At 54.1% G+C, this 55,843-nt stretch carries 57 protein-coding genes, 2 tRNA genes and 1 rRNA gene; 14 read left to right on the top strand and 46 right to left on the bottom strand.

The features are described 5' to 3' along the window. Positions 1-215: 215 nt before the first annotated feature. Positions 216-2,684, top strand: a complete 2,469-nt coding sequence (gene fadE / locus GW591_RS00300) for an acyl-CoA dehydrogenase FadE (protein WP_166859929.1) — start codon at positions 216-218, stop codon at positions 2,682-2,684. 168 nt (positions 2,685-2,852) lie between these two features. Here the strand turns inward: fadE and GW591_RS00295 are convergent, their stop codons facing one another. From GW591_RS00295 to mtnK, 3 genes are all read right to left on the bottom strand, one after another. Continuing rightward, the gene (locus GW591_RS00295) at positions 2,853-4,250 is read right to left on the bottom strand and encodes a carbohydrate porin (RefSeq protein ID WP_166859928.1); all 1,398 of its coding nucleotides are present in this window, start codon (positions 4,248-4,250) and stop codon (positions 2,853-2,855) included. A gap of 292 nt (positions 4,251-4,542) precedes the next feature. After that, positions 4,543-5,013, bottom strand: coding sequence for a YehS family protein (locus GW591_RS00290; RefSeq protein ID WP_013574280.1), 471 nt, complete (start codon positions 5,011-5,013; stop codon positions 4,543-4,545). 95 nt (positions 5,014-5,108) lie between these two features. Beyond that, entirely contained in the window at positions 5,109-6,308 is a 1,200-nt protein-coding gene (mtnK, locus tag GW591_RS00285) for an S-methyl-5-thioribose kinase (RefSeq protein ID WP_013574279.1), read from the bottom strand. Positions 6,309-6,425: 117 nt separating this feature from the next. Here mtnK and mtnA point away from each other — a divergent pair, with 117 nt between their 5' ends. Beyond that, on the top strand, positions 6,426-7,454 hold the full coding sequence (gene mtnA, locus GW591_RS00280) for an S-methyl-5-thioribose-1-phosphate isomerase (RefSeq protein ID WP_153374800.1): 1,029 nt from the start codon (positions 6,426-6,428) through the stop codon (positions 7,452-7,454). A 178-nt stretch (positions 7,455-7,632) separates the two neighbouring features. On the opposite strand, the gene GW591_RS00275 is transcribed toward mtnA, so the two are convergent. Genes GW591_RS00275 through GW591_RS00265 form a run of 3 tightly spaced genes read right to left on the bottom strand, consistent with a single transcriptional unit; the run spans position 7,633 to position 9,487 of the window. After that, complete coding sequence (locus tag GW591_RS00275) at positions 7,633-8,178, bottom strand: 1,2-dihydroxy-3-keto-5-methylthiopentene dioxygenase (protein WP_166859927.1); 546 nt, start codon at positions 8,176-8,178, stop codon at positions 7,633-7,635. 11 nt (positions 8,179-8,189) lie between these two features. Beyond that, the gene (gene mtnC, locus GW591_RS00270) at positions 8,190-8,876 is read right to left on the bottom strand and encodes an acireductone synthase (RefSeq protein ID WP_013574276.1); all 687 of its coding nucleotides are present in this window, start codon (positions 8,874-8,876) and stop codon (positions 8,190-8,192) included. Further along, entirely contained in the window at positions 8,873-9,487 is a 615-nt protein-coding gene (locus GW591_RS00265; protein ID WP_013574275.1) for a methylthioribulose 1-phosphate dehydratase, read from the bottom strand. Before GW591_RS00265 ends, mtnC begins: the two co-directional genes overlap by 4 nt. Positions 9,488-9,706: 219 nt before the next feature. Between GW591_RS00265 and GW591_RS00260 the strand changes: the two genes are divergently transcribed. Both GW591_RS00260 and GW591_RS00255 read left to right on the top strand, forming a co-directional pair. After that, the gene (locus GW591_RS00260; RefSeq protein WP_166859926.1) at positions 9,707-10,867 is read left to right on the top strand and encodes a pyridoxal phosphate-dependent aminotransferase; all 1,161 of its coding nucleotides are present in this window, start codon (positions 9,707-9,709) and stop codon (positions 10,865-10,867) included. Continuing rightward, on the top strand, positions 10,855-11,628 hold the full coding sequence (locus GW591_RS00255) for an amidohydrolase (protein WP_112151324.1): 774 nt from the start codon (positions 10,855-10,857) through the stop codon (positions 11,626-11,628). Before GW591_RS00260 ends, GW591_RS00255 begins: the two co-directional genes overlap by 13 nt. 52 nt (positions 11,629-11,680) lie before the next feature. Here the strand turns inward: GW591_RS00255 and GW591_RS00250 are convergent, their stop codons facing one another. Beyond that, entirely contained in the window at positions 11,681-12,187 is a 507-nt protein-coding gene (locus GW591_RS00250) for a DUF1993 domain-containing protein (protein ID WP_015689449.1), read from the bottom strand. A 213-nt stretch (positions 12,188-12,400) separates the two neighbouring features. On the opposite strand from GW591_RS00250, the gene GW591_RS00245 reads away from it, so the two are divergent. After that, positions 12,401-13,669 (top strand): glutamine amidotransferase-related protein, encoded by a 1,269-nt coding sequence (locus GW591_RS00245; protein WP_166859924.1) that lies wholly within the window; start codon positions 12,401-12,403, stop codon positions 13,667-13,669. A gap of 13 nt (positions 13,670-13,682) precedes the next feature. Here the strand turns inward: GW591_RS00245 and uraH are convergent, their stop codons facing one another. The 9 genes from uraH to GW591_RS00200 all read right to left on the bottom strand — a co-directional run bounded on the left by uraH (position 13,683) and on the right by GW591_RS00200 (position 21,024). Beyond that, positions 13,683-14,018, bottom strand: a complete 336-nt coding sequence (gene uraH, locus GW591_RS00240) for a hydroxyisourate hydrolase (RefSeq protein ID WP_112197222.1) — start codon at positions 14,016-14,018, stop codon at positions 13,683-13,685. Then, complete coding sequence (gene uraD, locus GW591_RS00235) at positions 14,018-14,512, bottom strand: 2-oxo-4-hydroxy-4-carboxy-5-ureidoimidazoline decarboxylase (protein ID WP_166859922.1); 495 nt, start codon at positions 14,510-14,512, stop codon at positions 14,018-14,020. The genes uraH and uraD overlap by 1 nt, the downstream gene beginning before the upstream one ends. Then, complete coding sequence (gene hpxK / locus GW591_RS00230) at positions 14,509-15,783, bottom strand: allantoate amidohydrolase (protein WP_112197224.1); 1,275 nt, start codon at positions 15,781-15,783, stop codon at positions 14,509-14,511. The genes uraD and hpxK overlap by 4 nt, the downstream gene beginning before the upstream one ends. Continuing rightward, a complete protein-coding gene (locus GW591_RS00225) occupies positions 15,783-17,021 on the bottom strand; it encodes a pyridoxal-phosphate-dependent aminotransferase family protein (RefSeq protein WP_126124646.1) in 1,239 nt (412 codons plus the stop codon). Before GW591_RS00225 ends, hpxK begins: the two co-directional genes overlap by 1 nt. Before the next feature lie 18 nt (positions 17,022-17,039). Then, positions 17,040-17,792: an amino acid ABC transporter ATP-binding protein gene (locus tag GW591_RS00220; protein WP_037036540.1), complete on the bottom strand. Its 753-nt coding sequence runs from the start codon at positions 17,790-17,792 to the stop codon at positions 17,040-17,042. Next, positions 17,792-18,442, bottom strand: coding sequence for an amino acid ABC transporter permease (locus tag GW591_RS00215; RefSeq protein ID WP_191996181.1), 651 nt, complete (start codon positions 18,440-18,442; stop codon positions 17,792-17,794). The genes GW591_RS00220 and GW591_RS00215 overlap by 1 nt, the downstream gene beginning before the upstream one ends. Before the next feature lie 2 nt (positions 18,443-18,444). Continuing rightward, the gene (locus GW591_RS00210) at positions 18,445-19,110 is read right to left on the bottom strand and encodes an amino acid ABC transporter permease (protein ID WP_013574264.1); all 666 of its coding nucleotides are present in this window, start codon (positions 19,108-19,110) and stop codon (positions 18,445-18,447) included. A gap of 24 nt (positions 19,111-19,134) precedes the next feature. Then, complete coding sequence (locus GW591_RS00205) at positions 19,135-19,926, bottom strand: transporter substrate-binding domain-containing protein (RefSeq protein ID WP_166859921.1); 792 nt, start codon at positions 19,924-19,926, stop codon at positions 19,135-19,137. A gap of 258 nt (positions 19,927-20,184) precedes the next feature. Further along, positions 20,185-21,024: a MurR/RpiR family transcriptional regulator gene (locus GW591_RS00200; protein ID WP_037036543.1), complete on the bottom strand. Its 840-nt coding sequence runs from the start codon at positions 21,022-21,024 to the stop codon at positions 20,185-20,187. Between the two features lie 198 nt (positions 21,025-21,222). Between GW591_RS00200 and GW591_RS00195 the strand changes: the two genes are divergently transcribed. From GW591_RS00195 to hpxZ, 4 genes are read left to right on the top strand one after another with little or no spacing between them, the layout of a single operon-like run. Beyond that, positions 21,223-22,809 carry a gamma-glutamyltransferase family protein gene (locus GW591_RS00195; RefSeq protein ID WP_112151327.1) on the top strand — a complete coding sequence of 529 codons (1,587 nt, stop codon included), beginning with the start codon at positions 21,223-21,225 and terminating at the stop codon, positions 22,807-22,809. Positions 22,810-22,845: 36 nt separating this feature from the next. After that, positions 22,846-23,040, top strand: a complete 195-nt coding sequence (gene hpxX, locus GW591_RS00190; protein WP_013574260.1) for an oxalurate catabolism protein HpxX — start codon at positions 22,846-22,848, stop codon at positions 23,038-23,040. After that, positions 23,037-24,440, top strand: coding sequence for an AtzE family amidohydrolase (locus tag GW591_RS00185; RefSeq protein ID WP_126124645.1), 1,404 nt, complete (start codon positions 23,037-23,039; stop codon positions 24,438-24,440). The genes hpxX and GW591_RS00185 overlap by 4 nt, the downstream gene beginning before the upstream one ends. Before the next feature lie 54 nt (positions 24,441-24,494). Beyond that, positions 24,495-24,878: an oxalurate catabolism protein HpxZ gene (hpxZ, locus tag GW591_RS00180; protein ID WP_013574258.1), complete on the top strand. Its 384-nt coding sequence runs from the start codon at positions 24,495-24,497 to the stop codon at positions 24,876-24,878. A 644-nt stretch (positions 24,879-25,522) separates the two neighbouring features. Here hpxZ and puuE read toward each other — a convergent pair. Genes puuE through GW591_RS00165 form a run of 3 tightly spaced genes read right to left on the bottom strand, consistent with a single transcriptional unit; the run spans position 25,523 to position 27,946 of the window. Then, entirely contained in the window at positions 25,523-26,461 is a 939-nt protein-coding gene (gene puuE / locus GW591_RS00175; protein WP_013574257.1) for an allantoinase PuuE, read from the bottom strand. Beyond that, positions 26,454-27,212, bottom strand: coding sequence for an aspartate/glutamate racemase family protein (locus GW591_RS00170; protein WP_112197226.1), 759 nt, complete (start codon positions 27,210-27,212; stop codon positions 26,454-26,456). Before GW591_RS00170 ends, puuE begins: the two co-directional genes overlap by 8 nt. Then, complete coding sequence (locus tag GW591_RS00165; RefSeq protein ID WP_013574255.1) at positions 27,212-27,946, bottom strand: GntR family transcriptional regulator; 735 nt, start codon at positions 27,944-27,946, stop codon at positions 27,212-27,214. Before GW591_RS00165 ends, GW591_RS00170 begins: the two co-directional genes overlap by 1 nt. A gap of 177 nt (positions 27,947-28,123) precedes the next feature. Between GW591_RS00165 and GW591_RS00160 the strand changes: the two genes are divergently transcribed. Next, on the top strand, positions 28,124-29,626 hold the full coding sequence (locus GW591_RS00160) for an NCS1 family nucleobase:cation symporter-1 (protein WP_121019611.1): 1,503 nt from the start codon (positions 28,124-28,126) through the stop codon (positions 29,624-29,626). 72 nt (positions 29,627-29,698) lie between these two features. Here the strand turns inward: GW591_RS00160 and GW591_RS00155 are convergent. From GW591_RS00155 to aguB, 4 genes are all read right to left on the bottom strand, one after another. Further along, positions 29,699-29,775 (bottom strand) — tRNA-Asp (locus GW591_RS00155). A gap of 138 nt (positions 29,776-29,913) precedes the next feature. Beyond that, positions 29,914-30,651 (bottom strand): DNA polymerase III subunit epsilon, encoded by a 738-nt coding sequence (dnaQ, locus tag GW591_RS00150; RefSeq protein ID WP_013574253.1) that lies wholly within the window; start codon positions 30,649-30,651, stop codon positions 29,914-29,916. An 81-nt stretch (positions 30,652-30,732) separates the two neighbouring features. Next, positions 30,733-31,818, bottom strand: coding sequence for an agmatine deiminase (gene aguA, locus GW591_RS00145; protein ID WP_013574252.1), 1,086 nt, complete (start codon positions 31,816-31,818; stop codon positions 30,733-30,735). Positions 31,819-31,821: 3 nt separating this feature from the next. Then, a complete protein-coding gene (gene aguB / locus GW591_RS00140; protein WP_013574251.1) occupies positions 31,822-32,706 on the bottom strand; it encodes an N-carbamoylputrescine amidase in 885 nt (294 codons plus the stop codon). A 260-nt stretch (positions 32,707-32,966) separates the two neighbouring features. Here aguB and rnhA point away from each other — a divergent pair, with 260 nt between their 5' ends. Continuing rightward, positions 32,967-33,434: a ribonuclease HI gene (gene rnhA / locus GW591_RS00135; protein WP_013574250.1), complete on the top strand. Its 468-nt coding sequence runs from the start codon at positions 32,967-32,969 to the stop codon at positions 33,432-33,434. A gap of 60 nt (positions 33,435-33,494) precedes the next feature. Here the strand turns inward: rnhA and GW591_RS00130 are convergent, their stop codons facing one another. Next, on the bottom strand, positions 33,495-34,220 hold the full coding sequence (locus GW591_RS00130) for a class I SAM-dependent methyltransferase (protein ID WP_013574249.1): 726 nt from the start codon (positions 34,218-34,220) through the stop codon (positions 33,495-33,497). A 43-nt stretch (positions 34,221-34,263) separates the two neighbouring features. Between GW591_RS00130 and gloB the strand changes: the two genes are divergently transcribed. Beyond that, a complete protein-coding gene (gene gloB, locus GW591_RS00125) occupies positions 34,264-35,019 on the top strand; it encodes a hydroxyacylglutathione hydrolase (protein WP_013574248.1) in 756 nt (251 codons plus the stop codon). A gap of 69 nt (positions 35,020-35,088) precedes the next feature. After that, entirely contained in the window at positions 35,089-36,477 is a 1,389-nt protein-coding gene (mltD, locus tag GW591_RS00120; RefSeq protein ID WP_037036550.1) for a murein transglycosylase D, read from the top strand. 86 nt (positions 36,478-36,563) lie between these two features. On the opposite strand, the gene GW591_RS00115 is transcribed toward mltD, so the two are convergent. Continuing rightward, entirely contained in the window at positions 36,564-37,364 is an 801-nt protein-coding gene (locus GW591_RS00115) for an endonuclease/exonuclease/phosphatase family protein (protein WP_013574246.1), read from the bottom strand. A 194-nt stretch (positions 37,365-37,558) separates the two neighbouring features. Further along, a complete protein-coding gene (locus GW591_RS00110; protein ID WP_037036552.1) occupies positions 37,559-38,734 on the bottom strand; it encodes an MFS transporter in 1,176 nt (391 codons plus the stop codon). Between the two features lie 106 nt (positions 38,735-38,840). Here GW591_RS00110 and yafC point away from each other — a divergent pair, with 106 nt between their 5' ends. Then, complete coding sequence (yafC, locus tag GW591_RS00105; protein ID WP_013574244.1) at positions 38,841-39,737, top strand: DNA-binding transcriptional regulator YafC; 897 nt, start codon at positions 38,841-38,843, stop codon at positions 39,735-39,737. 40 nt (positions 39,738-39,777) lie between these two features. On the opposite strand, the gene dkgB is transcribed toward yafC, so the two are convergent. The 20 genes from dkgB to rrf all read right to left on the bottom strand — a co-directional run bounded on the left by dkgB (position 39,778) and on the right by rrf (position 55,702). After that, complete coding sequence (gene dkgB, locus GW591_RS00100; RefSeq protein ID WP_166859919.1) at positions 39,778-40,581, bottom strand: 2,5-didehydrogluconate reductase DkgB; 804 nt, start codon at positions 40,579-40,581, stop codon at positions 39,778-39,780. A 113-nt stretch (positions 40,582-40,694) separates the two neighbouring features. Then, on the bottom strand, positions 40,695-41,381 hold the full coding sequence (locus GW591_RS00095) for a 4'-phosphopantetheinyl transferase superfamily protein (RefSeq protein ID WP_153374779.1): 687 nt from the start codon (positions 41,379-41,381) through the stop codon (positions 40,695-40,697). A 2-nt stretch (positions 41,382-41,383) separates the two neighbouring features. Further along, entirely contained in the window at positions 41,384-42,613 is a 1,230-nt protein-coding gene (locus GW591_RS00090) for a beta-ketoacyl-ACP synthase (RefSeq protein ID WP_112197228.1), read from the bottom strand. Beyond that, a complete protein-coding gene (locus GW591_RS00085; protein WP_013574240.1) occupies positions 42,610-43,341 on the bottom strand; it encodes a 3-ketoacyl-ACP reductase FabG2 in 732 nt (243 codons plus the stop codon). Before GW591_RS00085 ends, GW591_RS00090 begins: the two co-directional genes overlap by 4 nt. After that, complete coding sequence (locus GW591_RS00080) at positions 43,338-43,817, bottom strand: ApeP family dehydratase (protein ID WP_013574239.1); 480 nt, start codon at positions 43,815-43,817, stop codon at positions 43,338-43,340. The genes GW591_RS00085 and GW591_RS00080 overlap by 4 nt, the downstream gene beginning before the upstream one ends. Beyond that, positions 43,814-44,986: a beta-ketoacyl-[acyl-carrier-protein] synthase family protein gene (locus tag GW591_RS00075; protein ID WP_112151337.1), complete on the bottom strand. Its 1,173-nt coding sequence runs from the start codon at positions 44,984-44,986 to the stop codon at positions 43,814-43,816. The genes GW591_RS00080 and GW591_RS00075 overlap by 4 nt, the downstream gene beginning before the upstream one ends. 1 nt (position 44,987) lies before the next feature. Next, positions 44,988-45,563, bottom strand: coding sequence for a DUF3261 domain-containing protein (locus GW591_RS00070; RefSeq protein ID WP_119261303.1), 576 nt, complete (start codon positions 45,561-45,563; stop codon positions 44,988-44,990). Further along, positions 45,560-47,866, bottom strand: a complete 2,307-nt coding sequence (locus GW591_RS00065) for an MMPL family transporter (protein WP_166859917.1) — start codon at positions 47,864-47,866, stop codon at positions 45,560-45,562. The genes GW591_RS00070 and GW591_RS00065 overlap by 4 nt, the downstream gene beginning before the upstream one ends. After that, positions 47,856-48,461, bottom strand: coding sequence for a LolA family protein (locus GW591_RS00060; protein ID WP_013574235.1), 606 nt, complete (start codon positions 48,459-48,461; stop codon positions 47,856-47,858). Before GW591_RS00060 ends, GW591_RS00065 begins: the two co-directional genes overlap by 11 nt. Next, on the bottom strand, positions 48,458-48,901 hold the full coding sequence (locus tag GW591_RS00055; protein ID WP_013574234.1) for an acyl-CoA thioesterase: 444 nt from the start codon (positions 48,899-48,901) through the stop codon (positions 48,458-48,460). Before GW591_RS00055 ends, GW591_RS00060 begins: the two co-directional genes overlap by 4 nt. Position 48,902: 1 nt before the next feature. Then, positions 48,903-50,615: a glycosyltransferase family 2 protein gene (locus GW591_RS00050; RefSeq protein ID WP_373689699.1), complete on the bottom strand. Its 1,713-nt coding sequence runs from the start codon at positions 50,613-50,615 to the stop codon at positions 48,903-48,905. Beyond that, the gene (locus GW591_RS00045; protein ID WP_013574232.1) at positions 50,615-50,959 is read right to left on the bottom strand and encodes a 3-hydroxyacyl-ACP dehydratase FabZ family protein; all 345 of its coding nucleotides are present in this window, start codon (positions 50,957-50,959) and stop codon (positions 50,615-50,617) included. The genes GW591_RS00050 and GW591_RS00045 overlap by 1 nt, the downstream gene beginning before the upstream one ends. Beyond that, the gene (locus GW591_RS00040) at positions 50,956-52,335 is read right to left on the bottom strand and encodes an AMP-binding protein (protein ID WP_225444878.1); all 1,380 of its coding nucleotides are present in this window, start codon (positions 52,333-52,335) and stop codon (positions 50,956-50,958) included. The genes GW591_RS00045 and GW591_RS00040 overlap by 4 nt, the downstream gene beginning before the upstream one ends. After that, positions 52,302-52,835 carry a COG4648 family protein gene (locus GW591_RS00035; protein ID WP_191996164.1) on the bottom strand — a complete coding sequence of 178 codons (534 nt, stop codon included), beginning with the start codon at positions 52,833-52,835 and terminating at the stop codon, positions 52,302-52,304. Before GW591_RS00035 ends, GW591_RS00040 begins: the two co-directional genes overlap by 34 nt. Before the next feature lie 77 nt (positions 52,836-52,912). After that, positions 52,913-53,167, bottom strand: coding sequence for an acyl carrier protein (locus GW591_RS00030; protein WP_037036563.1), 255 nt, complete (start codon positions 53,165-53,167; stop codon positions 52,913-52,915). Positions 53,168-53,177: 10 nt separating this feature from the next. Further along, positions 53,178-53,435, bottom strand: coding sequence for a phosphopantetheine-binding protein (locus GW591_RS00025; RefSeq protein ID WP_013574228.1), 258 nt, complete (start codon positions 53,433-53,435; stop codon positions 53,178-53,180). 3 nt (positions 53,436-53,438) lie between these two features. Further along, on the bottom strand, positions 53,439-54,251 hold the full coding sequence (locus GW591_RS00020; RefSeq protein ID WP_119261300.1) for a lysophospholipid acyltransferase family protein: 813 nt from the start codon (positions 54,249-54,251) through the stop codon (positions 53,439-53,441). Beyond that, the gene (locus GW591_RS00015) at positions 54,251-54,976 is read right to left on the bottom strand and encodes a beta-ketoacyl synthase chain length factor (RefSeq protein WP_166859915.1); all 726 of its coding nucleotides are present in this window, start codon (positions 54,974-54,976) and stop codon (positions 54,251-54,253) included. Before GW591_RS00015 ends, GW591_RS00020 begins: the two co-directional genes overlap by 1 nt. Positions 54,977-55,406: 430 nt before the next feature. Next, positions 55,407-55,483: transfer RNA gene (locus GW591_RS00010), tRNA-Asp, on the bottom strand. A 103-nt stretch (positions 55,484-55,586) separates the two neighbouring features. Beyond that, positions 55,587-55,702 (bottom strand): 5S ribosomal RNA (gene rrf, locus GW591_RS00005). Positions 55,703-55,843 lie beyond the last annotated feature (141 nt).

Here is a 55,843-nt window from a genome sequence, read left to right as displayed (position 1 = left end):
AAACGTTCCGCTGTGCAGTTTAACGGAAAGCCGAAACAGCGAGAAGCCATGAAGCGGTAATGATTCCGATAGTTTCTGTTTTTGACGCTTCGTGCGACCGGTTTGTGAGCTGTGTTGTAATTAGTATGTAAACGTATTGATAAAGAAATGAGCATGAACTAAAACCATTATATCCCTACAACAGGTCAGACCTCCTACTACTCAGGAGCTTTACTATGATGGTTCTTAGCATTGTTGCATTTATCGTGATCCTTGGTGCGTTGTTCTATCACAAGGTCAATCTCGCCCTGAGCAGCCTGATTTTACTGGCGTTTACGGCGGTTATGGGTGCCATTAATCTGTGGACACTTTGGCTGTTATTGCCGCTGGCGATCATTCTCCTGCCCTTCAATATCCCTGTCATGCGCCGTTCATTGTTCTCCGGCCCGGCGCTTCGCACCTTCCGTAAAGTGATGCCCGCAATGTCGCGCACGGAAAAAGAAGCGATTGAAGCAGGCACCACCTGGTGGGAGGGTGACCTGTTTGGTGGCAAGCCAGACTGGAAGAAATTGCAGGATTATCCTGAGCAGCAACTGACAGAGGAAGAGCAGCGCTTTATTGACGGGCCGGTTGAAGAAGCCTGCCGTATGGCGAATGACTTCCAGATCACCCATGAACTGGCTGATTTGCCGCCGGAACTGTGGGCGTATCTGAAAGAACACCGCTTCTTCGCGATGATCATTAAGAAAGAGTACGGCGGTCTGGAATTCTCGGCTTATGCGCAGGCGCGTGTGCTGCAAAAACTGGCCGGTGTGTCAGGCATTCTGGCGATCACCGTCGGTGTGCCGAACTCCCTCGGGCCAGGCGAATTACTGCAACATTACGGCACCACGGAGCAGAAAGATCACTATCTGCCGCGTCTGGCCGAAGGTCTGGAAATTCCCTGTTTCGCCCTGACCAGCCCGGAAGCGGGTTCTGATGCCGGTGCCATCCCGGACTTTGGTATCGTGTGTAAAGGCCAGTGGCAGGGTAAGGAAGTGCTTGGCATGCGCCTGACCTGGAACAAGCGTTACATCACGCTGGCACCTATCGCCACCGTGCTGGGCCTGGCGTTTAAACTGAAAGATCCCGATCACCTGCTCGGCAACGAAACGGATCTGGGCATTACCTGTGCGCTGATCCCAACCGACACCGCCGGTGTTGAAATTGGTCACCGCCACTTCCCGCTGAACGTGCCATTCCAGAACGGCCCGACGCGCGGCAGCGATATTTTTGTACCGATCAATTACATCATTGGCGGCCCGAAAATGGCCGGTCAGGGCTGGCGTATGCTGGTGGAATGTCTGTCTGTCGGCCGTGGCATCACGCTGCCGTCTAACTCTACCGGCAGCCTGAAATCTCTGGCGCTGGCGACCGGGGCTTATGCCTATATCCGCCGTCAGTTCAAACTGCCTATCGGTAAAATGGAAGGTATCGAAGAACCGCTGGCGCGCATTGCCGGTAACGCTTACGTGATGGATGCCGCCGCAACGCTTATCACGAACGGCATTATGCTGGGTGAAAAACCAGCGGTGCTGTCCGCTATCGTCAAATACCACTGTACTCACCGCGGCCAGCGCGCCGTGATGGATGCGATGGATATCACCGGTGGTAAAGGCATTATGCTCGGCAGCAGCAACTTCGTGGCCCGCGCTTATCAGGGTGCGCCGATTGCGATTACCGTGGAAGGTGCCAACATTCTCACCCGCAGCATGATCATCTTTGGTCAGGGTGCGATCCGCTGTCATCCTTATGTTCTTCGTGAAATGGCGGCGGCGGAGAAAAACGATCTGGTTGATTTTGACCGTGCGCTGTTCGGGCATATCGGCCACGTCGGCAGTAACAAAATGCGCAGCTTCTGGCTCGGCCTGACTAACGGCCGCACCAGTGATACGCCGGTCAATGATAAAACCGCCCGTTATTACCAGCACATCAACCGTCTGAGCGCTAATCTGGCATTGCTGGCTGATGTGTCGATGGGCGTGCTCGGCGGCAGCCTGAAACGTCGCGAACGCATTTCCGCCCGCCTCGGTGATATCCTCAGCCAGATGTATCTGGCGACGGCGACGCTGAAACGTTATGACGAAGAAGGCTGTCACGAAGCGGATTTACCGCTGGTGCACTGGGGCGTGCAGGATTGTCTGCATCAGGCCGAAGTCGCTATCGACGATTTGCTGCGTAACTTCCCGAACCGTTTTGTGGCTGGCGTGATGCGCCTGGTGATTTTCCCGTTGGGCCGTTCGCACTCCGCACCGTCTGATCGTCTGGATCACCAACTGGCGCGTATTCTGCAGGTGCCTTCAGCGACACGCAGCCGCATCGGTCGTGGTCAGTATCTGACACCCGGCGAGCACAATCCGGTTGGTCTGCTGGAAGAAGCCTTGCAGGATATTCTGGCCGCTGAGCCGGTTCACAAACGTCTGTGCGAAGCGATGGGCAAAAAACTGCCGTTCACCCGTCTGGATATTCTGGCGCAAAAAGGTCTGGATGCCGGTCATCTGAGCGCCGACGATGCGCGTATCCTGAGCCGTGCGGAAGAAAGCCGTCTGCGTTCAATCAACGTCGATGAGTTTGAACCTGACGCACTGGCCGCACAAAAACCAGAAGCGGAGAAAGACAGCATAAAAAAGGCTGAGGCGAAACCCCGCCACACCGAAGCTGCCTGATTTAACTGTTAATCCATAAAAAAACCTGAGTGTTTACGCACTCAGGCTTTTATTATTTATGAAGATACATACATATTACCCTAAATAGTTCGTGTTGCAGAAAGGCGGTAAGCTCACTCACCCTGGGAGTGCAACCAACGCATCTGTGACGCGAAATATGACGGGTAATCAGAAGTAGTATTTAAAGCGTACCCGCGCCCCATACCGCTCATCGCTGTCATCATCGCCGCTGTAGGTTTTATCTGCTTCCAGCATGGAGACATAAGCGCCCAGATACACGTTGAAGTTTTCCATATCCATCACGTTCGGGATCAGGTAACTGGCGTGAACGGTATGAATGTCGTAGCTGCCCGGTTCATCAAACCAGTCATCGTCGTAATCGGATGCGCGGACGCCATTGATGCTGAAGTCTTCGATTTTGTTGTGCGCATAGATGTAGCCCAGCTCGAAGCGTTTCCATAAGGCATTGGCACCGACGGTAAAGTCTTTTTCATCCGATGCATCCATATAGGCCGTGCTCAGGTTTGCCACCACGCCGTTCTCAGGGTCAGCTTTCTGCCCGTCCCAGGTCATGGTCATGCCATAACCATTACGTTTGGACTGATCAACGAATTCGCCATTTTCACCGGTGTAGCCGTACGCATTGTTCACCACGTTGGTTTCCATTGCGGCGGCCACCGAGAACGCATCCCCTTTCCAGGCAATGACCGGACGCAGGTACGCGACGTTTTTATCATTCTCAAGTTGGTTGCCGTGGTAGTTTTGCTCAGCAAACAGTGAGGTGCCGTTTTCCAGCAGGGTGTTCAGCTCGAAATACCAGTTGCCGATATTCTTATTCAGCATGATGTTGCCGCCGCTGTCACTGCGACCGCGCCCTTCTTTCATCATGTAGACATAACCGTAGCCGTCGGCGTACAGATCATTGGCGGTATTCCCGGAGTATTCAACGAAGGTGTCCTGATTAAGCGGGAACATATCGTAAGCTTCGAAGCGGCCGATTTTTGCCATCCAGTTTTTTTCTTCACCGAAGAAGAAAGCGGCATCATCAAGATTCATTGAACCGTTCAGGTCAGCCGTTGGCTGCACAGAGAAACCGGAGAACTGACCATTATCATTTCGACGATAACCATCAAGACCGATTAATAACCGTCCGTTAACATCCCAACGCTCATTATTCCCCGGTTTCCAGTTTTTATTGTCACTGGTTCTGACGGAGGTTAATTGCCCGCTGCGGCTGGCACCGTCAACGTTAAATTCCACATCACCGTACAGTTTTAAATTATCGAATCCATTAAGTGTTAATAATTTGTCTTCCGATATGCCATCATTTTTAACTTCTACCGGACTGGCTTCTTTCACGCGGGCAATTTCCTGCTCGCGCTTAATATCCTGATGCTTCAACTGCTGGATTTGTTTTTCGGCAGTTTCAGCCCGTGTTTCCGCCTGCTGAAGACGCTGCTCAAGCTGTGCCATACGGGCTTCAAGGCTGCTTCCAGACGTGGCGGCAACCGCAGAACCCGAAATGGCGAATCCTACGAATAAGGCCAATAGTTTAATTTTTGTCATAATAAGATATCCTTTTCACTATAAAAATTACCCGCTGCCAGTCAATTAACAGCGGTGTTTTATTTTTTGAAATAGTGCCCTGAGGTATTACGGCGAAGGATGAAGATAGTTTCCGAATTAATATGCTGTCAAAAATAAACTAGAGAAACGTGATGTGGGAAGTAAAATAAATAAATTTCGTCATTACAAAGTAAATAAACGTAAAGCGGGAGCCTTTTAAAAAAGGCTCCCGCTTATTGTTCACTATTAAAGTATTCAGTATATAAATATTTATTTCATGAATACTTTATATTCAGCTTTTTTTAGGACGCACTTTCGCCGTCAGCCCTTTCAGGAAATAACGCATCACCTGATCGCCGCACGGACGATAATTTTTGTGGCCTTCTTTGCGGAAGAATGCGCTCAGTTCACCTTCAGACACTTTGAAATCAGCCGCAGTCAGTACAGAAATCATGTCTTCGGTTTTCAGCTCAAACGCCACACGCAGTTTTTTCAGCATGATGTTATTGGTCAGGCGTTTTTCCACTTCCGGTGCCGGGAAGCGATCGTCTTTACCGCGTTTGAAGGTAATCAGGCCATTGAGGAAGTTCGCCATCACTTCGTCAGGCACTTCCATGTAACCTTCTTCGTCTTCTTTTTTCAGATAACGCGACATCACGTCAGGGCTGACGGGCGTACCGGTGGTTTTAAGGATCTCGATCAGCTGGCCTTCGCTTAAATCCAACATGTAGCGCACGCTGCGTAAGACATGGTTATGCATCATAATTCTGTATTCCTGTTAAAAGTAAACCGAGGAAATGCCACCGGGTTTACCCCTACGCACCTCGAAGGCGGGCATTATACAAGAAACTTACAGGATTAGCTGAACTGACGTATCCGCGCAATAAGTGACTCCACATCGCCGATTTGTTGTGCAGTGAGGATCAGTTTTTGCCCAAGGCTCAGCGCATGGCGCTGGCAGTCGGCGCGCATCGCATCATCTTTAATGGTATCAAGATCAGCAACATGTGCCAGGCCGATGGTGCGACGGATTAACTCCGCGCCGCAGTAACCGACGGCATCGTGCCAGACTTCCTGCAAAAAGAGTCCGGCATAGCCGGTTTCCGCCAGCGTCGGATCCTGAGATTTATCCCGCGCCAGTTGCAGGAAACGCTCTGAGAAACTCATCCACAGTTCACGCACATCTTTCAGGCGCTGCTCGCGGCCGTCCGCCGCCTCGCGCACACCCACCAGCCCCGGCAGACCACAATAGTTCAGCAACAGGTTGCCGATAGCAGAACCGGGATCAAAGCCCATCGGGCCGTAATAACCGAACTCCGCGTCAATGGCTTTCAGTTTGCCTTCAGCAACAAAAATCGATCCGCTGTGAATATCACCGTGCAACAGCGCTTCGGCCTTGCTCAGGAAACGATGCTTGAGCGCGGCCACAGCCAGACGCAGCGGTTTGTCCTGACGCAGTGCATCCACCGCCGGCTGCAATACCGGCTCAAAATTATTGCGCTCATGGTCAACATACGGATCGGTGAAGAACAGATCTTCGGTGATCTGACACAATTCAGGGTTGGTAAAACGCGAGACTTCGGCTTTTTTGGCCTGCGCATTCTGGTAGAAATCGGAAGTATGAAACAGTGTTTGTGCCAGATACTCACCCAGTTGGGCTGCCGCCTGCGGGTAATGTTTCCCCAGTACCAGTTCACTGCGCCAGATCTGATGATCCGATAAATCTTCCTGCACCATCACCGCCAGTTCAGCGTCGTGATGCAACACATTAACCGTGTGCTGCGGACAATACTGGCCGTGGATAATCAGGGTTTCAGCTTCAATGCGCGCACGATCTAACGTCAGCGGCCAGGATTCCCCCACACACCGCACGTACGGCAGCGCCTGTTTGACAATCACCCGGCTTTTCCCCGCAGTATCGCGGATCTTAAACACCAGGTTCAGGTTTCCGTCACCGATTTCATCGGCCGTGACAAGAGATTGCGGATCCGCCACGCCACCAAACTGACGGGCATATTCAACGGCATCGTTGGCGGTAAATGTGTAGTAGCGTGACATCCTGACCTCTCGAATTCTTTTTTTAGCCTTTAAAGCGTTTAGACGTCTATACATCCGTGAAGCATGTTGGCAGAATAAGTGAACAGATGCAACCGGGCAACAAGGATTTAACTAACAATGCAAAGCCTCACAACCACCAGTTTACGTATTCGTGAAAACCAGCTGTGGATCCTCGACCAGCAAGCTCTGCCGCAACGTTCAGACTGGCGCGAATGCCGTGATGTCAGCGAACTGGTGGATCACATCCGCACCCTGCGCGTACGCGGTGCGCCGCTGATTGGTTTGTCCGCCAGTCTGTTGCTGGCGCTGCTGGCCGAGCAGGGAATGGCGCAGGATGAATTGCATCAGGCTCTGGAGACATTGCGTGCCTCGCGCCCGACCGCAGTGAATCTGATGAACAATCTCGACCGTATGAAGGCCGCGTTGCAACAAGCTGATTACGTGAAAGCGCTGGTGGAAGAAGCATTGCGGCTGGTGGATGAAGATCAGACATTGTGCGACAGCATTGCCACTCACGGCGCAAAACTGGTCACGCCCGGCAGCCGTCTGCTCACCCACTGCAACACCGGCGGCCTGGCAACAGCGGGCGTCGGCACGGCCATCGGCGTGATCCGCCGAGCCCATGAACAGGGCAATATAGAACAGGTTTGGGTGGATGAAACCCGTCCGTTGTTGCAAGGGGGGCGCCTGACCGCGTGGGAACTTGGCGAGCTGGGCATTCCTTATCAGCTGATTTGTGATTCGATGGCCGCCAGCCTGATGGCGCAAAAACGCGTTGATGCCATCTGGGTCGGCGCTGACCGCATTGCTGCGAATGGCGATGTCGCCAACAAAATCGGCACTTACAGCCTGGCGGTGCTGGCGAAATATCACGGTATTCCGTTCTATGTTGCCGCGCCGCATACCACCCATGACCCGCACTGCCCGAACGGTGCCGCCATCCCTATCGAACAGCGCGCGGCAAATGAAGTGACCGGCGTTTCCGGCAGCTTTGGTTCCGTACAATGGGCGCCGCTCGGTGCGCAGGTTTATAACCCGGCGTTTGATGTCACACCGGCGGAGTTGATCAGCGGATGGGTGCTGGATGTGGGGGTGGTGACGCCGGAGCAGGTACGGGATGGTGTGTTTGCGAAGGCGTTGAAGTAATCTTTTCTCCTCCCGGCAAACTGTGGCGAACAACTCGGTTTTACTCCTCCCCCTGCGAAGGGGGAGGCTGGGAGGGGGTTTTAAGGGCTAACACCTCAGTTAAAGCACACTTCAACATCTTGATTTTGCTTTAAAACCCCACCCCAACCCTCCCCTTCGCAGGGGAGGGAGTCAAAGCTTACTCCCCCATCCGCGGATACGCATCGGCAATCGTGTCGCCGGTGAAATGCGCCACCCAGCCTTCCGGATTATCGAATACACGGATCGCGGTAAACGACGGGGATCCGCCCATGTCAAACCAGTGGCGGGTATTAGCCGGTACGGAAATCAGATCGTTTTTCTCGCACAGGATCTGAAAAATCTTGCCGTTCAGATGCAGGCAAAACAGCCCGGCACCTTCGACGAAGAAACGCACTTCGTCTTCGCCATGTGTATGTTCAGAGAGAAATTTGGTGCGCAGCACCTCACGCTGTTCGTTGTCCGGGCGCATGCTGATCACATCCCAGCTCTGATAGCCCTTCTCTTCGACCAGTTTGTCGATTTCATGCTGATAGGCGGCAATCACGTCCTGCGGCTGCGGGTTCTCGCCTAAATCGCGGTCAGCCTGCCAGCGTTCGAAACGCACATCAATTTTGCTCAGCTCAGCAGCGATCGCGTCCCCGTCGCGGCTTTCCCACAACGGTGCGGAAGGATCCTGGTCACTAAAAATCGTTAATGCACTCATGGTCAACCCTCTTATAAGAATGTTTCTAAGGCTATCTGATCAAAACGATTAACTTGCAGGTGATCGCTGAGTTCGTCCGCGTCATCGCGGATCAGCTGACAGGTATGCCAGCCCGCTAAGCGCGCGGCGTCCAGCTCCTGACGGATGTCTGATAAAAACAGTAAATCCTGCGGCGGCAGGATCAGTTGCTCAGCGATGTTCTGATACGACTCCGTTTCACGCTTAGCACCGACGCGGGTATCGAAATATCCGCTGAACAGTGAGGTTAAATCACCGGCATCGCTGTAACCAAACAACAGCTTTTGCGCGTCCACCGACCCCGAGGAATACACGCAAAGTTGCAGACCTTCAGCTTTCCACGCTTCCAGCTGCGGCGCGACGTCAGCATACAGATGCCCGCGAAAATCACCGTTTTCATAGCCGGTACGCCAGATGATGCCCTGCAACACTTTCAGCGACGTCGATTTCACGTCGTTATCCATGTAGGTAAAGAGTTGTTCAATCAACGCCTCGACGCTGGCCTGTGGCCGGTCGATTTCTGCGCGTAAGGCATCCAGTGCCGCCGCAACGTCCGGCTGTTCATGCTCATGGCGCAGGAATTCAGCAAGACGCTGACGGGCATACGGGAACAACACCTGATGCACAAAACGGATATCCGTGGTGGTACCTTCAATATCAGTCACAATGGCGCGGATCATTTAGCCTCCAGCAGGCGACGTTGCAGTTCACACTGGAATAAAAATTCCAGCCCTTCCAGATGGCGGCGCGCTTCGGCCACATCCCGTCCCCAGCAGGTCAGCCCATGACCGCGCAGCAGAAAACCATACTGCAACGGCGCGTGCTCCGCTGATGCGATGATCTTCTGCGCCAGCGCGGGAATATCCTGACTGTTGTCGAAAATCGGGATCACCACCTGATCAAGGTGCGAGGTCTGGCCGCTGAGCGATTTCTGCATCTCATAGCCTTCCAGCACCAGCGCACCACTGCGTTCTACCCGCGATAACACTGTCGAATTGACCGAATGGGTATGCAGCACCGCGCCTGTTTCAGGATAGCGGGAATACAGCATGGTGTGCAGCCCGGTTTCCGCAGAAGGACGACGTCCGCTGGGCGCAAGGCCGCTTTCAAGTTCCACCAGCAGGAAATCGTCTGCGGTGAGTGATCCTTTATCTTTTCCCGATTCGGTGATCAGGCAATGAGCATCGCCTTCGCGCACGGACATATTGCCGCCCGTTGCCGGGCTCCAGCCCTTCTGACCAATCCAGTGACAGGCTGCCAGCAGCGCGCCCAGTTGCAAATTCTCTGTCATCGTATTCCTGAAAAGCTGTGCGTTGAGGGACGGAGTTCGGAATGAAATTGACGCTATTTACCGCGATATATTCAATGTGTTGCGGCTTAGATCGAATTGGCATTTAGCCATCTAAGCGTCTCGATTGCCAAATATTAACATCGTGTTATATTGTGAGCAACATCGCTATTTGCACACCTGACGCCTGTCAGGTCAACGGTCCAGGAGTATTGACCCGCCATGAGCACAGCAGCATTGATCCCCGAAAGTAAACTTCCTGCATTAGGCACCACGATTTTCACCCAAATGAGTGCGCTGGCGCAGAAACACAATGCCATTAACCTGTCGCAGGGGTTTCCTGATTTCGACGGCCCGCAATATCTGAGGGATCGTCTGGCGTATCACGTCAGTCAGGGCGCGAACCAGTACGCACCGATGACCGGCACGGCGCAGCTACGTGAAGCGATTGCCACCAAAACCGAACAGATTTACGGCTATGCACCGGACGCCAACACCGACATCACCATCACGGCGGGCGCGACAGAATCGCTGTATATCGCCATCACCGCGCTGGTGTCGAAAGGCGACGAAGTGATTGCTTTCGACCCGAGCTATGACTGTTACGCCCCGGCGGTAGAACTGGCAGGCGGCGTGATGAAACGCCTTCAGTTGCAGCCACCGGAATTCAAAGTGAACTGGGCGGAATTCGCCGATCAGATTACCGACCGCACAAAGCTTGTGATCATCAACACGCCGCATAACCCGTCGGCTACCGTCTGGAGCCACAGCGACGTCGGGCAGCTTTGGCAGATCATTGCGGATAAACACATTTTCGTGCTGAGCGATGAAGTGTACGAGCACATTTGTTTTGCGCCGGAAGGTCACGCCAGCGTGCTGCGACATCCGCAGCTGCGTCAGCGCGCCATTGCCGTATCGTCGTTCGGCAAGACTTACCACATGACCGGCTGGCGCGTGGGATATTGCATCGCACCGGCGGTTATCAGCGCCGAACTGCGCAAGGTGCACCAGTATCTGACCTTCTCCGTCACCACGCCGGTTCAACTGGCGCTGGCGGATATGCTGCGTGAAGCGCCGGAACACTGGCAGGAATTACCGGCCTTTTATCAGGCCAAGCGCGACCGTCTGGCGCAAGGGCTGGCGAACAGCCGCCTGAAAGTTTTACCGAGCCAGGGCACCTATTTTCTGCTGGTCGATTACAGCGAGGTTTCCGGTTTAGACGATGTTGCATTCTGCCACTGGCTGACTGAACATGTGGGCGTAGCGGCCATTCCGATGTCGGTCTTCTGCGCCGCGCCTTTCCCACATAAACTGATCCGGCTGTGCTTCGCCAAACAGGAAGCCACGCTGGACGCTGCTTCGGAGCGCCTGTGTCAACTTTAAAACTGTCCGTATTGCAACAGCCGCTGGTGTGGCTGGATGGCGAGGCGAACCTCGCACATTTCGACGGCCTGCTCAGTGCGCTGACCGGCCGCGACCTGATTGTTCTTCCTGAAATGTTTACCACCGGTTTCGCCATGCAGGCACCGGGCAGTGCGCTGCCTGAATCGCGTGTCGTGCAATGGCTGCAACAGTGGGCGAAACAACTCGGGGCGATGATTGGCGGCAGTGTGGCGTTAAGCACTACGGAAGGCGCCGTGAACCGTTTCCTGCTGGTTGAACCGCAGGGCAAGGTGCATTTTTACGATAAACGTCACCTGTTCCGCATGGCCGGTGAACACAATTATTATGTAGCGGGTAAACGTCGTGAAATCGTGGAATGGCGAGGCTGGCGTATTCTGCCGCAAGTCTGCTATGACCTGCGTTTTCCGGTGTATTCACGCAACCGGCAGGATTATGACCTGGCGCTTTACGTCGCCAACTGGCCTGCCCCACGCAGCCGCCACTGGCAGACGCTGCTCGCCGCCCGGGCGATTGAAAATCAGGCTTATGTCGCCGGATGCAACCGCGTCGGCACCGATGACAACGGCCACTACTACAGCGGTGACAGCCTGATTATTAATCCGCAGGGGGAAGAGCTGGCGCGTGCTGAGCCGGGTTCGGCGATGATTATCGACGCAGAGTTGTCGCTGGAAGCGTTACAGGATTACCGCGAAACCTTCCCCGCCTGGCGCGATGCCGATACCTATTTGTTACATGACTAAAAAAATGCCCCGGACTTTTCAGCCGGGGCATGTTTAATTCCTGCCTGTCTGTTTAGTTCCCACCAATAAAGTCCATTTTACCGATGTTCACGCCCAGATGGCGCAGAATATTGTAGGCGGTGGTGATGTGGAAATAGAAGTTCGGCACGGCAAACACGGTAACATAGCTGTGCGCAGTAAATTTCATTTCACGATTTCTGCCTTTCACCACGATCTCACGGGATTCATCGCCTTCCAGTTGTTGTACATCCACACTTTCGATAAAACGCAGCGTTTTGGCGATGCGCTCCTGCAACTGGGCGAATGTCACTTCACTGTCTTCCATTGCAGGCGCGGCGATACCGGCCAGACGGGCAATTGCGCCTTTTGACATATCACTGGTGATTTGCACCTGTCGCGCCAGTGGATACATATCTTCTGCCAGACGGGTATTCAGGACTTCTTCTTCTGATTTTCCGTTTTCCTTTGCCCATGCCGCGCCTTTTTCCAGCAAGGCTGAAAGATTTTGTAAACCACGAACAAATTGTGCCGCCGTACTGCCATAAAGCGATGCTGACATGATGCTTCCTTAATGAATGATGGGTTAGAACAACTGGCGCTACCTTAGCGCGTTATGGTCTGAACAGCGCGCCGTTTTATAGCAATGAAGTGTGACGAAAAATCCGCTTTGCGAGCTGCCCCTGTCTTTTTGTCAGCGCATGTAAAAACATCCCGGTGTGGATCACTTCTTGCATTCAATACCCCCGCAAAAACATCTGACAGAGGATCACTGATGACTATCACCTTTATTGCCCACTCCACGCCCGAACCTGCGTTGTACGGCGCGATGGCAGCGATACTTGCTGAGCTACGCGCTTTGCCGCTGTGTCACTTTCCCGTCAGCCATTATGCGCAACGTTACCCGAATGCCCGCCAGCACGTGACGGCGCAAGGGCATGCACTGACCAGCGGACTGCTGTGGCTTGAGCGCCTGACCGGGCGCGGTGCGGGTGAAGAATCCGGTGTTGAATCCCTGATTTATCGGGCACTTAAAGAAGATATCGTCGTACCGTTGCGTGAACCGTTATCCGCAGAACTGGCAGTGCAAATCGCGGAACAGGGTATTGAAATTGAATCATTAACCGTGGTGCGTAATCAGGATAAATTCCAGCTGGAAGACGGCATCACCGGCAAAATTCGCAGCAACGGCTGGGGGCGTGATGCCTTTGGCCGCTGGGCATTAGGCCCGGTTTCACAACCGGTCATGCGGGCAGGAAAAACCCTGCGCGTGGCACTGGTCGGGGATTTTACCGAGCAGCGTGACAGTTATCCGGCGATGCTGGCTGCACTGGGAGACGCCGCCGATGCACTGGCAATGAACATTGATGTGATCTATGTGCCATCGACGTTACTGGGCAGCCAGCTTGATTGCACGCTGTTTGAGGTTGACGGCATTATGTTGCCGGGCGCGACACTCACCCGCAGCGACACGCAGGCCGGACAACTGGCGACCGCCACCTGGGCTCTGGAAAACCAGACGCCGGTATTAGGGATTAATCAGGGTATGCATCAGATGATCACTGCGCTGGGGCAGAAAGTGCTCGGGCAGGAACGCGTGGTGATGCACGGGCCGTCGACGCTCGGCAGCCTGCAAACCGCGTTGCCGCTGGCCGAGCACGTGCAGCCGCGTGTGGGGAATCATCCGGTCATTACCCGCAACGGCAGCCTGCTGGCCAATAAAACGGGGGATGAATTTATGCTGCGCTACAACCAGCGCCGCTATCTGAATCCGCATTTGCTGGCTGAGCTGGAAAACGCCGGGCTGATCGTTTCAGGGTATGACGAAAGTGGCGAACAGGCGCAGGCAATTGAGCTGAACAATCATCCGTTCTTTATGGGTGTGCAGGGGCAGCCGGAGCTGATGTCACGCCGCGAGCGGCCAAATCCGCTGCTGATGGCGTTCCTGCAACAGGTCCGTCAGGGCAACCGTGACCGCGATGTCAGCCACGCCGCGCTGACCCAAAGCGTGCGGCTTAAACATCCGCACCTGCTGATGGGCTGACTGCCAGAAAGATCTAACTGCCGCGATACGTTGAATAAGAATACGGACTGATCAGCAGCGGCAGATGGTAATGATCCTGATCACCGTCGATCACCACATCAATGATCGCCGAGTGATACAGCGTCTCACGACCGGTGGCGGTGAAATACGCGCCGATATCCGCACACAACCGGTAATGCCCGGAGGTGACCGGTTCCGGAGTTAATTTTGCGGCGCGGCCATCGGCATCGGTTTGGATTTCACTGATGATCGTGACGTTCTGCCCTTCAATACATTCCAGCCAGACGCGCACATTCGCCGCGGGCTGCCCTAAAGACGTATCGAGAATATGGGTAGTGATGCGGGTCATTATTGAAATATCTCCTTTAAACGCAGCAGGGTAATTTCTTTGAGTTGTTGCGCCGTTTCCTGATCTTCAGCCTCCGGCGAATTCTGTAGCCGCCGTTGCAGATTATCAAGGATCTCCCCTGAACTGCGCCCTTTAGCGCGGATCAGAAACACCCGCCCGAAACGCTGTTCATAACGCAGATTCCCCTCGTGCAGTGCATCAATCACTGCCTGCTGGCTGATATTGAGCGTCGCCTGTTCGCCACGGGAAAGCTGCGCTTCTTTAGTGGCACCGGCGGCGCGTTCACCGATACGCGGGTGCGCCGACAGCGCCTGAGTAATATCTTCCGGTTGCCAGTTTTCGCAGGCCGCTCCGGCGCTGTGCAATACGTCTTGCACAGAAGCATAAGGCCGCGCATCGCTGACGGTTTTCGCCCACGACGGGATATTCACCAGCGGGCGTAACAACGCAACGGCTTCGAATTCGGATAATGCGTTGAATTCTTCAAAGGTCATAAATGTCCCTCAGCAAAGCTCAGCACCGTATTGATATACGCCTGCACCGCGTAAGCCACGTCGCCGGTGGTGACCGATTCATCAGGATGATGGCTGATGCCGTCCTTGCAGCGCACAAACAACATGCCGACCGGCCAGCATTCAGCGATAGCAATCGCGTCGTGCCCTGCGCCGCTTGGCAGCGACATCGCCTGCCCCTGTAAATGCAAAACACTCTGGCTGAGACGATGCTGTAAACCGTCGTTACATTCAGTCGCGCTGATGCCATAAAACTGTTCGGCGGCAAACGTCAGCCCGCGACGTGCAGCAATATCGCGGCCCTTCGCCAGCAGCGTTTCCAGCAGTGCCGATAAATCATCATCACGCGGTCCGCGTACATCCAGCGACAATTTCACCTGTCCCGGAATGACATTCACCGCACCCGGCAGGCATTCCAGCGTGCCCACTGTCGCCACCAGATTGCGGCCGGTGGCGGTGGTGATACTTTCAATGGCCAGCGTCCATTCGGCGGCGGCAGTCAGCGCGTCCTGACGCTGCCCCATCGGCACGGTACCGGCATGACCGGCGTGACCGGTAAATTCACAATTCAGGCGACGCGCGCCGTTAATCGCCGTGACCACGCCGAGCGGCACATCCGCCGTTTGCAGGCACGGCCCCTGCTCGATGTGCAATTCCAGGTAAGCGCAAAAGTCGCTGACCGCACGCTGTGATGCGCCGATTCTCAGCGGATCCAGCCCGACATCACGCATCGCCTGGGCGACCGAAATCCCCTGCGCGTCCTGACGTTCCAGCCAGTCCGCGGGCCAGGTACCGGTCAGTCCACGACTGCCGAGCAGCGTGATGCCAAAACGTGTGCCTTCCTCATCGCAGAACCCGACAATTTCCACCGCCATCGGCAAACGAATGCCGTTCTGATGCAAATGCGCCACCACCTCCAGCGCGGTCAGCACGCCCAGCGGGCCGTCGTAACGCCCGGCATTACGCACGCTGTCGAGATGTGATCCCAGCAAAATGGCCGGTGCTGTCGCATCCAGCCCGTCATAGCGCCCGCAGATATTGCCGACGCTGTCCTGCCAGACACGCATCCCGGCGGCAGTCATCCACTCGCCCACCTGTCGGTTAGCCTGCAAATGTTCCGGCGAGAGATAGACGCGGGTCAGTTGCCCCGGCGTTTCGCTGATGGCGGCGAGTGCGTCGCAACGCGCCATCACCCGTTCAGCGGCAAGCTTTGCGCTTTCTGAAACCGCAGCCAGCGTAAAAGCTTCAGCCATTACTGACCTCCCGCGTAATGATCCCAGGCACCCTGCGCCCCTGCGCCGTATTTCGATGCAAAGCCGAGACGGTTGAGCACCGCTTCAAGCGCCACCAGCGTTTGCAACACGCAGTCTTTACGCGCGTTGTAACCCATGGTGCCGATACGCCAGATTTTCCCGGCCAGCGGACCAAATGAGGTGCCGATTTCAATGCTGAAATCATTAAGCATCATCTGGCGAACCTGTTCGCCGTGGATGCCCGGTGGAATGACTACGCCGAGCACGTTGCTCATGCGGTTATTCAGGTCGCCGAACACTTCCAGCCCCATGCCCTGAATGCCTGCCAGCAATGCGCCGCCGTGTAATTTATGACGGGCGATGCCGGTATCCAGCCCTTCTTCCAGAATGATGCGCGCGCATTCACGCGCCGCAAACAGCATGCTGGTGGCTTCAGTATGGTGGTTAAGACGCTCCGGCCCCCAGTAATCCATGATCATCCCCAGATCGAAATAGTTGGAGTAGATCATCTCGTCGTCGCCGTCGGCATGGTCGGCGGTACGGATACCTTGCTCGACACATTTACGGCGACGGATTTGTTCTTCAAAGCGCGGGCTGATGGTCACTGGCGAGCTGCCTGACGGACCGCCGAGGCATTTTTGCAAACCGGCAGATACGGCGTCTAAACCCCAAGCGTCGGTTTCCAGCGGGTTACCGCCAAAGGACGCCGTGGCATCGGAGTAGAACAGCACACCGTGACGGCGGCAGATTTCACCCAGTTGCTCCAGCGGCTGCAACATGGTGGTGGAGGTATCGCCCTGCACGGTCAGCAACCAGCGCGGTTTAACGGATTTAATCGCATCTTCGATTTGCTGCGGATCAAACACTTCGCCCCACGGCACTTCGAGGGTATGAACTTCCGCACGACAGCGACGGGCAATTTCGCACAGCAGATGACCGAAACGACCAAACACCGGCACCAGCACTTTGTCGCCCGGACGGATACCGGAAAGCAGCACGGCTTCGATACCGGCGCGCGAGGTGCCGTCGATCAGGAACGTCCACTGATTGTCGGTTTTGTACAAGGCGCGGTACAGCGCCATCACTTCGTTCATGTAGCCGGTCATCACCGGATCATATTGCCCGACCAGTTGACTCGCCATCGCCCGCAATACGCGCGGATCGGCATTGATGGGTCCCGGCCCCATCAGCAGACGGGTTGGCGGGTTGATTTGTCCGGGAGAGATGAAATCTGACATAGTTAATCCTTTACGATGTTAGCTTGCGGCAGCCTCAGTAAGGCCGCGTACGGATGCTATAAATTGTTTTAACTCCGGCGTTTGCGGGTTGGCAAACAGCGCCCGGCTTTCGCCCTGTTCCCACACGGTGCCCTGATGCATAAACACCACGCGGTCGCCCACTTCGCGGGCAAAATTCATTTCGTGTGTCACCAGCACCAGCGTCATGCCTTCTTTCGCCAGTTGCTCGAGCACTTTCAATACTTCGCCGACCAGTTCCGGATCCAGCGCCGAGGTGATTTCATCACACAGCAGCACTTTCGGGTTCATGGCCAGCGCACGGGCAATCGCCACGCGTTGCTGCTGGCCGCCGGAAAGATTCGACGGGTAATAATCCATGCGATCCGCCAGACCGACTTTCGCCAGCATCTGCGCGGCCAGTTCACGGCATTCGGCAGCGGACTTTTTCAGCACGCGGCGTGGCGCCAGCATGACGTTTTCCAGCGCGGTCATGTGCGGGAAAAGATTGAAACTCTGGAACACCATGCCCACGGAACGGCTGATGTCACGCGCCTGAGAATCGCGGTCGGTAATGGTCATCCCGCCGAGTTTGATGCTGCCTTCCTGATAGCCTTCCAGCCCGTTCATGCAGCGCAACAGCGTACTTTTGCCTGAACCGCTGCGGCCGATGATCGAAATCACTTCGCCGCTGTCAATATCCAGATCCACGCCTTTCAGTACGTGGTTCTGACCGTAAAATTTCTGAACCTGGTTGATGGTGATCAGTGGCATTACTGTTTCTCTCCACGCAATGATTTTTCTAAATGCTGGCTGTAACGGGACAGCGGATAGCACATCAGGAAGTAGCCCAGCGCCACTAATCCAAACACTTTGAACGGCTCATACGTCACGTTGTTCAGCATCGTTCCGGCTTTGGTCAGTTCGACAAAACCGATAATCGAGGCCAGCGCGGTCCCCTTCACCACCTGCACGGAAAACCCGACGGTCGGCGCGATAGCAATGCGCAGCGCCTGCGGGGTGATCACCCGCCATAACGTCTGGCCGAAATTCAGGCCGAGACAGCGCGACGCTTCCCACTGGCCTTTCGGTAATGCGGCAATACTGCCGCTCCAGATATCCACCAGATAAGCGCTGGTATACAGCGTCAGCGCCAGCGCGGCGGCGGTCCACGGGCTGACATTGATCCCAAACAGGCCAAGCCCGAAGAAGGCCAGGAACAGCTGCATCAGCAGCGGCGTGCCCTGAAACAGTTCGGAATATAAACGCACAAATCGTGTCGGCCAGCGGCGTTTGGTGAGACGCAGTAACAGCAACGGCAACGTCACCAGCGTGCCGCCGATAAAAGCGGTCAGCGACAACAATAACGTCCAGCGCGCCGCCAGCAGGAGATTGCGCACAATGTCCCAGTCGGTGAAGGTCATCATCAGTTTTCACTCCCAAAGACACGGCGTCCGGCCAGCAGCAACAACTGACGCATCGCAACCGACAGCAATAAATAAAACAACGTGGTGACCAGATACACTTCAAAACTGAGGAAGGTGCGCGACTGAATTAAGTTCGCGGCAAACGTCAGTTCTTCATAGGACACCTGCGATACCACGGAAGATCCGAGCATCACGATAATGCACTGGCTGACCAGCGACGGATAAATGCGTTTCAGCGACGGCGGCAGCACGATGCGCAGGAACGTCTGACTGCGGGTTAATCCCAGCACGCGCCCGGCTTCCCACTGACCTTTCGGCGTCACCTGAATACCGGCGCGGATAATCTCCGTGCTGTAGGCGCCGAGGTTAATCAGCATCGCCAGCAGCGCCGCTTCACCGGCAGTCATTTTCAGGCCAATGGCTGGCAGGCCAAAGACAATGAAAAACAGCTGCACCACAAACGGCGTATTACGGATGGCTTCGACATACACGCCCCAGACCGCACGCAGGGTTTTATGGTTGCCGCAGCGGATGGCCGCGCCGCAAATCCCTATTGCGACACCGCCAACCGTTGCCATTACCGTCAGCTCAATGGTGGTCCATAAACCGGCCAGCAGTTCCGGCATATAAGGCCATAGCGCGCTAAAGTTAAGCTGATAGGTCATGAAAGATCTCCGTCAGGCCTCTGATCACGCGCCGATGGACGCTGGCAGCGGTGCCTTCATCCATTTTTCAGACAGCGCATTCAGCGTCTTGTCTTTGATGCCTTCGGCGATCAGTTCATTCACTTTGTCTTTCAGCGCGGGTTCGTCTTTACGCAGACCGACGTAGCATGGTGAATCTTTCAGCATGACTTTCGAAATCGGTGCTTTGGCCGGGTTCATGCGGGCAATCGCGGCGACCACCAGGTTGCCGGTAGCGATGTATTCCACCTGGCCGGAAAGGTATGCAGACAGCGTGGTGTTGTTGTCTTCATACCGCTGAATTTTGGCATCTTTCGGTGCCACGCCGGTCAGTGCCAGATCTTCCACCGCGCCACGGGTCACGCCGATGGTTTTACCGGACAGTTCTTTCAGGTCGGACAGTTTGTCACCCTGGGCACCAAACACGCCGAGGAAGAACGGTGCGTAAGCGTTGCTGAAGTCGATGACTTTTTCGCGCTCAGCGTTTTTACCCAGGCTTGAAATCACCAGATCGACTTTATCCGTTTGCAGATAAGGCACGCGGTTGGCGCTGGTGACCGGCACCAGTTGCAACTTAAGTTTCATCTTATCGGCCAGATAATGCGCCATATCGATGTCATAACCTTCCGGCTGCAAATCCTTGCTCACCGAACCAAACGGCGGGAAATCCTGAGGAACAGCCACACGCAGCACGCCACGTTTCTGAATATCCTGCAACTGATCCGCCATTACGCTGGATGCCTGAAGCACCAGCATTGCCGCACCTGCCCATGCCAACAGCCGTTTGTTCATGTTCATAGATTATCTCCGGTGAAAGGTTTTTGGAACGATAGATTCTTATGTTTATAGCTTTGCAACGAATGTGCCAAAAGCCGTGCAGCAGAAAAATTGTGCACAAAGTCACGGTATGACAAGGAATTAGACAATGAGAGGCGCGATCAGAAGAGGTTTTTTTGCCCTGAATCAGGGCAAAAAGCGTGAACCAATGAAAAATATGATGCACTGAAATTGTGCGCAAGCACCAGAAAAGCGCCCGATTTGTTCTTCAAACGGGAATCAGCGCTGCTCCAGCTCATCCAGATCGTTATACAAATCGCTTATCTGATGAATACGCTGGCGGCCTGAAGCGAGCATATCGTGCAGCAATGCATTGCTGAGCAAATTCGCCAGACTCATGGCAGAAGAATAACTGTCGAACGCCGATACGCTGTCGAGCGGAGCAGCCAGATGCCAGGTTGCCAGCGGGATAAGTGTCTGCGCCTGCGGCTCGCAAATCAACAACACCGGCACGCCAAGTGACTGTAACTGCATCAGAATTGCCTTCGCCATGCGCGGCCTGCGGCGGAAAGCGACGAATATCACCACGTCCTGCGCGGTAAGATCCACCAGTTCTTCCGCCAGCGTTTGCCCCGGCTGCGGCATTATCATCACGCCAGCGCGCACCTGAATCAGTTGCTGACGCAGGTGCAGCGCCACCGGGTAACTGTTACGAAAACCCAGCAAACGTACTTGCCGCGCCTGATTCAGGGCGGCGATCAGCGCACCGAACTGGGTGCCATCAATCTGGTTAATCCACTGCGTCAGGTTGGCCATTTCCTGTTTATAGTGCCGTGATAACAAGGTGTTACCTTGCACTGCGTCGCGGCTGTCGGTCAGCGGCATCCCGCTCTGGCGCAGGGTGCGCATTTCATCGCGCATATCGCGGTAGCTCGGGTAACCGAGGCGTTTGAACAGGCGGCTGACCGTGGCTTTCGATACGCCGCTAAGCCGCGCCAGTTCGGCGCTGTTATAGCTCATCAGGTCGTCAATACTGGCAAAAATAAAGTCGGCCACCCGCTGTTCCTGCGGCGTCAGTTCTGCGTAATGGTCACGCAGACGCTCATCAATCTGTTTCATCTCTGGCCCTTTTGTAACCAATGTTTCAGTAAATCAGCGGAACATACCATGCACTATGCTTGCCAATGCAAGAGAAATTAGCGCTAAAGCTGCAAGGTTTTGCCGATGTGGAACACCTCTTGCTTAACTTTATCCCTACGCGCCCACAACCCTGCAAGCACGGGCAGCATAAAAAAGCGTTTCTAAAAAGGACATCGCATGATTAACAGTAACAGCGCACCGCTGGGCATGGCGGTCACACCTCATCATCTGGCGAGCCAGAGTGCGCTTGCGGTATTGCGTGAAGGCGGCAATGCCATCGAGGCCATGGTGGCTGCGGCCGCGACGATTGCCGTGGTCTATCCGCACATGAACGGGCTGGGGGGCGATGGCTTCTGGCTGATCGTGCCGCCGCAGGGCAATCCGGTGGCGATAGACGCCAGCGGTGCCGCAGGCTCCCTCGCCTCTCTCGATTTCTACGCCGGTGAAACGCACATTCCGCACCGTGGCCCGAAAGCCGCGCTGACGGTAGCGGGCACCGTCGGCGGCTGGCAGGAAGCGCTGAATGTGTCGGCTGAATTTGGCGGCGAGCAAAAACCGCTCTCCCGCCTGCTGCGTGACGCCATCCGTTATGCCGCTGATGGTATTCCGGTGACAGCATCGCAGGAAGCGGCAACCCGCGCCAAGCAACACGAACTGAAAGATTTCCGCAGCTTTGCCGATGTTTTTCTGCCTAACGGCGATGTGCCCCGCGCCGGAAACCGCTTCACTCAGCCGCAACTGGCGCAGACGTTATCGATGCTGTGCGAGGACGGGCTGAACAGTTTCTATCGCGGTGAGCTGGCCGACAATATGGCCGCCGACATGGAAAAGCTCGGCATGCCGGTGACCCGCGCTGATCTCGCGGCTTACAAGCCACAGCGCCGTGTGCCGTTGCGGCTCAAACACAGTAAAGGCGAAATCTACAACCTGACACCCCCGACGCAGGGACTGGTTTCGCTGGCGATCCTCGGCCTGACTGACCGTTTGCCGCTGGAAACCATGGACGAAAGTGCCACCATTCACAGCGTGGTGGAAGCCACCAAACTGGCGTTCGGTCTGCGCGATCGCTTTATCACCGATCCGCGCATGATGACGCAGGATGCACAGGAACTGCTGGATCCACAGTATCTCGATGCTCTTGCGACCCGCATCAAACCACACAGCGCCGCCGACTGGGGTAAAGGTAAAGGGCCGGGCGATACCGTCTGGATGGGCGTGATGGACAGCAGCGGGCTGGCGGTTTCTTTTATCCAGAGCATTTATCACGAGTTCGGCAGTGGCGTGGTGCTGCCGGGCAGCGGCGTGTTGTGGCAAAACCGCGGCGCGTCCTTCAGCCTTGATGCCGGTCATTTACTGGCGCTGGCACCGGGCAAGCAACCGTTCCATACCCTCAACCCTGCCGCCGCACGCTTATACGACGGGCGCACCATGGTTTACGGCTCAATGGGGGGTGACGGCCAGCCGCAAACGCAGGCCGCCGTGTTTATCCGCCATGTAGTACAGGGGCAATCTTTGCAACAGGCGATCAGCGGCCCGCGCTGGCTGCTTGGCCGTACCTGGGGCGAGAGTTCGGATTCACTGAAACTGGAAGGCCGTTTTGCCTATCCGACGCTGGCCGGGCTGAGGCAGCGTGGTCACGACGTCGAACTGTTGCCGGATTTCAGTGAAGCCGTCGGTCACGCCGGTGCCATCGTTCGTCACACCAACGGCATGTTTGAAGGTGCCTCCGACCCGCGCAGCAACGGCAGCGCCGCCGGTTTTTGATCAGGGTTTGCATAACAGAATGGATAAGGAAGCAGAATGAAAAATACCTCCGCAGCGACCGACTGGGCCGCCTATATCCGCCAGATGGAATCCGTTCTGGCGCTGGAACTCGACGACGCACGCCGTCAGGAATTGCTGGTGCAGTTCAGCCGCATTGCCCAAATGGCACAACCGCTGATGGATTTACCGCTGGATCCGCGTCTGGAAATTGCCGGGGTGTACCGCGCATGAAATCGTTTGATAGCTTTACCGTCAGCCAGTTACATCAGGCGATTGCGCAGGGCGAAATCTCGGCCACAGAAATCGCCACCTCCACGCTCGACGCCGTTGAACAGGCCAATCCGGTCATCAACGCCTGGACGCAAATCACCGGCGATCGCATGCTGAGTGAAGCAGCGAAAGTGGATAAAAGCCGCGCCAGCGGTGCCGTACTTCCGCCGCTGGCGGGCATTCCTTATGCGGTGAAAAACCTGCTGGACGTGGCCGGTGAAGTGACGCTGGCCGGTGCCAGCCTCAACAGCAGCAACGCCGCTGCACGCCATGACGCCTGGACGGTTTCACGCCTGGCTTCTCAGGGCGCGATGCTTTCCGGCATGCTGAATATGGATGCTTACGCCTACGGTTTCACCACAGAAAACAGCCATTACGGTGCCACCCGTAACCCGCGGGATCTGGCGCGGGTAGCCGGAGGCTCTTCCGGTGGTTCGGCCGCCGCCGTGGCTGCCGGGCTGGTGCATTTCACCCTCGGCAGTGATACCAACGGCTCGATCCGTGTGCCGTCCTCATTAAGTGGTATTCTCGGCCTGAAACCGACCTTCGGGCGGATTTCACGTCGCGGCAGCCAGCCGTTTGTCGCCAGCCTCGATCACATCGGCCCGATGGCACGTTGCAGCGAAGATTTGTCGCAGGTCTATGACGCCATACAGGGCACGGATCCGCAGGATCACTTTCAGGCTGACAAACCTGTCACAGAAACATTTTCCCAGCTTAAGCGCGGGCAACAGGGCCTGCGCAGCGCCGTACTGGGCGGATACTTTTCTCTCTGGTGTGACGACCACGCCAAAGCAGCCGTACACCGGATAGCGCAGGCACTGGAAGCCCAGGAAGAAATTGAAATGCCACAGGCCGGGCTGGCACGATCCGCCGCGTTTATCATCAGCGCGTCGGAAGGCGGCAATCAGTACCTGCCAAAACTGCGCAGCATTCCGGAACAGTTTGAGCCACTTTCACGTGAGCGTCTGCTCGCTGGCGCAATGATCCCGGCGGCATGGTATGTTCAGGCGCAGCGTTTCCGTCAGCAATTTCAGCAGCAAATCTTGCCCTTGTTCGATCATTGGGACATTCTGATCGCCCCTGCCACGCCGTGTCCGGCAACGTTGCTTGGTCAGGAAACCATTCGCATCAACGGTCAGGATCTGCCGACACGCGCCAACATGGGCATGCTCACGCAGCCAATTTCGTTCCTCGGCTTGCCGGTGGTGACGGTGCCGGTCACCACGTCGACCGGCCTGCCGATAGGATTACAATTGATTGCGCCACCGTGGCGCGAAGATCTCTGCCTGCGTGCCGCCTGGGCACTTGAGCAGCAGGGAATAGTGAATGTCAGCAGTTCTCCGGTGATGCCCGCGTAACAACCCGCATCCCCGTTTTCCCAGGGTGAAGTGAAAAGAGTAAAGAGAGTCACTATGAAAACTGAACATATCGACCGCCCGGCGATCCTCGCCGAAATGAATGCGGCGTTTTATCGCTATGAACAGGCGCTGATCACCAACGATACGGCCGTACTCGACGAACTGTTCTGGCACGACCCGCGTACCGTGCGCTACGGCGCGGGAGAAAATCTTTACGGCATTGACGCCATCCGCGCATTCCGCACAGCGCGATCGTCACAAGGGTTAGACCGGGAACTGGTCAACACGACTATCACCACGTTTGGCGATGACATGGCTGTCGCCAGCACAGAATTCCGCCGGGAAGGCAGCGACAAGATTGGTCGTCAGCAGCAAACGTGGGTGAAGATGGCGAGTGGATGGAAGATTGTGGCGGCGCATGTGAGTCTGATGGTTTGACCGAACCAATGGGCGGTTCAGCTTTGGAAAGCTGAGGAAACTGTTCTTTTCCAGGAATGGACGGTGACAATTTCGGTTCCCACCGAGGGGAAATCTGAACGGTGATAATTTCGGTTTCTCAATAACAGCGATCACTTATCGCGCTGCGCCGAAACCGCCCAAAAGGGGAAAGTGCTTTTCCCCTTTTGGATTTCCCCTCGCTGTTACAACACGCGCTTCGCTCGCTGGCTATGTTCCAGTTACCACCATGACAGGCTGGAAATCTTGCCGCTCTGCGGTTCCTTCTCTCGGTCTTCGAGCCATAGGTCTCGAAGCCGCTCCGTTCAGCAAGATTTCTGAATCGCCCGTGGGCTTTTTAAAAAAATATAGTGAGGTTGTGAAGTTGAAGCCTGAGGCCGGTTCCAAAATCGCGCCGGAGGAGAGGTGTAAAACCGCGCGTCTTTTTGCGCGGGTTGTAACCCGAACGGAGGGCACCGCGGAGCGGCGGGATTTTGCGGCTATCGCTATGGCTTATGAAACATAGCCAACGAGCAGAGCGCGCAGTGAAAGAGCCTGGGATTCTTAAGGGGTGCGGCGATAGGCGCCCCTTAAGGCCAGTTTGGGCGGCGAGCCCAAGGTTTTGAATTTGAATTTGAATTTCGAGATTAAACACCGAAATGTTTAACCCAATGTTCCGCAATTTCCTGCCGCTTACACACCCACACGCGATCATGCGATTCGACGTAATCGAGAAACCGCTGTAAAGCGCGAAATCTCCCCGGGCGTCCCAGGATCCGACAATGCATCCCAATCGACATCATTTTCGGTGAGGTTTCGCCTTCGGCGTACAACACGTCAAATGTGTCTTTCAGGTAGGTATAAAACTGTTCGCCGGTGTTGAAACCCTGCGGAGAGGCAAACCGCATGTCGTTGGTTTCCAGCGTGTAAGGGATGACCAGATGCTGCCTGGTTTCGCCATTTTCCAGTTTTACCGGCGTCCAGAACGGCAGGTCATCGCCATAATAATCGCTGTCATACTGCAACCCGCCCGATTCCACCACCAGCTGACGGGTGTTCGGGCTGTCGCGTCCGGTATACCAGCCGGACGGCGCTTTGCCGAACAGGTCACGCAGCACGGTGATGGCTTTTTGCATGTGCTCCGCCTCTTCGGTTTTGCTCATGTCCTGATAATGGATCCAGCGCCAGCCGTGGCTGACAACATCGTAATCCGCTGCTTTGATCGCACTGACGATTTCCGGATTGCGAGCCAGTGCCATCGCCACGCCGAAAACGGTCAGCGGTAAGCCGCGTTTCTGAAACTCATTGTGGATGCGCCAGAAACCAGCACGCGAACCGTATTCGTACAGCGAATCCATCGACATGTGGCGGTCGGGGAAACTGGCGGCACCGATAATGTCCGATAAAAATTGTTCAGAACCGGCATCACCATGCAGAACGTTATTCTCTGCGCCCTCTTCATAATTGAGGACAAACTGTACCGCAATGCGCGCGTTGCCCGGCCAGTTAGCGTGGGGCGGGCGTCCGGCGTAACCGATTAAGTCGCGCGGGTAAGCATCAGTAAAACCGTATTCAGTATCAGACATAGTGTTCTCTCAGATTCAGCCCGGCAAAACGGCCAGACAAGGGTTTTTCCAGCGGATAATCCAGATCACCGTGTTTACTGGTCGTCAGGCGAAGAGCTGCCAGTGACTCGACCATTTTGACTGCCGCGCTGACGCCGTCGATCACCGGTATACGCAGCTCGCGCGTCAGTTCCTGCGCCAGATCGGCCATTCCGCCACAACCGAGCACGATCGCCCCGCTGCCGTCAGATTTTTTCGCCGCGATACACTGCTCGCGCACTTTTTCCTGCGCCAGCCCGCTGCCGTCTTCCAGTGATAACACCGGCAGATCGATGGCGTGCAAGGCCGCGCAATGGCGTTCGAACCCGTACTGATGCAGTAAATGCCGGGCGATCGTCAGTGTACGCGGCAAGGTCGTCACGATAGAAAATCGCGTCGCCAGCATCGTCGCCAGATGCATTGCCGCTTCCGCAATACCGATAACCGGCGCATGCGCCAGCTCGCGGGCAGCCAGTAATCCGGGGTCACCGAAACAGGCAATAATATGGCCGTCGACACCGGCATCGCGTCCGGCTTTTATCTGCTGCAACACGCCCAACGCGGCAATCGCTTCATCGAAGTGGCCTTCAATTGACGGCGCGCCTTCTTCAGGGCAAACGGCCAGAATTTGTGTATCCATCCCCGCAACCGAGCGGGCAGTTTGCGCCATCACTTCGGTCATCGCCTGGCTGGTGTTCGGATTGATCAGTTGTATACAAAGTGATTTGACCATCAGCCTGGCTCCTTACCTGCAACCGGCTTCTGAACCGCAAATATCTGCGCAAAATCGGGGGTCTGCCCGTTATGTTGCTCAAAACGCAGACTGGCGACGATGGTGTCGAAATGATGCGCCATGCTTGCCGTCAGCCCGGCGACGTCACGCTTTTTCAGCAACTCAATAAGGTCGTCATGATCATGGCAACGGCAGCCCTGTTGCCACGGTGCGCCCCAGGCAGCAATCGCCAGCGAGGAACGCAGGGTCAGTTGCGAGACAGATTCAGTCAGCACTTTATTGCCGGAAATAGCCTGAAGCTGAACATGGAAGGCGGCGGAAAGGCGGATCGCAGCGGCACCGTCACGTTCATCGTGCGCACGCTTTTCTTCCTGCACCAGTTTTTTCAGCGCCACCAGATGTGGCGACTGGCAATGCGCAATCACCAGCGGCAGGTTGGCGCACTCCAGGATTTTACGGGTTGCGAAGACATCGCGCGATTCTTCAGCGTCCGGCGTGGTGACATGCGCACCACGCTTGGGCAATAACGTCACCAGTTGCACTGCGGCAAGGCGCTGCAGGACGCGGCGAATCCCCGTGCGGCTGACTGAAAACACCTCAGCCAGCGCTTCTTCCGGCAATTTACTGCCCGGCAAAAGCTGGTGTTCCACAATAGATTTCACCAGCGCGTTATAAATATGGTCGTCCTTATCCTCGGTAAAATAGGCCGTATTAAGCCCGTTCCAACTGGTCATTGCCGTTACTCCGTATACCGTTCGAGAATTTAATCGTATACATGAAAGTTAATTTTTGTATACAAAAAATGAAATTTGGCCTGATTCATGCAGTGCTCCTGTGACTGCTTTTTAACTTTTGGCAGCCGGCATCCGGCTTCCGACTTTCACATGTTGTTTATGACAGGAGCACGATTTATGCCAAATCAGGAAATCACCTCCGCCACGGCGTCATCAGAACAGAGCGCCGGGATCATCAAACCTTATTACAGCCCGAAGCTGTGTAACGATGATTTAGCGCCCACCCGTGACCAAAACTGGAGCTGGTACAACATATTTTCTTTCTGGATGTCCGATGTGCACAGTATGGGCGGCTATGTGGTGGCCGCGAGCTTCTTTACGCTCGGCCTGACCAGCTGGCAGGTTCTGCTGTGTTTGTTGTGCGGGATTTGTATCGTGCAGATTTGTGCCAACCTGGTGGCGAAACCGAGCCAGCAGGCCGGTGTGCCTTACGCGGTCATTTGCCGTCAGGCATTTGGCGTATTCGGGGCGAATATACCGGCAGTGATCCGCGGGCTGATCGCTTTCGCCTGGTACGGCATTCAGACCTATCTGGCGGCTAATGCGTTAATGCTGGTGCTGCTCAAATTCTTCCCATCGCTGACACCTATGACCCTTCCGCACTGGCTGGGATTGTCGGCGCTGGGATGGGTGTGTTTCGGCATTATGTGGGTGTTGCAGGCGATGGTGTTCTGGCACGGGATGAGCGCGATTAAGCGTTTTATCGATGTGGCGGGTCCGGCGGTATATGTCGTTATGCTGATGCTGGCGGGCTGGATTTTGTATAAAACCGGGCTGAGCAATATCTCCTTTACGTTATCCACCAAAGCCCTGACGGTCGGCCAGCAAGGCTGGGAAATGCTGACCGCCACGGCGCTGGTGGTGTCTTACTTCTCCGGTCCGCTGCTGAACTTCGGCGACTTCTCACGTTACGGGAAAAGCATGGGCGAAATCCGTCGTGGTAACCGCTGGGGCCTGCCGTTTAACTTCCTGCTGTTCTCGATTGTGACCGTAGTGATCGTTTCAGGGACACAATCACTGTTCGGGCAGATGATCACCGATCCTATCGAAACCGTCAGCCGTGTGGGTAACAGCGTGGCTGTGGCGCTCGGCCTGCTGACCATGATCATCGCGACCATCGGTATCAATATCGTGGCGAACTTCGTGTCTCCTGCGTTCGACTTCTCTAACTGTTCTCCGCAGAAAATCAGTTTCCGTACCGGCGGGATGATCGCCGCAGTCGGTTCTGTTCTGCTGACACCGTGGAACCTGTTCCAGTCACCGGAAATTATCCACTATACGCTGGACGTGCTGGGATCCTTTATCGGGCCACTGTTCGGGATTTTACTGGCGGATTATTACCTGATTAAACGCGGTCATATGGATGTGGATGCGCTGTTTAACGCCACGCCTTCCGGCCGTTACTGGTACCGCAACGGGTTCAACCCGAAAGCGATTGCCGCGCTGGTGCCGGCGGTGGTGATTGGTCTGGTGATAAGCTTTACGCCGAGCCTGCATCAGGTAGCGAACTTCAGCTGGTTTATTGGTGCCTTCCTGGCTGGCGGTTTCTATCGTTACATCGCCCGTCATGATCGTGCGACCAGCGGCGCAATTGGCTATATGAAAACCGAAGCGGAATAACAGGAAGGAAATAGCCAGGACGGCTGAAACGACGAAGCCCTGAGTGATTTCTCACTCAGGGCTTCTGAATAGTGGCGGAACGGACGGGGCTCGAACCCGCGACCCCCTGCGTGACAGGCAGGTATTCTAACCAACTGAACTACCGCTCCGCGTTGTGTTCTGGTTAAGAACGGAGCGGATATTAAGGAATGGCCGCCGTTACGTCAATGCTTTTCCTGATATTTTCAATCAACCGCACAGTTTTTCCGCAGGCTGGACAATTTCAATCCAAAAGTCAGAAAAACGGCTTACGAACGCCACAAACAGCTACCGCCCTTTTTCACCACTAAATCTAAACGCTCTTCATGCCACGCCAGTTCCTGATCAGTGGCGGCGATGACTTTTAACCCGGAGGCTGGCCGCGCAACACGCTGGATCCCCAAGCCGTCAGCGCCAGTATTTTGCTCGCCTTCGTGGGTGAATTTAATGCTGGTCTGGCCGCCGGTCATCATCAGATAGACTTCGGCAAGAATCTCGGAGTCAAGCAACGCGCCATGGAGCGTACGCTTGCTGTTGTCGATCAGGTAGCGATCGCTCAGGGCATCGAGGTTATTACGCTTGCCCGGGAACAGCTTGCGCGCCATGGCCAGGCTGTCGGTAATTTTGCAGAACGTCTCGGTTTTCGGCAGATTACGGCCGAGCATGTCGAACTCGTAATCCATAAAGCCGATGTCGAACGTCGCGTTATGAATGACTAATTCGCCGCCGCGAATGTATTCAATGAAGTCGTCGGCCACGTCGGCAAACGTCGGTTTATCAGCGAGGAATTCGTCGCTGATACCGTGAACGCCAAAGGCTTCCGGATCCACCAGACGATCGGGTTTGAGATAAACATGGAAATTGCGCCCTGTCAGGCGGCGGTTAACCACTTCAACAGCACCGATTTCGATAATCCGGTGCCCTTCATAATGGACGCCGAGTTTATTCATACCGGTGGTTTCAGTATCGAGAACGACGATCCTGTTAGAGGTGTTTTGTAAATCCATGGCTTTTTATCCAACGCTGACAGTCAATTACAGAAACGATCTGCCCGGCGCGAGACAGGGTGACGCGCCGGGCACTTTTTCTTACGCAGGGATTTGCTGTGTAATGCAGTGGATGTTACCACCACCCAGCAAAATTTCACGGGCAGGAATACCCGTGATTTTGTACTCAGGATACATTTCACCCAGCAACTTCTCAGCCTGCTTATCCGTTTTAGCGTCGAGCAGCGGGAAGATAATGTGGTTGTTGCTGATCAGGTAATTGACGTAAGACGCCGCCAGACGGTTACCTTCCACACGCTCAATGGCTGTGCCCGGCAACACCCCGATCGTTTCTTCCGCGGTGGCATGCATAACCGGAGGTGAGGGCATTTTCCAGATTTTCAGGCTGCGCCCTTTGGCATCTTTCGCCGCTTCCAGCACTTTCAACGCTGCCGCCGAACGCGCGTACTGCGGGTCCTGCTGATCGTCAGTCCAGTGCAATGCAACTTCTCCCGGACGCACGAAGCAGCACATGTTATCAATGTGACCGTCTGTTTCATCGTTAAATACGCCGTCTTCCAGCCAGATGAATTGCTTAACACCGAGGAGTTCCCGCAATTTCGCCTCAATCTCTGCCTTCGACAAATCAGGATTGCGGTTAGGATTGAGCAAACATTCAGCTGTGGTCAGCAAAGTGCCTTCACCATCAACATGAATGGAGCCACCTTCCAGTACCAGATCCGTTGAAACATAAGGAATGTGATGATAGTTCGCCACCTGACGCGCCACCCGCTGATCACGCTCCCAGCTTGAGTAAAGGCCACCGTGCAAGCCGCCCCATGCGTTGAATGTCCAGTCAATTGCCAGACGTTCACCTTGCGGATTGACCACAATGGTCGGGCCGGTATCACGCATCCACGCATCATCGCTTTCCATTTCCACCAGCGTAATTTGTGCTGGCATCACTTCGCGTGCATTTGCCATTTCTGCTGCCGGAACCGCCATAAATACCGGCGTTTTGGTCGCAATCGCTGCCGCTACGTTAGCAAAAGCCAACTGGGCCGGACGCCCGTTAGAGCGCCAGTTATCGGTGCGATAAGGCCAGATCATCCAGACAGCCTGCTGCGCAGCCCATTCAGCGGGCATCGCAAAACCTTCAGCCTGAGGATTGATATCAATAGAAGACATCAGTTATTTCCTTGTTGAACCGTCGGACGTCGCGATTGCGCCATACATTTCAGGACGGCGGTCGCGGAACAGACCCCAGGATGCACGCTGTGCAGCGATAGCATCCAGATCAAAGGTATGAACCAGCACGGCTTCTTCCGTTTTGTTGGCCTGCTCAACCAGCGCACCGGTCTGATCAGCAATGAAGGAAGAACCGTAGAAGGTCATTTCATAATCAGGAATGAATTTGCTTTTTTCAGTACCAATGCGGTTTGAGGCGATCACCGGCACCAGATTTGCCGCAGCGTGGCCCTGCTGAACACGGGTCCAGTGTGGCTGGCTGTCAATTTCCGGATAGGCCGGTTCGGAACCAATCGCTGTCGGATAGAAGATAATTTCCGCGCCCTGTAATGCCAGACAGCGGGCAGTTTCCGGGAACCACTGATCCCAGCAGATACCCACGCCGATTTTCGCGTAACGGGTATTCCACACTTTGAAGCCGGTATCACCAGGAATGAAGAATTGTTTTTCCTGATAGGCCGGGCCGTTCGGAATGTGAGTTTTGCGATAGACATCCAGCACACTGCCGTCAGCATCAATCATGACCAGCGAGTTATAATAGGCGTTATTGCACTTCTCAAAGAAGCTCAGAGGAAGCACCACTTCCAGTTCTTTCGCCAGCGCAGAGAAATGGCGGATAAGCGCGCTGTTGTCCAGCTCCTGTGCCAGGCTGTAATGCTCAGGGCTCTGATCAATACAGAAGTAAGGTGCAGCAAAAAGTTCCTGAATCAGAATAACTTGCGCGCCTTTGGCATGTGCCTGGCGAACCAGCTTTTCGGCGTTAACAATATTATTTTCCAGATCCCAGCTGCAGCTCATTTGTGTTGCAGAAACCGTTACATTTCTCATCAGACATCCTTAAAGCATTGAAAAATTGGCAGTGAAAAAACCATGAAAGGCTCAACTCGCTCAGAGTTTTGAACTGGCACTCTGCATTTTCCTATTATATTGCAAAAGACAGCGCTCTCCAGCCAAAAGAGTGATGAATGCCCGGGCAACCTGTTACATCCCCCCGCTTTCAGACAGTTACACCTCAAGATATTGCTGTGCCCGGCACGGCGGTTTATGTCAGACTTGGTTTTTACATTTGATGAAAGAGCCTGCCAGATATGACCAAACAGGTAGAAATTTTCACCGACGGCTCCTGCCTGGGTAATCCCGGCCCCGGCGGTTTCGGCGCGATTTTACGCTATAAGCAACACGAAAAAGAGTTCAGCGCGGGTTTTCGTCTGACCACCAATAACCGCATGGAAATGATGGCGGCGATTGTGGCGCTTGAAGCTCTGAGCACACCATGCGAAGTGACGCTGAGCACCGACAGCCAGTATGTTCGTCAGGGGATCACATTGTGGATCCACAACTGGAAAAAACGTGGCTGGAAAACTGCCGATAAAAAACCGGTGAAAAACGTCGATTTGTGGAAGCGTCTTGATGCCGCGATCCAGACGCATGAACTGAACTGGATGTGGGTGAAAGGCCATGCCGGACACCCTGAAAATGAACGCTGTGATGTGCTGGCGAAAGAAGCCGCAGGGAATCCGACGCTGGACGATTTAGGCTATCAGGCGGAGAATTAATTCCGCAGGCCCCACAGCCCATCCCAACCTTCCCCTTGTGAAAGGGGAAGGTGCAAGACTTCAGTCCCGATGCTCCTTCCGGTAACTCTTCGTTGCGCCCACCGCCTGCGGTATTTTCTGTTTCTGCGCAAGAACTTTTTTCGCGGTTGGCGTCAGCGGGAAAGTCCGTTTACGGGCAATAATCAGCGTCATGCACCCCAGCGCGGGAAGGTGCGTACTCAGCAATTTTCCGCCATTCTTTTTCCACGGCAGCACGTGAAAACGCCGGTGCACCATCACTTCATAATTAAGCAACGACAGCCAGTCGAGCAGACGCATTTGGGTAAACAAGCGGCTGCTGTACGGCTGACGTTTGCGAAAAAGCGGCATCAGTTTGCCAATGCCCAGCAGGCTGAGCGGATTAAAGCTACTGAGCACCATCCAGCCATCATCAATCAGCACGCGGTCCACTTCGCGCAGAATGCGGTGCGGGTCATCCGCGTAGGCCAGCGTATGGCTGAGCAGGCAGGCATCCACTGATTTTGCTGCGAAAGGTAAATGGTACGGATCACCCCGAACATGCAGCCCCTCGCCTTCCTGGGCAAAGTTTACCTGATGCGAGATCGGGCATGCCCGGGCGTCGATTTCGGCACTTAATGCGCCGATTTTCAGCAGGTGGAAACCGTAAAGTTTCCCCCACCAGGGTTGCAGTTGTTGCTCAAGCGCGGCACGGTAGTAGCCGCCGCACGGGATCTCATCCCAGGAAGCCGGAGCAACAATGGTCTTGCGGATGCGGGCTGGTCGCATAGTTTATTATCTTCTTTCAAGCAGTTGCCAAAGAGAGGTTGCCATGAATCTTATCAGTATTCCGGCGTTGCAGGACAATTACATTTGGATGCTCGATGACCAGCAGGGGCATTGCCTGATCGTCGATCCCGGCGAAGCAGCGCCAGTTTTGGCCGCGTTGAAAAAGGCCAATTTAACCCCGACAGCCATCCTTCTGACACATCATCATCACGATCATGTGGGGGGCGTTGATGAGATTTCGAGCCATTTTCCGGGTCTAAAAGTATACGGACCTCACGAAACTGAGAATAAATTTAGTCAGACTAGTCTTAAAAATGGTGAAAAAAGGGTAATTGGCGGTCTGGAATGGCAGATCTTTGCTACGCCCGGTCATACGCTTGGTCATATTTCATACTATAGCGCGCCTTATCTTTTCTGTGGAGACACGATGTTTTCCGCCGGATGTGGTCGTTTGTTCGAAGGGACGCCGGAGCAAATGTACCAGTCGTTTCAACGGTTAGCGGCGTTGCCTGACGAAACATTAGTCTGCGCAGCACATGAGTACACTCTTTCAAATCTTAAGTTTGCGCGCTCTATTTTACCGGAGGATGATGATATTCTTTCTCATGAGCACAAAGTGCAACAAATGCGTGAAAAGGGACAATCTTCCCTGCCTTCAACCCTCGGTCTTGAGCGTAAAATCAACCTCTTTTTACGATGCGATGACGTTGATTTACAAAACAAATTAAACCTTAACGATCCCTTAAAGCCTGACTGGCAGGTTTTTGCCTATTTAAGGGCACTCAAGGATAGCTACTAGACCCAAAGGTTGTGTTTTTTTCCGAAGCAAAGTATTATCGCTCGTCTTTTAAGCAACTATGACACACACATGAAGGCAAACGCGATCCTAATAATCGCCTCCATGTTGCTCACAGGTTGCCAGGCGTCCAGGCAGGGCGTGAAGGTACCGGAACAACATGCACAGAGTTTGTCTTCAGCAAGTCAAAGTGAAGAAGCAGGACAGTTCACAGGTGATGGCCGAGCGGCCTCTGGGGGATGGTTGGATGGAAACGACACCGTCTCCCAACAAAATCTGTGGAACTTCATAGGCGACGAGCTGAAGATGAAGGTTCCGGATAATCCCCGGATCCGCGAGCAAAGAGTTAAATATTTAAAAAATAAGAGCTATCTCCACGATGTAACATTACGGGCAGAGCCGTACATGTACTGGATCACCGAGCAGATTAAGAAACGTAATATGCCGATGGAACTGGTACTGCTACCCATAGTGGAGAGCGCTTTTGACCCCAAAGCAACCTCATCAGCTAACGCTGCAGGGTTGTGGCAAATTGTGCCGCAGACGGGTCGAAACTATGGTTTGAAACAAAACCAGTGGTATGACGGACGCCGCGATGTTGTGGCTTCGACAACTGCTGCGCTTGATATGATGCAACGTCTGAACAAGATGTTTGGTGGCGACTGGTTACTGACCGTTGCTGCGTATAACAGCGGTGAAGGCCGTGTCATGCAAGCGGTGAAAGCGAACAAAGCCAGAGGCCGTTCCACGGATTTCTGGGCACTGGCGCTGCCACGTGAAACATCGATTTATGTGCCGAAAATGTTAGCCCTTAGCGACATTCTCAAGCACAGCAAGAAATACGGTATCAATCTGCCGAAACCGAGTGAAGACCGTGCTCTTGCGCGTGTTGAAGTCGGACAGCAGATGCAACTGACCCAGGCGGCTGAGATGGCGGGCATGTCCCTGACCAAGCTTAAGTCGTTTAACACTGGCTACAAGAAAAATGTAACCGCGCCGAATGGCCCGCATTACATTGTTCTGCCGAAGGCGCATGCCGACCAGTTAAAAGATTCACTGGCTGATGGCGATATTGCCGCAGTACAGGAAACCAAACTGGCCAGCAACACTCCGTCAGGTGCAAAACAGTACAAGGTTCGCTCCGGCGACAGCTTGTCTGGCATTGCAGCCCGGCTGAATGTGAAGACCCGTGATTTACAGCGTTGGAACAATTTGCGCTCAGCAGGCGCGTTAAAAGTTGGGCAAACACTGCAGGTGGCGGATAACAGCGTCAGCAATACCAGTGCCAATGGCGGCAGTATCACTTATCAGGTACGTAAAGGTGATTCATTGTCGAGCATTGCTAAGCGTCACGGCGTCAACATCAAGGATGTGATGCGCTGGAACACCAATGCCGACAACCTGCAACCGGGCAACAAGTTAACGTTGTTCGTCAGCAACAAGATGAGTCCTGATACCTGATTCGAAAGGTACCGGTAATAAAAAAGCACCTTGAATATTCCGGGTGCTTTTTTTATGTCTGCGTTTTTTAGCGGACGAATTAAGCGTTATTGCGTCAGCGGTTTTCCCGCCATAAATTCTACCCGCAACGGGTTATGGTCAGAGGCTCGTGTTTCCATCACCGATGCGCTGGTGACGCTGAGATCCCGGTAGAAAATGAAGTCCAGCGGTCTGCCGAACGCCCGCTTGCGGTAATCAGAAGGAAAACGGACTTCCTCCAGATGGATATTTCCCGCAAAGCCAAACAAGGCATTGATACGCTGTTTGCTCCACGCATTAAAATCCCCGGCCATGATCACCGGCCCTTTGTGATTAGCAATCTGCTCACCAATCGGATCCAACTGCTTGCTGTAAACGTCGATGCCAATGCTGAAATTGACCGCATGAATGTTCACCACCATCAATAAACGACCATCTACAAGCGGATACACCGTAACTAAAGCCGATTTAGACAGCCTCAGAAGCGGCTCACGCTCACGCAGCGGGCAACAATAAACCGGATGTGCCGCAGAGAGTGTCATCACGCCAGAGGGGTGCTGAGGCAGCATAAAGGCAGGCACCTGATCGGCGGCCAGATAATTTGAGGTCGCGTAACGGATCAGTTCAGGGGTTGTCTGGGCTTCCTGAAGCAAGACCAGTTGCGCATCTTTGCCATAATCACGCAGAACTGACAACCAGTCAGCCCGCTGTTGTTTGAAGATATTCCACACCATCACGCGCAAAATATTCGAATTGGGCAGTGCAGCACCCGGCGGCAAATCTGGTCCTAAATGTGCGAGGACTCCCGGAAAGATTTGCTCTGCGGGCTGACCTGCGACATACCTCATTGCATATGTTTTTTTCCGCACGCTAATCGCCTGTTTACCCGTTATATCGTTGCTATATGAGAGAGATTCTCACAGCGAAAGCTCAGTATACGCCCGCAAGCGCTCAGGCCAAATCTGTTTACATTGGTATACAACCTGGTCACATCTATAGGCTAGCATAAAAATAAAAACGGCCCGCCAGAGGCGAGCCGTGCAGACGCAGAATGACAGGATAATCAGGCCAGCGCCGCTTTGGGTTTTCGGTCCAGATGGCCGCTCAGGCAGATAAGCAGCAGCGCACCCGCGACGATAACCGCTCCAATCCATGGCGTTTGCGCCAGGCCAAGGGTGGAAACCACCTGCCCGCCAATCACTGACCCCAGGGCAATACCGACGTTAAAGGCCGCAATGTTCAGGCCGGAAGCAACATCGACCGCATTTGGCGTCACCTCTTCGGCTTTCTGCACCACATAAACCTGTAATCCCGGTACGTTACCGAAAGCAAAGATGCCCATCACCAACAGCGTGATTAACGCCGGAATACCGAAACCTGAAGTGAACTGGAAAATCAGGAGCAGCACAGCGAGTGCGGCAAAAATAATCGTCAGCGCTTTGACTGCGCCATGACGGTCAGCCAGTTTGCCGCCCCAGATATTCCCGATGGCCACCGACACGCCATACGCCAGCAGGATCCAGCTCACCATGCTGGCTGAGAAACCGGCTTGTTCCTGCATCATCGGAGCAAGGAACGTAAAGGTAGTGAATACGCCACCGTAACCCAGCGCGGTAATGGCGTAAATGAGTAACAGTCGCGGATTCATCAGCACTTTTACCTGATCTACAATGCGTGACGCAGGTTTGTTTTTGATGTTATTGGGCACCAGAATAGCGCTGGCAATAATCGCCACGACACCAATAACTGACACGGCGAGGAAGGTTTCGCGCCAGCCAAAATGCTGACCTATAAATGTCCCGAGCGGCACACCGGTCACCAGCGCGACGGTCAGACCGCCAAACATCAGCGCAATCGCAGAAGCCGCTTTTTCTTTCGCCACCAGACTGGTGGCGATCGTCGAGCCAATAGAGAAGAAAACGCCATGCGCCAGACCGGTCAGCAGACGCGCCATCACCAGCGTGCTGTAATTCGGTGACTGCCACGCCAGCAGATTACCCAGCGTGAACAACACCATCAAACCAATCAGCAGCGCTTTGCGCGGTACGCGGCTGGTCAGCGCCGTCAGAACCGGCGCGCCAATCGCCACACCGAGGGCGTATATAGACACCAGCAAACCGGCTGACGGGACCGAAACCCCCAGTTGCTGCGCGATAGTCGGCACCAGCCCGACGATGACAAACTCTGTTGTTCCTATAGCAAACGCACTGATGGTCAGTGCTAATAGTGCAAGCGGCATAACCTTTACTCCACATGAATATCGATTTGATGGCGACGATTATCAGCTTGTGCTTAAATGACTTAAATAACCAAAGTATCAATTTATTTATGCCGGAGTAACAACAATGCGAGCCAGTTCCGAAGAGTTGATTACGTTTGTGACTGTGGTGGAAAGTGGCAGTTTCAGCCGTGCCGCTGAACAACTGGGTCAGGATAATTCAGTGGTCAGCCGGACATTAAAACGTCTGGAACAAAAGCTGGGGATCACCCTGCTCAACCGCACCACGCGTCAGATCAGCCTGACGCACGAAGGCGAGCGCTATTTCGTCCGGGTACAAAAAATCCTGCATGAGATGGCGGCTGCAGAAGATGATTTGCTGGAGAACCGCGACGATCCGCAGGGGCTGTTGCGAATCGATGCCGCAACCCCGGTCATTTTGCATGTCATTTCACCGCTGGTGGCCGAATTTACTGAACGTTTCCCGAAGATGTCGCTCGCACTATTCTCCTCCGAGAGCAATATCAATCTGATCGACCATAAAGTGGATGTGGCGATCCGCGTCGGTGAGCTGGAAGATTCCAGCCTGCGGGCGCGCAAACTGATGCTGAGCTATCGCAGCGTGCTGGCTTCGCCGGATTACCTGAAAAAATGGGGAACGCCGCAAAGCGCCGATGATTTACTGAAACACCGTTGTCTGGGCTTTAACGAAGTGGTTGCGCTGAATAAATGGCCGCTGCTGTGCGCTGACGGTCAGCAACTGACGGTCACACCATTTATCAGTTCAGGAAGCGGTGAAACACTGCGCAGGCTGTGTTTGCAGGGCAATGGTATTGCCTGTCTGTCGGATTTTATGACTGATGAAGATGTGGCGCGGGGTGATTTGGTAAAACTGCTGGTGCCGGACATTATGCGCATCGCCATGCCGTTGCACGCGGTGTATTACAGCGATCAGACCGTCAGCACACGTATCCGGTGTTTTATTGATTTTCTCAGTGAGAAGCTTGGGGCTGGAAGAGCTTAAATGCCTGCGCCTCCCCCTTTGCAGGGGGAGGCGTTGTGGATCAATCCCACGCAGGCGCCAGACCTTCAGGGCTGACCAGACGCCCGTTGCGTTCAAGCGCAGCGATCTGCTGCATATCCGCATCTGTCAGCGTCAGTTGTTGCGCCAGCAGATTACTTTGCAGGTTTTCACGTTTGGTCGATGACGGGATCACCGCGTAACCCAGTTGCAATGCCCAGGCCAGAACGATCTGTGCAGGTGTTGCGTTATGGCGGGCGGCAATCTCAATAATCGTCGAATCTTTCAACGCGTCGCCGTAAGCCAGCGTCATGTAAGACGTCACGGCAATACCGTTCTGGCGGGCAAAATCGACTACGGTCTGGTTTTGCAGGAACGGTGAAAGTTCAATCTGGTTAGTCGCAATCTGATCCGCGCCCACCGCGTCGATCGCTTCATGCATCAGTGCAACGGTAAAGTTGGAAATACCAATTTCACGGGTCAGGCCCATTTTCTTCGCCTCAACCAGCGCATGCATTGTTTCTGCCACGCTGACGGCCTGATTCGGTGACGGCCAGTGGATCAGCGTCAGATCGACATAATCGGTTTTCAGTTTGCGCAGACTGTCTTTCAGGCTGTCGATGACTTTGTCAGCCGCAAGGTTTTCAATCCAGATTTTGGTGGTGATGTAAAACTCTTCACGCGAGACACCGCTTTCAGCCAGTGCATCGCCGACAGCCGCTTCGTTGTCATAAATTTGTGCGGTATCGATGGCGCGATAGCCCAGTTCCACGGCGGTGGCTACGGACGCTTTGACCACGTCATCTTTCAGGCGGAATGTGCCCAGACCGAATGCAGGAATACTCATACTGTTCTCTCTTTTAATGTTTCAGGAAGATAAATCTTGGAGAGAGTATGGACTGCGCATTCATGGATAAAAACGACCGCTTTGCCAGAAGACTTTTGATGTGAGCGCAATAATCAGGAAAGGGAAAAACGGGTCCAGTGCCGTGAAACCTGCCAGATAAAACCGCCTGACGCGGCATCAAACCGATATTCATCAACGTCAGAGACACCGGCAGGCAACGCCAGCGCGCGCATCACGGACTCATCCGCAGCGCACCATAACCGGCTTTCAGCGGCAGATTGTGAAGTAAACCGCTGATTGCCTGGATCCAGGCGAAGCCTGTCCATCTGCCACACACTGCCACCCTGCTGTTTCAGCCACGCCTCACGCAGACACCATAGCTGCCAGAACGCCGTTTGCGGGCAAGCCTGTTCCACCAGCCACTGACATTCGATATCACTGAATGCTGCGCGTGCCACGTCAAGATAACGTGGGCGCGGGCGGATTTGCTCCACATCACCGCCACTTTCACCCGCCGGACATAACAACAGTTGCAGATGATTTTTACTGTGGCTGAGGGAGAAATGTGGCAGAGAAGCATCCGCAAAAGACGGTTTTCCCTGCGCGGAAATCTGCAGGACGGGTAAGTTGTCACAGCCGTTGAAAACTGACATGGCCTCGGCCAGAAGCGCCCTGCCCGCGTACCATTGCTGGCGGCGGGCAGGATTCATCCCTTCACTTTTTTCGAGCCATTCTGCGGGCAAACGTGACAACGAAAAGTTGTCATCCAGCGACGCAGTAATGACACGCGCAAAATTCATCGTTACGGCCAGCGACGGAAAACTAAAGAGGTATTAATTCCACCGAATGCAAAGTTATTCGACTGGATAAATTCAGTCTGAATATGACGTGATTCGCCCATTACGTAGTCGAGTTCGCCGCAAAGCGGATCCGGCTGCGTCAGGTTGATAGTCGGCACGAACCGGTCTTCGCGCATCATTTCCAGCGACATCCACGCTTCCAGTGCACCGCAGGCACCGAGTGTATGACCGAAGTAGCTTTTCAGTGACGAGATTGGCGTCTGATTGCCAAACACCGCAGCGGTCGCGTGGCTTTCGGCAATATCACCGCGGTCGGTGGCCGTGCCATGTGCACTGATATAACCGATTTCAGAAGCAGGTATACCGGCATTTTTCAGCGCTTTTTCGATGCAAATCTGCATCGTCGATTGCTGCGGCTGAGTGATATGGGACGCGTCACAGTTAGTGGCAAAACCCACGATCTCGGCGTAAATTTTCGCACCGCGCGCCTGTGCATGTTCCAGTGACTCGAGGATCAGTGCCCCGGCACCTTCGCCGATCACCAGTCCGTCGCGCTGCTTATCAAACGGACGCGGCGACAGTTCAGGGTGCTCATTTTGCTGGCTGGTGGCGAACAGCGTGTCAAACACAGCAGCTTCTGACGGGCAAAGTTCTTCCGCGCCGCCTGCCACCATCACCGTCTGGTAACCGTGTCTGATGGCTTCATAGGCATAACCGATCGCCTGGCTGCCCGAGGTGCAGGCGCTGGAGGTTGGGATCACCCGCCCTTTCAGGCCAAAGAACAAACCTGCATTCACCGCTGTGGTATGCGGCATCATCTGCACGTAAGTCGTACCGGTAATATTGTTGGTGTGCTTTTCCGTCAGCATGGTAGCGAATTCGCTGACCGGACCCGTGCTGCCAGTGGATGATCCGAAGGCAATACCGGTTTCGCCGTCAGTCAGCACCGGGTCTTCCAGTAAACCGGCCTGCTCCAGCGCCAGTTCAACCGCACGGGTTGACAGCAGGGAGACGCGGCCCATCGAACGGATGCGCTTGCGGGTGTAATGCGCCGGGATAACAAAATCATCCACCGGCGCACCCAGATGCGTATTCAGCCCCTGGTAAATCAGCCATTCGTCCATGTGGCGGACAGCGTTTTTACCCTGCTGCAGGCGGGTGGAAATCTCGTCCCAATGATTGCCGAACGCCGTTATGCCTTTCATACCGGTAATGACTACGCGCTGGCTCATACCATGCCTCCGTTGATGGAGATCACTTGGCGGGTCACATAACCGGCGATATCTGACATCAGATAGCTTGCCAGTCCGGCAACTTCTTCTGCCCGGCCCATACGTTTGAGCGGGATCATACCCATTGCGGCATCGAGTGCCGTTTTTTCCATATCCAGCATGCCAGTGTCGATCAGCCCCGGCGCAATACAGTTAACAGTGATTTTGCGTTTCGCCAGTTCCAGCGACAGCGCTTTACAGGCACCGATAATTCCGGCTTTCGCCGCGCTGTAGTTGACCTGTCCGCGGTTGCCCGTAATACCGGAAACCGAGGAAAGCGCGATTATACGCCCGCCCTGACGCAGCCCAATCATCGGCATCACGCAGGGCTGTAAAACATTGTAGAAGCTGTCGAGATTGGTGTGGATCACGCCGTCCCAGTCTTCGTCGGTCAGTGCCGGAAATGCCGCGTCGCGGGTAATCCCGGCATTATTGATCACACCGTAGTACGCGCCATGCGCCTCAATATCGGCTTCAATAACGTCGCGGCACTGCTGGCGGTTGCTGATATCAAACTGCACAATTCGCCCGCTGCCGCCGTTGTCGGTTATCTGTTGCAGGGTGCTTTCTGCCCCTGCTTTATCGCTGTGGTAGTGAATGACCACCAAAAAACCATCGCCGGCTAACTGGCTGGCAATGGCTTTGCCGATCCCTTTGCTGGCACCGGTTACTAATACCGAACGCATCATTCCTGTTTCCCCTGAGTTAACTTAATAAGTTCATCCTTGTCTGGCTGGTATGTATTCAGCCGTCCTTTTGCAACCTGCAGGTTGTCTTTTTCTTGTTTAATGCAGATCACGCCTTCGAAGCTGGCGAGTTTTTCATCGCGCAGCACCATTGAGACGCTGATGAATAATTCACTGCCTGCCGCAAATTCCGGCACGCTGCATTTCAAAGCCCTGCCGCCCAGCAACATGCCAACCTGAGGCGGTTCGCCACTTTGTGCACCGTGCCAGCCGCTCCAGACGCCGACCGTTTGCGCGATAAGCTCAAGGGCATACCACGCAGGTAACGCGCCACGGACATTGAGAAACGGCGCCAGCACGCTGTTTTCGGACACCACCACGCTGCACAGCGCGGTCTCTTCTGTGACGCTAAGTACCTTATCCAGCAAAACCATCGGTGATTCATGCGGCAGATAATGCTCCGCGCTGAGCATACTCATGACGGCCTCCCGATCACAATGCAGGCGTTATTACCGCCAAAGGCAAACGAGTTGGAGAGAATAACGGGTTTCACCAGCGCTTCGCCTTTTTCCACCAGCCGGATCGCCGCCAGACGGGTATCACGGGGCATCACGCTGAAATCCTGTGGCGGCAGGTTAAGATTTTGCGTCAGGATCAGCCAGCCCAGCGCCGCTTCTGTCGCACCCGCCGCGCCCAGCGTATGGCCAGTGAGATGCTTGGTCGAACTGCACGGCGTCTGGCTGCCAAACAGCCGGTGTATGACAGCGGCTTCTGCCTGATCATTGAGCGGTGTGGCGGTACCGTGTGCGTTGATGTAACCCACGTCTGCCGCACTCAGCCCGGCCTGCGCCAGTGCCATGCGGATTGCCCGTTCCGCGCCGAGACCTTCCGGATGCGGTGCAGACATATGCCACGCATCGGATGATTCGCCAGCCCCCAGTAATGCGACGTCTGCGGGCTCACGGGTCAGCAGGATCAACGCCGAGGCTTCACCGATATTGATGCCATCGCGATCTTGCCCGAACGGCGTACAGCGTCCGCGGGAGAAAGATTCCAGGCTGTTGAAGCCGTTCACCGGCATCCGGCACAGGCTGTCAGCGCCACCCACCAGCGCCGCGTCGGCCAGCCCGGCGTCAATCAGGCGTTTCCCGCTGATAATCGCTCGCGCGCTGGATGAGCAGGCTGTTGATAATGTGTAAGCCGGGCCACAGAGATCCAGCAACTCCGCCATAAAAAGTGAAGGATCGCCCAGTTCCTGTTGCTGATAATCATAGCCCGACGGAAATTGCCCATGCCGGTGCAGATGGCGCACCGCCTCTTCGCCTTCGGCAATGCCCGAGGTACTGGTGCCCATAATGACCGCGACACGATCTTTACCGTACCGGCTGACAGCCGCGTGAACCTGAGACTCAATCTGTGCCAGCGCAGCCAGCAACAACTGGTTGTTGCGGCTGCGGTGCGCTGACAGAGAGCCGGGGATCGCGGGCAGTTCGCCGGTCACCGCGCCGAGCCAGACCGGCCGTTCTTCCGTCAGCCATCCTTCCTGCAACGACATTCCCGGCGCGGCACCTGATGTCAGGCTGGCAGCGATTTGCGCATTGCTGTTTCCCAGCGCGTTAACCATGCCCACGGCCGAAAAATAAATCATGTTAGTCACCCACATTCTGGATAGTTATCTGGTAGTGAAACGCCATCTGCGTGATTGATACCGGCTGACGTCCGCTGCCCTGTGGCAGATAGTCGATGCGGGTGATCGTATGGCCCTGGTTATCCAGTAACGTGCGGCGCAGCGGCTGATCGTCCAGTTTCCAGCCCGCCGGCAACAGCGGCTGCCAGCGCTGCGCTGGCCAGTAGCTCAACATAATATCGGCCAGAACTTGATTTGCTGGAGGTAAACCGTCGATCTTCATGGCCTGTTCGGTGTGGATCCCCGTTTGATCGTAGACCACTTTGAACAGGCGGATCCCCAGAGGGGAAAGCCCGGCAAGCTGTAACGACTTTCCATCTGCATTGAGCAGCACCAGCAAAGACTGTTGTTTACCTTTCACCGTGGCCGTCAGCAACTGCTGCTGGCTGACCGGTTTATCCAGGGTGGGCGCGGGTAATTTCACCTGCACGCCGCGTTTCAGCCAGGCTTGCGGCTGCGTATCTGAAGGGGGATTTGTCGCGCACCCGCCAAGCATAAAAATCAGGAGTGTCAGCGCTGGCAGCATAAACCGGGTCATTTTTTGCGTCCTCTTTTTTTAGCTGGCAAGGTCAGTGGCGACAACAGAAATGCCGTTAATATGCCAAAGCTCAGCACGATGCCAAAACTGCTGATCGCCTGCGTGGAACTGAACACCAGCATACCGAACGTCAGCAACGTGGTGACCGCAGCCATAAAAATGGCAAACATGGATGTCGTCGGCGTGCCGCGTGGATTGGTGAAAAACAGGGTGTAATTGATGCCGATCCCCAGCACCAGAATCAGCGCCAGCAGGGAGAACAAATTAAGATTATGGCCACTGAAGCCCAGCGCAGCGACGCCCATCCCAAGGGAAAGTAAGGTCGGAACCAGGCAAACAAGCCCGTGTGGCAGACGAAAACGCCAGAGATAAGTGACCGCAATGACTGCAACGGCGAGCGCCAGTAGCCAGGTCAGATAAACACGGTATTGCGAAAACAGTTCGCTGAATTCAGTTTTACGATCGATCCAGCCGGTTCCCGGCATGGATGCCGCCAGCGCCGCCATGGCTGCGCTGTCATGAACGCCATTCACCGGGATCAGTGCGGCGCTGCGCCCGTCCGGCAGGGACAGCCACAACAAACGCCAGCCCTCACTGACCACGCTGTTGCGCCATTCCGGCACATCAACCGTCTGCGCACTGAGATCCGGCTTCGCCACCGGGATCCCCGCCTGCTGCAATTGCGCAATAATTTGCGGTGCGTGCTGGCGAAGCAGCGATAAATCCCGCTGCTGCTGTGCCTGAGAAGGCAGAGTGATCGCCCGGAATCCGTCAATCACCCCCTTCTCTTTGGCCTGCGCCAGCTTTGGCCGCAATGCTTCCAGACGTTGCAGTGTCTGCTCTGCGCTATCGCCGTATACCACCAGCCATTTCTGATCGTTCGTCTGCCCGGTCAGCGCGGCAATTTGCTGTTCCTGTAGTTGCAAACCAGCCGGAAGAGATTGCAAATCCGCAATGTCATCATTGATTTTCAGCCGCGATATTCCTGCCACCACCAGCACTAAAATCAGTAACGGCAGGCCAATGCGCACAGCTTTGCGACTACGCCAGGCCAGTAACCAGCGCATGATCAGCGTCAGCCCCGGCGCTGGCCCTGTCGGCAAACGCCTGGACAAATACGGATACCAGCACATCACGGTGATGCAGGCCGCACTCAGCCCGGCGGCGGCAAACACTGCCAGCTGCCGCAAGCCGGGGAATGGCGCAATCAGCAACATCAGATAGGCCAACACCGTGGTCAGCAGCGCCACCGATAACGCAGGGAACAGTTTTTTCAGACTTTCCAGCGGTGTGCTGGAATCGCCATGCACCCGCCGTTCGGTCAGGAAATACAGCGTGTAATCGGCAGAAATACCAACAATGCTGGTGCTCAGCACCAATGTCATCACGTGGATTTCACCAAATACCCACAGGGTAAACACCGTGCCTGACAGCGCGCCGATGGCGATTGACAGTAAGCTGAGCAGCATCGGCAGGACCGAACGAAACATCAGTAAAATCAGCACAAACACGCCAGTTACTGACGCCGCACCAATCGTGGAAAGATCGTGCTCAGCCTGCTGGCTGGCATAATTGCTGTAGAAAATCGTGCCACGCTCAAGCACTTTTGCACCCGGCCAGCGCGCCTCAAAAGCTTCTTTCACCGCACCAAGAGCCGCTACGGTTTGTTTAGCCGACGTGATGTCATAAGAAGACGCCTTCAGCTCGCCATGCACCATGTACCAGCTACGCCCCTTTTTATCACGGACCATCAGCCAGCCCTGATCCAGCGTCATACCGCCGCTGCTCTGCTGTTGCGCCATCTGCGAGGCACGAACCAGCAATAACGGATCGTTTGCCAGCTCTTTGCCACTGACGCCTGAAAATGCCGAATAGATCTGGCCGAGGATCCACTGACTTTGCGCATCAGCGCCCGATTTCAGACGCTGGCGTGTGGCGTCATCGAGCAACGCATTGCGATGTTTGAAGAAGAAAGTGCCCCACTCCTGCTGACGCTGTGCGTCCATCGGGCCCTGTACCTGACTCAGTTCAGGCAGCGCCTGCAAATGCTTCAGCCACTCAGCAGCGGGCTGAATACCCGCTCCCGGCGGCGGGCTGACCAGCCACATAAGCTGGCGATCCAGACGCTGAGTAAAGCCGTCAGAAAAAGCCTGCGGAATATCCGTTTCCTGCTGCTGCGGCAACAGCGCCAGAACGCTGCTGTTAATCTGGCTGCGTGGCAGTAACCAGAACAACGCTGCGACCAGTAGCACGATAATCAGCAGCCAGCTTTGCGCCAGTTTTCGATGAAGGTCAGGATGCAAAATGGCGTTTCTCTGCGTCAGTCAGCATGGCAGGCGTCGTTTTCTGATTGAAGAAACGAATATGCGTGGCGTCGCCCTGCATGTCATTAATATCGATATTGTTCAGAAAGGTTTCGCCATTGAGCGTAATACTGCGGAACAGACGGTTTAGCGGCGAGACCTTCGGCGTAAGAATCAGCGTCCAGGCGCCTTTACCGTGATCGGTAAAATCAAGCGAAAAATTCTCTTCCAGCACCTTGCGGTCTGCGTGGAACAGCGCGCTGAGCAAGGAATTAAACTGGAACATTTGCGGATTCGTCTCCGCCGTGACCACCTGTGGCTGCTGCCCCGCCATGATTTGCACCATGCGGTTTTCAGTCAGTAATAATGTCAGGCTGAACGGTTTTTCCTGCTGCCACCACAGCCCTTGTTGCCGGGCAATCAGCAGATTTCCGCTGGAATTGAGCGGTTGCGCCATCCCGCTGATGGTTCTTTGCTGCGCAAATTCAGCACGGAGTACCGGCACCTGACTGAAACGCTGTTGTAATTCTTCCAGCGTAACAGCGTTTGCCGTTACGCTGAAAACCGTCAGTACAAATAGCAAAAAGGCTTTCACAGGCTGACTCCTGTTTTATCAAAAAGAACCTGCGGCGAGACAAAACACATTTCTTTGGTGGCAGCGTCTACCGCGACCTGTAACGTGTAACCTGTCGTTGTGCGTTTACCGGTTTCGATGTCGTAAATCTGATAGCCGATGCGCAAACGGTTTTCGATTTCCTCAAGCTGCGCATGAACGGCAATACGCTGTTCAAAGAGCAGCGGCGCGATATATTTCACGCGGGTATCAACAATCGGCCAGACATAACCTGACGCTTGCATCTGACGATAACCGTAATCAAATTGCTTGAGTAACTGCTCGCGCGCGACTTCCAGATAACGGAAATAGTTGCCATGCCAGACCACGCCCATTGCATCTGCGTCGTGGAAAGGAACCGTGATTTCAACGCGGGTAGAAAATCGCGGATCGTTAAAACGCGGATCAAGTTTGGAAGTCATATCAGTCAGGTTTCCTGTCAGGGGCAACATCCGTCGGATGTTGCCAGAAATCATAAAAATTGAACCAGTCGTGAGGCGCCAGCAGGCTGTAATGCTCAAGTCGTGCGGCATAGTGATCGACGGCAGACTGTAACGCAGACAGGCGGCTGGCACGCGGCAGGATCAGAGGATCCGCAAAAGATTCGCAGTAAATATGCAGACGCTGTCGCTGCATGATGCCAAACATCAGCATGACGGGCGCGCGTAGCGCTGCAGCCAGAATAAAGGGCCCCTGCGGGAATGCGGCGGGTTCACCCAGAAACTCGCTGTAAATCACGCGGGCATGCTCTCCACGCTGATGAGGACTGGCAGATGTCCGGTCGCCGACAATCGCCACCCACTCACCGGCATCCAGTTTTTCCTGCAATAAAATGGCGGTCTCCGGCCCCATCTTGTTCACCTGGATAAGGTTAACCACGGCCTGCGGGTTAATCTCTTTCATTACCTGATTGAACCGCTCGGCATGTTCGGTAAATACCAGCGCATTAACGGTAATGCGGTGATTGAGCGCGCCAATCGCGCGGCAGGATTCGATATCGCCTAAATGCGAGGCGAGGATCACCGTGCCACGCCCCGAGGCAATATGCGATTCGCAAATTTCGGGATTGACCAGTACCGCATCGGTCAGGGTTTTATCGCCCTGCCAGCTCGCCAGTTTACTCAGCATAGATTCACCAAACCGCATGAAATGCCGGAAAGTGCTCAGCGGATAAGGCAGGGAAATATTGCGATGTGCGGCCGTTACGCGGACACGTTCCAGCCAGCTGGCAGAGGCATTGCGCTGTTTGCGGCCGGTAAGCCAAAAATAGGTGATGACCGGATAAAGCAGCAGACGAAAAGCCTGATATCCCAGTGTCCGGTAAACCGCCAGCATCAGGCGAATACCCCACAATCCTTTGCGTTCCTGTGTAGCAGACCAGTGCCGGGGACATTTTCTTCGCTGACGCAGCAAATAAGGAATACGCGGCAACATGCCAAAAAACAGCCGCGTGTGCATCCAGGAAATCTGCAGATTGTCCTTCACTGCATCAAAATGCGAGAGGCCATCTTCGGGATAGGTCACCCGCGTGGGCAGGAAACGGCTGCGCGTGCCCTGCCAGTAAAGGCGCACCATGATTTCCGTATCGAAATCCATCCGTAAACCCAGTGTTTTTTCCGCCATCAGTTGCAGACAAGGTTTGAGAGGATACACGCGAAATCCACACATACTGTCTTTGATTGAGAATGACAGGGTTTCAATCCAGACCCAGAAATGGGTGATATAGCGGCCATACAGGCGCGATTTCGGCACGCTGTCATCGTAAACCGGCTGCCCGGAGATCAGACAATCCGGATGACTTCTGGCTTCAGACAGCATCGCGGGAACATCTGAAAGCTGATGCTGACCGTCGGCATCCACCTGTAAGGCGTGCGTAAAGCCTTTTTCAACGGCCAGCCGCAGGGCCGCCATCACAGCCCCACCTTTCCCCTGATTTACAGTTAATCGCGTCAGGCTCATCCACGGCGTCACACTGGCCAGGCGTTGCAACTCTTCTGCTGTCTGCACGTCGCTGCCATCATCCACCACAATGCAGGGCAAACCGAATGGGCGGAGACTCTCCAGTACACCGGCCATCATCGGCCCGTGGTTGTAGCAGGGAATAATCAGGCAGGGAGAAAAAGAAACTGACAGCATTATGGACATAAGGTAATTTTTCCACTGCTGGCGACGGCATCACCTACGCTGTACCGGAATACCAGCCGGTTTTTTTCTTTCAGCCAGTCGATGTGCAAATCTACGGTTTCTTCAGGCAAAAGTGGTCGCTGGAATTTCACCACTTCCATGCCGGAAAACGCTTTATCCAGCCCCAGAAGTTCTTCGGCGTAGCCCATGGCCCAGTTCACCTGTGTCACGCCAGGCAAAATCGGAGACGACGGGAAATGGCCTTTAAACCAGAATAAATCCGCAGACAACCGGAACGTGAGAAGCAGACGGGTGTCGCTGACGAGTTGCTGGTTCAGCACTTGCGGCAAAATCATAAGAACAGTTCCTGTAATTCAGCAGTCGCGCGTTTGCCTTGCTGGTTAAGAGGAATGGCAGACGCCAGACGCCAGTATCGCGGCACAGAGACCGGCGATAACCACTGGTGCAGCGTCAGGCGAATCTGCCCAAGCAGCGCGGCCTGCCCCTGCGCCTGTAATAACAGCTCTCCACCGTGACTTAATACCAGTACGGCTGCGATATAAAGCCGCCCCTGTTTTTCGAGTGTCAGCACGCTGGCGTCGCTTAAAAGATCCAACGCACACAAACGCTGCTCAATTTCAGTCAGTGAGATCCGCTGCTCTGCAATCTTAACGATCCGATCCTTACGGCCTAAAAGAACAAACTGGCGTTGTCCGGCGGGCAATAGCTGGATTTTATCACTGAGGATCATGCCTTCCGGCTGCGGGATCAGCGGAGAAATCAGGGAAATATTGCCATCAGCACAGGAAGAGAATCGGATATTTTCAAAAAGCGTCCAGGCTTCGTCTGGCTGATGTTGCGTACGAAAAGCAATAATGCCGCTTTCGCTGGTGCCATAGATTTCTGTCGGCAGACAACCACAGACATTTTCTACCAGCAAGGCGGCCTCATTACTTAGCGGGCCTCCGGCAGAAAAGACATGCCGGCAGTGGGTTGGCTCCAAAGCCGGATCAAGGCGTTTAAGAAAAGCCGGACTGCTGGTCAGCACCAAAGTATTTTTACTGGCAAGTGACTGCAACTGTTCGTGATACTCCACACTTTTCGTCGCAAAAGGCCGGCCAAGCGACAGCGGCAACATAAAAGCAAAACTCAGGCCGTACATATGATGAGGCGCCACGGTGGCAACAAAGTGTGCATCTGCGAATTGATCGCCCCATCGCGCTGAAAGCCACTGGCTCTCCAGTTCAAGACAGGTAATTGGTTTGATTATTTTTTGCGGTTTACCGGTCGAACCGGAGGTAAATAAGTGAAGCGCGGGATTTTCTGGCCAGTTGGGTAAAACAGTCAATGGCTGATCCACTGAGCAAGGCAAACGCAGAACAGGGCAATCAATCGTCAAATCAAGATCGGTTATTAACGCATCAAATTCATCGCGTTGTTCAGCCAGAACGGCCGGGCGAAAATGTCCAGGTAAAACCGGCGTGTTACCGCTGTAAAGCACTGCCAGCAGCGCCACGGCAAATGAATAGTTATCTTCAAAACACAATGCCCAGCGGGTATGCGATGTCGCGCTGATATGAGTCAGCAGAGATAATACGTCCTGGCGGAAATCACACTGACGCCATTCCCGGCTTTCGCTCCAGGCAACCAGATAATCATCTGCTCTTTCCGTGCTTAGCCATTTGCACATTGGCAGCGTCATGGCTGGCGCAGACGCTTTCTGACTATCCATTCAATACCCATTATTAAGCCAATCAGCAGATAACTGATCCCGCCGTTGTAAAGAGCCCATAGGGCCATATCGCCTTTCAGGCAGGTATATAAAGCAAATGATCCATTCCACAGAAAAAAAATGCACCAGACCTGGGTGACACGGCGTGTATAAACAACACCTTCGGGCGGTAAATCGGGTTCATTCAGTCGCGCAAGACGTTCAACCAAAGATTGCCGGGCGTATAAGGAACTGAAAAATACCCCCAGTAATAAAGCATTTACCGCGACCGGGTAATACAACAGCATAGAGGTTTCGCGTAATAAAAGGCTGCTGGCGACCAGCACAATCCCTGAGGCCGCAATCGCTTTTCCAAAAAAAGTTAACTGGGATAATTTTCCGCGAAAAGTCAGTAATCGCAGAATAAAGACAGCAATCAGCACAGGTGCCAGAACGCTAATTCCCCAACTTTTTAAACCGCACCATACGGCTAGCGGATAGACAATAACCGCCACCGGCATCGCCCAGCGGGCAATCTTCGCAACCTGAGAAAATGAGAAGCGCCGGGTTTTATCCACAAAAAAGATACCCACACATACTATGGCGCCGGGGAATTAAGTAATTCATCTATGGCATCAACAACATCCTGAACGGTGCGAACAGATTTAAACATTTCAGGCTTAATTTTTCTGCCAGTGATTTTCTGCAAATGAACCACCAGATCAACAGCATCAATGCTGTCTAATTCCAAATCCTCATAGAGTTTTGCATCCGGGCGGATATCATCTTCATCGATTTCAAATAGCTTGACTAATAACGCGCTAATCTGCTGGTAAATTTCTTGCTTCTGCATAGGAATCTCTTTAACCACGCTGTACTGATATAAATCTGGCCAAACTTTCAACAGAATAAAAGTGCTCGCGCATTTCCTGACTTTCCGCCGAAAGGATCACACCGTATTGCTTCTTTAATGCCAGACCAAGCTCAAGGGCATCAATAGAATCCAGCCCTAATCCGTCACCAAAAAGTGGGGCCTGCGTCTCTATCTCATCTGGCGTCATTCCTTCCAGATTCAGCGTCTCAATGATAAGTGCTTTTATGTCGTTACTTAATGAATCCATGACTTAATTCTCGTTATTTTGCATATTGCTGCGCATCAACTCAGTGCACAAATACTGCGTCAGACGCCGTGCAGCCAGAGCAGGTGAAAGATCGCTTTCATCTAAAAAGTCTTCAGCCTTTACCTTATCGGCAACGGTAATCACAAACTGAGGTTTTACACGGGGAATTTCGTACCACTTCCCATTTTTTGTCAGCATGGGTGGCTGACATGAAATATGGACAATCCTGACATCACACCCCGCCCTCAGAGCAATGTTAGCGGCACCACGCTGCAGCGTCATCGGTTTCTCAGGTAAGGAGCGCGTTCCTTCCGGAAAAATTAACAGCGTACCGCCTGCTTGCAACCGGGTTTCACAGGCCTGCAACAGAGCGTCAGACCCAGAGTTAATCAGGTAGCCCGCCGCTTTTATCACTCCGCTTAAGAATGGGTTTTGCAACAAAGCCTGTTTGACGATGCAGTCACAACGCGGCATCCGGGATGCCAGGATCACATAATCAAGAAGGCTGGGATGATTCGCCACGATCAGACACCCGGTATCTTGCTGAAACTTCTCATCACCGGTAAACCGGTAATCCATCACTCCCACCCTCCGTAATCCACCCAGAAAAAACCTAAAACTATTACGGATGCTGTTTAGCGTCATTCGGTGCAATCTGTCGGGTTGCCGGATGATCAGTCGCAACAGATTAAACCAGATAATAGAAAGCAACAGCCCGCCAATTCCGAAAAGTGCGAAAAAGAATCCAGTTGCCAGCCATCGCCAGATGCGATTTACCAGAGAAGACTTTTCTTCGGGTACTAGCGTTTCTCTCATCACAAATCCCGAACCCATTGCCAGCTATGGCGGCTATCTGCACTGACATTGAATAAAGGAGAGGAAGAAAGATAACCTCGCAGAAATTGCAGACTCTGCGGAATTTCTGAATTCAGATCCTCACCCGGCAATGAAATACGCTGGCACTGCAAACTATCGCCAGAAGTTAATATTATTGCTACAGCGTAAGGTAGAAACTCAGAATTTACCGATTCGTTATATATATCGGGGATTTCACCATCAAAATCGACCAGCATGACGCAGGAAGCACCGGTTGCCAGCATCGACTGAGCTTCCAGTATTCCTTGCTGAAAACTGTCCTTTCCGGCTGCTAATGAGGTTACCGGCAACGGATTTTTGCTAATAATGGTAAGCCAACCTGCTGCGGTATTATGTACTGACATGGAGAATTCAGTCGGAGATAAAGCGTCTTCCTCTGCCAGAGAATGCAAAATGCGCCCTGTATTCTCCAGCTCACCATGGCGGCTGGTAAAAATTGCCGCATCTACGTTGTTATTGGCGAGCAATGCAAGCCCGGCATCAACAGCAAAACGACTGCCGGTACTCATTCGACGTGCTGACATCATTGGAATTTGCTGGCTTTTGGGGTTCTCACCGGAAAATGTATTTATATCTGAGCACTGAGCCCATTGGATCCAGTGCTCACAACTATCGACTTCCGGAGCCACTGCCCGCCAGTCCAGTATATCCAATGAGAATTTCATAATGATGATCTTTGTGATTATTCCAAATTGAGACTTTATGGTATTTTATTGGAACTTGCATCTGTAATCTGACAACTTATTGAACTGGATTAAGAATTTTAGTACTCATTTATTATGAGCTTTATTAGTACTTTGCAGGTTTATCTGAACACACAAATTTTTCAATTTGATACAAAGTATTCCCTGGATGTCTGAATATACTTATTCTTTGATGAATCCAAACTGATAGCCATTCTATTTAGTTAAAGATAATAGTTTAATATCAGTTAACTCCTCAGAATTAAATCCTGTAAGAAACGCCGATGAGATAAACGTGAGCCTGTGAGATAATAAAATATATCAGAGAAAGAAAGGAGTCTGGTTTGCATTTTCACTGGAAAATAAATGCAAAAAGTCCCTGAATCTTTCGATTCAGGGACTATGCAATAATTGGCGGAACGGACGGGGCTCGAACCCGCGACCCCCTGCGTGACAGGCAGGTATTCTAACCAACTGAACTACCGCTCCACCGGTTCTTTCACACGTATCAGCAATCGTCTGATACCTGTTTGTTCCTGTTATTTTCCTTGTCAGGGGAAAAGGAACACGTTCTTTATTATAAAAAATTGATGCCTGGCAGTTCCCTACTCTCGCATGGGGAGACCCCACACTACCATCGGCGCTACGGCGTTTCACTTCTGAGTTCGGCATGGGGTCAGGTGGGACCACCGCGCTAATGCCGCCAGGCAAATTCTGTTTCATCCATACCGCTCACCCTACATCAGGCTTGCACTACGAACCAATCTCGGAACTTCAGCTGAAAATCTACTTCAAGTCTCTAAAAACACCTTTGGTGTTGTAAGGTTAAGCCTCTCGGGTCATTAGTAC

The organism is Rahnella aceris (genome assembly GCF_011684115.1).
GTDB classification, from domain to species: domain Bacteria; phylum Pseudomonadota; class Gammaproteobacteria; order Enterobacterales; family Enterobacteriaceae; genus Rahnella; species Rahnella aceris.
This window is presented reverse-complemented; position numbering and strand designations above follow the sequence as displayed.

What these genes read in the sequence shown, in the direction of transcription:
- fadE (WP_166859929.1), top strand. Translation starts at nt 216, where the DNA reads ATGATGGTTCTTAGCATTGTTGCATTTATCGTGATCCTTGGTGCGTTG.
- GW591_RS00295 (WP_166859928.1), bottom strand. Translation starts at nt 4,250, where the DNA reads ATGACAAAAATTAAACTATTGGCCTTATTCGTAGGATTCGCCATTTCG.
- GW591_RS00290 (WP_013574280.1), bottom strand. Translation starts at nt 5,013, where the DNA reads ATGATGCATAACCATGTCTTACGCAGCGTGCGCTACATGTTGGATTTA.
- mtnK (WP_013574279.1), bottom strand. Translation starts at nt 6,308, where the DNA reads ATGTCACGCTACTACACATTTACCGCCAACGATGCCGTTGAATATGCC.
- mtnA (WP_153374800.1), top strand. Translation starts at nt 6,426, where the DNA reads ATGCAAAGCCTCACAACCACCAGTTTACGTATTCGTGAAAACCAGCTG.
- GW591_RS00275 (WP_166859927.1), bottom strand. Translation starts at nt 8,178, where the DNA reads ATGAGTGCATTAACGATTTTTAGTGACCAGGATCCTTCCGCACCGTTG.
- mtnC (WP_013574276.1), bottom strand. Translation starts at nt 8,876, where the DNA reads ATGATCCGCGCCATTGTGACTGATATTGAAGGTACCACCACGGATATC.
- GW591_RS00265 (WP_013574275.1), bottom strand. Translation starts at nt 9,487, where the DNA reads ATGACAGAGAATTTGCAACTGGGCGCGCTGCTGGCAGCCTGTCACTGG.
- GW591_RS00260 (WP_166859926.1), top strand. Translation starts at nt 9,707, where the DNA reads ATGAGCACAGCAGCATTGATCCCCGAAAGTAAACTTCCTGCATTAGGC.
- GW591_RS00250 (WP_015689449.1), bottom strand. Translation starts at nt 12,187, where the DNA reads ATGTCAGCATCGCTTTATGGCAGTACGGCGGCACAATTTGTTCGTGGT.
- GW591_RS00245 (WP_166859924.1), top strand. Translation starts at nt 12,401, where the DNA reads ATGACTATCACCTTTATTGCCCACTCCACGCCCGAACCTGCGTTGTAC.
- uraH (WP_112197222.1), bottom strand. Translation starts at nt 14,018, where the DNA reads ATGACCCGCATCACTACCCATATTCTCGATACGTCTTTAGGGCAGCCC.
- uraD (WP_166859922.1), bottom strand. Translation starts at nt 14,512, where the DNA reads ATGACCTTTGAAGAATTCAACGCATTATCCGAATTCGAAGCCGTTGCG.
- hpxK (WP_112197224.1), bottom strand. Translation starts at nt 15,783, where the DNA reads ATGGCTGAAGCTTTTACGCTGGCTGCGGTTTCAGAAAGCGCAAAGCTT.
- GW591_RS00225 (WP_126124646.1), bottom strand. Translation starts at nt 17,021, where the DNA reads ATGTCAGATTTCATCTCTCCCGGACAAATCAACCCGCCAACCCGTCTG.
- GW591_RS00220 (WP_037036540.1), bottom strand. Translation starts at nt 17,792, where the DNA reads ATGCCACTGATCACCATCAACCAGGTTCAGAAATTTTACGGTCAGAAC.
- GW591_RS00215 (WP_191996181.1), bottom strand. Translation starts at nt 18,442, where the DNA reads ATGACCTTCACCGACTGGGACATTGTGCGCAATCTCCTGCTGGCGGCG.
- GW591_RS00210 (WP_013574264.1), bottom strand. Translation starts at nt 19,110, where the DNA reads ATGACCTATCAGCTTAACTTTAGCGCGCTATGGCCTTATATGCCGGAA.
- GW591_RS00205 (WP_166859921.1), bottom strand. Translation starts at nt 19,926, where the DNA reads ATGAACATGAACAAACGGCTGTTGGCATGGGCAGGTGCGGCAATGCTG.
- GW591_RS00200 (WP_037036543.1), bottom strand. Translation starts at nt 21,024, where the DNA reads ATGAAACAGATTGATGAGCGTCTGCGTGACCATTACGCAGAACTGACG.
- GW591_RS00195 (WP_112151327.1), top strand. Translation starts at nt 21,223, where the DNA reads ATGATTAACAGTAACAGCGCACCGCTGGGCATGGCGGTCACACCTCAT.
- hpxX (WP_013574260.1), top strand. Translation starts at nt 22,846, where the DNA reads ATGAAAAATACCTCCGCAGCGACCGACTGGGCCGCCTATATCCGCCAG.
- GW591_RS00185 (WP_126124645.1), top strand. Translation starts at nt 23,037, where the DNA reads ATGAAATCGTTTGATAGCTTTACCGTCAGCCAGTTACATCAGGCGATT.
- hpxZ (WP_013574258.1), top strand. Translation starts at nt 24,495, where the DNA reads ATGAAAACTGAACATATCGACCGCCCGGCGATCCTCGCCGAAATGAAT.
- puuE (WP_013574257.1), bottom strand. Translation starts at nt 26,461, where the DNA reads ATGTCTGATACTGAATACGGTTTTACTGATGCTTACCCGCGCGACTTA.
- GW591_RS00170 (WP_112197226.1), bottom strand. Translation starts at nt 27,212, where the DNA reads ATGGTCAAATCACTTTGTATACAACTGATCAATCCGAACACCAGCCAG.
- GW591_RS00165 (WP_013574255.1), bottom strand. Translation starts at nt 27,946, where the DNA reads ATGACCAGTTGGAACGGGCTTAATACGGCCTATTTTACCGAGGATAAG.
- GW591_RS00160 (WP_121019611.1), top strand. Translation starts at nt 28,124, where the DNA reads ATGCCAAATCAGGAAATCACCTCCGCCACGGCGTCATCAGAACAGAGC.
- dnaQ (WP_013574253.1), bottom strand. Translation starts at nt 30,651, where the DNA reads ATGGATTTACAAAACACCTCTAACAGGATCGTCGTTCTCGATACTGAA.
- aguA (WP_013574252.1), bottom strand. Translation starts at nt 31,818, where the DNA reads ATGTCTTCTATTGATATCAATCCTCAGGCTGAAGGTTTTGCGATGCCC.
- aguB (WP_013574251.1), bottom strand. Translation starts at nt 32,706, where the DNA reads ATGAGAAATGTAACGGTTTCTGCAACACAAATGAGCTGCAGCTGGGAT.
- rnhA (WP_013574250.1), top strand. Translation starts at nt 32,967, where the DNA reads ATGACCAAACAGGTAGAAATTTTCACCGACGGCTCCTGCCTGGGTAAT.
- GW591_RS00130 (WP_013574249.1), bottom strand. Translation starts at nt 34,220, where the DNA reads ATGCGACCAGCCCGCATCCGCAAGACCATTGTTGCTCCGGCTTCCTGG.
- gloB (WP_013574248.1), top strand. Translation starts at nt 34,264, where the DNA reads ATGAATCTTATCAGTATTCCGGCGTTGCAGGACAATTACATTTGGATG.
- mltD (WP_037036550.1), top strand. Translation starts at nt 35,089, where the DNA reads ATGAAGGCAAACGCGATCCTAATAATCGCCTCCATGTTGCTCACAGGT.
- GW591_RS00110 (WP_037036552.1), bottom strand. Translation starts at nt 38,734, where the DNA reads ATGCCGCTTGCACTATTAGCACTGACCATCAGTGCGTTTGCTATAGGA.
- yafC (WP_013574244.1), top strand. Translation starts at nt 38,841, where the DNA reads ATGCGAGCCAGTTCCGAAGAGTTGATTACGTTTGTGACTGTGGTGGAA.
- dkgB (WP_166859919.1), bottom strand. Translation starts at nt 40,581, where the DNA reads ATGAGTATTCCTGCATTCGGTCTGGGCACATTCCGCCTGAAAGATGAC.
- GW591_RS00095 (WP_153374779.1), bottom strand. Translation starts at nt 41,381, where the DNA reads ATGAATTTTGCGCGTGTCATTACTGCGTCGCTGGATGACAACTTTTCG.
- GW591_RS00090 (WP_112197228.1), bottom strand. Translation starts at nt 42,613, where the DNA reads ATGAGCCAGCGCGTAGTCATTACCGGTATGAAAGGCATAACGGCGTTC.
- GW591_RS00085 (WP_013574240.1), bottom strand. Translation starts at nt 43,341, where the DNA reads ATGATGCGTTCGGTATTAGTAACCGGTGCCAGCAAAGGGATCGGCAAA.
- GW591_RS00080 (WP_013574239.1), bottom strand. Translation starts at nt 43,817, where the DNA reads ATGAGTATGCTCAGCGCGGAGCATTATCTGCCGCATGAATCACCGATG.
- GW591_RS00075 (WP_112151337.1), bottom strand. Translation starts at nt 44,986, where the DNA reads ATGATTTATTTTTCGGCCGTGGGCATGGTTAACGCGCTGGGAAACAGC.
- GW591_RS00070 (WP_119261303.1), bottom strand. Translation starts at nt 45,563, where the DNA reads ATGACCCGGTTTATGCTGCCAGCGCTGACACTCCTGATTTTTATGCTT.
- GW591_RS00055 (WP_013574234.1), bottom strand. Translation starts at nt 48,901, where the DNA reads ATGACTTCCAAACTTGATCCGCGTTTTAACGATCCGCGATTTTCTACC.
- GW591_RS00050 (WP_373689699.1), bottom strand. Translation starts at nt 50,615, where the DNA reads ATGCTGTCAGTTTCTTTTTCTCCCTGCCTGATTATTCCCTGCTACAAC.
- GW591_RS00045 (WP_013574232.1), bottom strand. Translation starts at nt 50,959, where the DNA reads ATGATTTTGCCGCAAGTGCTGAACCAGCAACTCGTCAGCGACACCCGT.
- GW591_RS00040 (WP_225444878.1), bottom strand. Translation starts at nt 52,335, where the DNA reads ATGGATAGTCAGAAAGCGTCTGCGCCAGCCATGACGCTGCCAATGTGC.
- GW591_RS00035 (WP_191996164.1), bottom strand. Translation starts at nt 52,835, where the DNA reads ATGCCGGTGGCGGTTATTGTCTATCCGCTAGCCGTATGGTGCGGTTTA.
- GW591_RS00030 (WP_037036563.1), bottom strand. Translation starts at nt 53,167, where the DNA reads ATGCAGAAGCAAGAAATTTACCAGCAGATTAGCGCGTTATTAGTCAAG.
- GW591_RS00025 (WP_013574228.1), bottom strand. Translation starts at nt 53,435, where the DNA reads ATGGATTCATTAAGTAACGACATAAAAGCACTTATCATTGAGACGCTG.
- GW591_RS00020 (WP_119261300.1), bottom strand. Translation starts at nt 54,251, where the DNA reads ATGAGAGAAACGCTAGTACCCGAAGAAAAGTCTTCTCTGGTAAATCGC.
- GW591_RS00015 (WP_166859915.1), bottom strand. Translation starts at nt 54,976, where the DNA reads ATGAAATTCTCATTGGATATACTGGACTGGCGGGCAGTGGCTCCGGAA.